Below are 57,012 nucleotides of genomic sequence, written 5' to 3' on the forward strand. Positions count from 1 at the left end.
CAGGGCTCTGGGTATGGTGGGCCTGCCTTACACAGGACGGGGGTCAAGTGGAGGGAACCGGGAGTGTCTTCCCCGGGGAGCGCGGGCCCGGCGGCTCACCGCCGGGCCCGCTGCCGTGCTCAGAAGAGGAAGTACAGCTGTGTCATGGGGAGCTTGGTCTCGTAGAGGCCCTTACCGGTCGGGTTCGGGTCCGGGGGCGGGCTCGGGGTCCGGGGCTGGCCGGAGAACATCGTCTGGTTCTCCACGGTGGTCTTGGCATCCGTGGTCGTGCCCCTGTACGCACCCGGTTCCTCGGTCCCGCTTCTGGCCGGGCTCGGCGGCGGATTCTTCTCGGGGAAATCTGGGGCCGGGCGCGTGCCCGTGTTCTCGCCGGCCCCCTCGCCGATGGTGATGTCGAAGTAGTCGGGGCCGATCTCGATGTCCGGCTGTTCCGTGTTGAGCTTCATGTCAGCTTTGGTCTTGCCGCGGGGGGAGGTGATCTCCAGCAGCCCCTTGGTCAGGCCGTACGTGGTGGGCTTCTGACCTGGGGCCGAGGCACCCTCCACCACGAAGTTGAAGGAGTTGCCACCCGGTGCCGTGCCGCATGATCCCCATACCGGACGGGGGAGGTACGGCTGCGGTGTCGGGATCGAGGCGTTGGCGTCACCGATCTGGGCGTAGGCGATCTGCCCGCCCTTGATGATCATGTGCGGCTTGACGCCGAAGAACTTCGGCTCCCACAGCACCAGATCCGCGATCTTGTCGGGGCCGGCCTCGATGGAGCCGACGTACTTGTCGATGCCGTGCGCGATGGCCGGGTTGATCGTGTACTTGGCGATGTAGCGCCTGACGCGGAAGTTGTCGTGTCCCGGGGAGCTGGTCGTTTGCGGGATGCTCGGGTCCGGCAGGTGACCGCGACGGCCCTTATTGACGTGCGCGGTCTGCCAGGTCCGCATGATCATCTCGCCGATACGTCCCATGGCCCCCGAGTCGGAGGACATCATCGAGATGGCACCGGTGTCGTGCAGCAGGTCCTCAGCGGCCATCGTGGAGGGCCGGATACGCGAGTCGGCATACGAGGCGTCAGCGGGGACGTCGAGGTTGAGGTGATGGCAGATGACCATCATGTACATGTGCTCAGCGACGGTGTTCTTCGTCAGGGGCCGGGTCGGGTTGGTCGACGCGGGCAGCACACTCTTCTTGCCCACCAGCTTCATGATGTCCGGTGCGTGGCCGCCGCCGGCGCCTTCGACATGGAAGACGTGAATGCCCCGGTGCTTGTTGGTGGTGCGATCCTTGGTCGCCTCGAACGTGTCCTCGACGAACCCGGACTCGTTCATCGAGTCCGCGTGCAGGGCGACCTGGGCCTTCTTGGCCTCACAGACCTCCAGCGCCATGTCGATGGCTGCGGGGGTGGCCCCCCAGTCCTCGTGGATCTTGAGACCGATGGCCCCGGCGTCGATCTGGGCTTCCAGCGCCTTCTTGTTGACCGTGCCGCCCTTGCCGAACAGGCCGATGTTGACCGGATAGGCGTCCAGCGCCCTGAATGTCTGCTTCATGTGCCACTCGCCGGGCGTCATGGTGGTGGCCCTGCTGCCGTCCGCGGGGCCGGCACCGCCGCCGATGAGCGTGGTCACGCCCGACGCGAGTGCCTCGTGAATCTGCCCGGGGCCCAGGAAGTGCACGTGGGTGTCGATGCCACCCGCGGTCAGGATTTTCCCGTTTCCGGAGATCACCTCGGTCTCCGGCCCCACCACAAAGTTCGAGGCGCCTTTGGTCTGGTCCGCGGGCTTGGGCGTCATCGTCTCCGGGTTGTAGGCCTGGCCGATCGCGTAAATCTTCCCGTCCCGCAGGCCGACGTCGGCCTTCACCACACCCCAGTGGTCAATGATCAACGCACCGGTGATCACCGTATCCACCGGCAGGAGGAGGCTGGTGGCGCCCGGCGGAAGCGTGGAGCCGTCCCGGGCAATGTGTGACATGCCCATCGACTCGCGCATGACCTTGCCGCCGCCGAAAAGCATCTCATCGCCGCTGCGCTCCGGCCCGCCGCACCAGTCCTCCTCGATCTCGACGACGAGGTCGGTGTCGGCGAGCCTGACCCGGTCGCCCTTCGTCGGGCCGTACAGCGTGGCGTAGTCCTCCCGCTCCAGCGGAATCGGAGGGCGCACGGTGAAGCTGGGGGTCGAAGCCGCCTGGGCAACACACTTCGTCATCGCTGGGTCACCTTCGCATCCGCTGTGGTCGTCCTTGCCTCATGAAGGCCCCATACCTCCAGAGCTCCCCGGATGGGCACCACCCACACCCTGCGCGCGCAGTTGTCGCCGGGCTCGAAGCGCTCCGACGTACCGGCTGCGATGTGCAGCCGGTACCCGTTCACGTCGGCCGGCTGGTTCCCCGCTTGATCAGAAGTGAAGTAGAGCCCCTTGCCGCCTACGCTGCCGCCTGCCCTGCCGCCTACGTTCCTGCTGTCCTTGTTGACGTCGTCCAAGTGATAGTGGGAGCCGACCTGGATCGGACGGTCCGCGGTGTTCCTCACCCACAGCTGCCTCCCGTCCGGGAACGTGCTGTTCCCTGCCTGGTCGTACTCCAGGTTGTACGGCACAGGGGTCTTGTCCGGGTGCTCGCACTTACCCGGATGGACCGTCGTCGGTACCTGCACGTCGCACAGCGGATCGGGGATGACCACCAGCTTGGTGCCGTCCTTGAACGTCGCCTCGACCTGCACGTTGTCGATCATCTCCCGGACCCCCGGCAGGACGTTGAGGGTCGGATCGTTGTTCGCTGAGGTCGGCAAGGTGGTGCCGAACTTGGTGAGGCGGACTTGGAGCTCCGCCGCCACATCGCCCAGATTGGTGTCCATGAGCTCGGCGACCGTCTTCGTGTCGTGACGGGCCTCCTCCAGCACATAGGCCGCAAACAGCGCCATGACTTCGGGATAGTTCAGCTTGAGCGTGGGATCGCGGATGAGGCGTCGCTCGACCAGATCCGCCGCGGTACGGATCATGAGCCGCTCCTGCTCATGTGGCGTCAGATGCATCCAGTTGCCCTTCCTGCTCCTCGTTTGACACCTGCGGCGAACGCCACCAGGGCAAAACGGTGCTGATGCGCCGGACGCCGCAGGTTGGTCAAAGAGGACGTATCCAGCAAGAAAGGGATAAACCCTCATCACATGCAATCGGGTGAAACCGGACTCATATGGGCGAACAGGACGCACACGTCGCACGGCCCGCAGTTCCAAGCTGCCCCGGGCGATCCCTGAAACTCCTCGGACACGCGCGACCTTTCTTGGCGCAGCGAGGGGCCACCCAACGACGCCCCGCGGCGCATCATGACGGGAATCGGCGTCTCGTACGCGCACGGGTGGAGGCGGCCTCATCCGACCGCGCCCGTCACCTTGAAGACAACCGTGGGCCACGGCCGTCCTGCACCATCCTTACCGGCAACGCCGCCTGCGACTCACCGGTTCAAGGCCCCATGGACGCTATGCCCCATGACCACGGACCTGATCACAGCCCAGAAATGGCTGGAAACCTGGACCGACGTCCTCGGCCTCGAAGGCATCGCGGTCAAGGCCATGAGCCAGCCTTACCATCCGGCATACAGGGGCTGGTACAAACTGAGGCGGCGGGACACCACCGAGGCGATCACCGGCACCCTCCTGCGACCGCAGCTCCTCCTTTTGGGCCGCCACGACACCCACGGCCGCCTGCGCCCCATCGGCCGCACGGTCGTCCTGCCCCCAGACGCGGCTCATCTGGTCGGCGAGAATCTGACCGCGGCCGACCCCGACCACCCGTGGGCCGGGATGCGGTTCACCTCCGGGTGGGGAAGCCACGACGTCCTGGACGTAACCCTGGTCCGCCCCGACTTGGTAGCCGAGATCAGCGCTGACACATCCGTCGACCACGGCGGCATCTACCGCCACCCGGTCCGCTCCAAACGCCTGCGCCTGGACCTCACGGTGGGGGACCTACCCCGGTTCGGCGCGGACCTAGACACAACCGCGGGCTGAGACAGCAGTCCGGTCACGGCCACGCCGCGTCGGGCGCCTATCGTCACGACGGCACCGGGCAGTGGTCCGCTGGAGCTCCCAGGCGTGATCCGATACGGGATCGCGTCTCGCCCGCCGCCCAGCGAACCTCCTCCGAGCGGGTCTCACCCTCAAGGGCACCCCGGAGCATCATGACCGCTCTGGCCTCGTCCTCGGTCAGCAGCTTGAGCCGGGTCTCGGTCACGGCATCGAGGAGCACCTCGAGGAAGTCTTCGTCCATGCCAGACCAACGCTCGACGGACTTCGCCGTCACAGGCATGCGCGGCCGGCCGGCTGCAGGGGCCGGCGACCGGACGTCGGGTGTGCGCCCGGCCGGGCCCTCCTGGGGCGGTGGAGGGGCCGGTGGTGGTGCGAGGTGTGGGATCTCAGAACGCGCGGCACATGCCGACGCTGTGGCCTGCCGCTCTCTCGCATTGACCGACGTCATGGACGCCGTTGACGGCGGGCGTTCCCGCTCGTTACCCGTGCTTGTCCGGTTCGGCGTCGGCGAAGGCGCGGTATCTGCCGAAATCTCGGGCTGGGCGAGGACGTCGCCGCGGTGTTCGACTCGGACCGGACCCGGGGCCGTCATCGGGTGCTGATCCACCGGCGTAGCGAGGTCGTGTCGGACATTCAGCAAGACCGCCGTCGTCATCACCGCGAAGTCCGCCGGGCGCCAGGTCTTCGGCCTCGCCACCGCAGGCGTCCGTCTCGCTTGACCTCTTGCGCGTCAGTCCGGCAGCCAGTGCAGCTCGTGCGCCAGGGTTTTGGCGACGGCACGGATGCGGCGGTGCAGCGGCGACTGCTCGCGTGGGAGGACGAGGTGGATCGTCAGGCTGGGCGCGCCCCGCAGTGGTCGCCAGGTGAGACCGGCCGGTTGTGCCGTGACCGCGGCTTCTCCGGCCGGGGCGAGGGTGACCCCGTCGCGGAGGTCGCGCTGAGACATGTCGAAAGAGACTGCGGGCGTGTGGAATCGGGGGTGTGGTCGGGTGTCTCGGAACAGTGCGGACAGCTGATCGTGGATCACGGGGTTGGCCGCACGGTCCGGGAGTCGCAGCGGATACGCGGCCGCGTCGGCGATCTCGATCTCCGGGTGTTCGGCCAGCGGATGGTGCTGCGCCAGCTGGACCCCGACGCGCTCACGCCGCAGCAGGAACCGGCGCACGCCACGGCACGGCTGTTCACCGCGGGTGATCCCGGCATCGATGCGGCCGTCGGCGACCGCGGGGGAGATCTCCGGTGTCGCCATCGGGACCGCGCCGACCTCGAGTCCGCTGTTGCCGCGAATCAGCCTGTCCACCAGGGCCGGTGCCGTCTCGGCCCCGGCGCTGAGGCTGTATCCGATGTGCAGCGTGCCCAGTTCACCGGCCGCCGCGCTCCGGGCGGTGTCCCATGCCCGGTCCAGCGCCGCCAGCGCGGGCGGCGCGGACTCCGCCAAAGCCGCACCGGCCGTGGTCAATACGACGCTACGCGTGTTGCGGACCAGCAGGGCCGTACCGAGTTCCGCCTCCATTCGGCGCATCCGGGCGCTGAGTGCTGGCTGTGCGATACCGATCCGTGCGGCCGCGCGGGTGAAGTTCAACTCCTGCGCCAGCACCAGGAAGTACCGCAGGCTCACCGTATCCGGCGCCACGTGCCCCTCCCTGCGGATTGATAACGATCCGTTCTGAGTCTATCCCGTACCGGTCTTTCCCTTGACCGCTCATCAAGCCCTAACCTGCCATTCGAAGTCGGACGTGTCCGGCAGAACACAGGAGGTTTCCATGGCTAAGGGCTACTGGGTCAGTGTCTACCCCGCCATTTCCGACCCTGAGAGGCTGACTGCCTACGACAAGCTGGCCCGTCCGGCTGTCCAGGCTACGGGCGGGCGCCTCCTGTCCCGTGGCGGTCGAGTCGTCTCCCGCGAGGCCGGAATCACGCAACGCGTCGTTCTGATCGAGTTCGACAGCTTTGAACAGGCCGTCGCGGCCTACGAGAGCGAGGCATACCAGAAGGCCCTGGTGGCCCTCCCCGACGGCGTCGAGCGCGACTTCCGCATCATCGAAGGCATCGACTGATCGGCGGGCCCAGCCATCGCTGAGCATCCGTCACCTGATATGCACACGGTGCTGAACGACGACTCACGAGACGAGTTCGAAGCCATGCCCCGCGTCCCAGTTCGTCGTCGACGTCCTCGACGGCCTGATCCCTGTCGGGCGGATCAAAGAGGCGACGCGACGTCGGGCCAGCGGGACTTTCTCGCTGACCTCGTCGACGAAACTGCTGGTGGTGGCCTTGCGGATCTTGTTGGTGCTGACGTGGGTGAACCACATGTTGCCGTCCGGACCGGGGGTGATGTCGAAGGGCTTGCCGCATCCGGTGGGCACCTTGAAGTACTCCACCGCACCCGTGGTGCTCATGTTCACGATCATGTTGAGGTTCTCAGCGGTGAACCACAGATTGCCGTCCGCACCGGCGGCAATCCCCACCGGAGTGGAGTTCCCGGCCGGCACGTCGTCCTCCGTGACCAACCCGGCAGGGGTGATCCTCCCGATCTGGCCGTCCTGGGGCTGGGTGAACCAGACGTTGCCGTCCGGGCCCGTGGCGATGCCCTGAGCCCGGCCGGGCACGCTGTGCTCGGCGATGGTCACCACCGCGGTGGCCGGGATCGCGCCCACCCAGAGCCTGTAGCGGAGCGCTCAGTTCCTCCTCGGCTGCCCCGGGTAGGACCCGGCGGTGCTGAGCCGGGTGCCGGTTCTCAGCAGTGCGAGACGGACGGCGGCCGTACTCTGGTCTGTTCCCGGTGAAGTGGTGCGAGGAGCACGGGGGGACGCGGCCGGCCCGGTGATGGAGCGGCATCCCGGAGGCGGAATCCGCTGCACGCTCCTGGCCGGGAGGAGTGCGGTAACGACGGGCCGTTGACCCGCCGCCGACGTGAGGGTGTGGGGGACGGTCACGGTGACCGTCCCCCGTAGTCAGGCCTGGATTTCGGCCATGAGCATGCCTGACAGACCCTGTGATCGGAGGGGATCGACTCAGCTGTGGAACCGCTGGACAAACGCCAGCGCGGTGTCGGCGACCTCGCGCCAGCCGGAGTCGATCGTCAGAGCGTGGCCGCGGTTCGGCATTTCGACGATCTCGGTGACGGACTGCTCGTTGCGCTGCTGCTTCTTGAACGCGGCGTTGGCGATCGCCCACGGCACGGTGTTGTCCTTCTCACCGTTGATGATCAGCAGCGGGCCGCGCTCGGCGTTCTCGGTGTCGACCTTGACTTCGGTCCACGGGTTCAGGTTCGCCGCAGCGGCCTGGAACAACGGCTCGCCCGAGCCGGGTACGGCGAACATCTCGTACAGCTCGCGGGCTTCGTCCTCGCTGACGGCATTGGCGAAGGCGTAGCGGAACTGGTCGTATGTCAGCGGGATCGCCCGGTGCCGGTTGGCGGGGTTGCCCAGCACCGGCTTGGCCGCCCGGAGGGAGGAAATCGGCAGCGGCAGCACGCCCCGGAACGGCGCGGGGTCGATCGCCACCGAGGCAGCGGACAGGCCGCGCCCGGCGAGAATCTGGGTGAGCAGACCACCGAAGGAGTGGCCAATGATCGCTGGCTTGCGCGCTAGCCTGCCGATGAGGTCATCGAGGTGCTCTGCGATGTCGCCGACGCCTTTGCCCGCGAACACGTCCGGCTTCGCGTGGGCCTGCTCGACCGTCTCCGGGTCGTCCGGCCAGCCGGGCTGGAAGGTTGCGTAGCCGGCAGCCTCGAACACCGCGGCCCACCGGTCCCAGCTGCTGGGCAGCAGCCACAGACCGTGGACGAACACGACCGCCGGGCGGCCGTCGGCGTTGATCGCCTCGACGCGCTCGGCGTCCTGGAATGCGAACATCGGAACTCCACCTGTGTCGAGGTTCGAGTTGGTATCAGCCAGCGTGGCAGCCGAGCTGACCGCGCAAAACCCCCGACACGCTGCGCCGGCACAGAGAGACCAGCCCCGGGCGCTGCGAGAAGCACCAGTGAATATCCCGGTTGATCACGATTGGCGGTCCGCGGTTCGTGGGGAGCGGGAGAGCCTCCCCCCGGTGGTGAACCTGCGGCCGGAGGCTGACTTCCCGTACCGGCACCCGGTGGTGGTCGATCTTCCGCCCCTGACGGCCGTGCTGCGGCGTATCGCCTACGACATCGACGAACTTGCCCGCGCTCCCAGCGTCGAGGATCTCGATCAGGCTCGTCTCCGCGACGAGCCGCGGGCGGAGCTGCGCCGGTCGCCTGGCCGAACCGAATCTGGAGCTAACGTCCAGGCAGTACCCGGTAGACCAGCTGGCCCACGCGCGCCTCGCGAACGCCTTGGGCGACCCGGCGCGGACGACGTCCACCCGCGCAGGCTCATCAGCTCGGGTGGGCCGGTTCCGACAGCACTCGCTCGTGAGAGTCGGGCCGGAGTTCAGCCCCTCCCGCCCTCGGGCGGCCGGAGGCTGCCCCATCGGACGTTGGCGTCGCTGAACTGTGCGTCGGCGAAGGTGACCCGGCCCCCGTTCACCTGGGCGCGGACGAAGGAGACCATGCCGCCGCTGAACCTGGCGTGGCCGAGCGAGACCGTACCTCCGTTGAATCGCCCGCGGTGGAAGGTGACTGTGCTGTCGGTGAACTGGCCGTAGTCGAAGGTGACGTTTCCACCGTCGAACCTTGCCGCGTAGAAGGTCACCGTACCGCCCGTGAATTCCGAATCGTCCAGCGCAAGGGAACCGCCGGTGAAGTGTGCGTGGTCGAAACTCAGCGTGCCTCCGGTGAACCGTGCGCGGCGGAAGGCGACCGAACCGTCCTCGAGTCGCGCCCGGTTGAAGGTGACCGTGGCGTTGCCGAACTGCGCGTAGTCGAAGCCGACCGTGCCGCCACTGAACCATGCTTCGTCCAAGGCCAGCGTCCCGCCGCTGACACTCGCATGGTGAAACGTGATGTCGCCGGGACCGAGCAGAGCACCGCAGAAGGAAACCGCGCTGCCGCTGAACCGCGCCTCGTCAAAGCTCACCGTACCGCCCTGGAACTGCGCATCCTTGAACGTGACCGGGCCGGCGCCGAATCGTGCGCCGTTGAAGGTGACCGCGCCGCCGAGGAATCCGGCTTCGTCGAAGCTGATCACGTCACCGACAAAGTCGGCGTCGGCCCGGTGGGCGTCCCCTTCGGCGAGGCGCTGCTTGCGGTAGGCGTACACACCTCATCCCGGTCAGTGCGGGTTCGGAAAGCAGGGTCGGATTTCACCCCGGGACCGGCGTCTGCGGTCTCCGGACCGCCGGGATTGCGTGTGACAGCTGAGCGCAGTGCGTAGTCCCGGTCGCCATGGAAGGCGTGCGGGTTAGGGGCCGAGCCCATCTCCGCTGATTTAACGAGTCGGCGCCGCCCCCCATGTCCCCTTGCCGATGTGATCCAGGTCTTTGATGCGGACTCCGTCAGTAGATGTTGGCGTCGAGTTAGGCCCTCACGCGCACTCCAGTGCGGGTGGTGGTTCGCGGCGATCGACTGGACGATGACTTCGTGGCTGGTCAGCGGGCGGCCACTCCCGATCGGCCTGAACGCCTCGCGCGCCGAGCCCGCGCACGCAGATCACTGGCGCCCAGAGGTCCTGAGCGGCCCGCTGTTCAACCGTCGGACTGGTGTTCCACGGCGCCCGTCAGGGGTCGCGGGAAGAATTCCCCGGCCGGGTGCGCTGAGGAGCGTATGACACGTGGACACGACATCACCATCGACCATGGCACCGAGCACGTGCGCGTCGTGAAGGACGGGCAGGTGCTGGCCGAAAGTCGGCGACCCTTGGTGCTGCGCGAGACGGGTTGCCCCCCGCGGTACTACCTGCCGCCCCAGGACGTGCGCACCGACCTGCTGACCCCCTCTGACACCAGTACGCACTGTCCGTTCAAGGGGGACGCGAGTTACTGGTGCGTACCCGGCGCCACCGACCTCGTCTGGGCGTACGCGGATCCCAAGCCGGACGTCGCTGCGATCAAGGACCACTTCTGCTTCTACGACACCGAGATCGTCTGAACCGCCAGCGGCGAGCAGCCTGCCCTGGCAGGCAATGCCACGCGCTTCGCCGCCGCCGGCCCGGTGAGGCCTCACATGACGCGGTAGGCGTAGGGGGTCAGTCGGTGTTGATCACGAGCTTTCCGTGGACGTGGCCGCTGGTGGCGGCGGTGTACGCCTCATCCATGGCGGCCAGGGGGAAGGTGGTCGTCTGGGCGACGACGTCCAGCCAACGGGTCAGCGCCAACGCGGTCCCGCCGATCATCGGCAGCGCCGCCGCCCGCACCGCCTCAAGCCCCTCCGGCCGCGGCGCAAGGGCGGCGGTATCCGCGGGAGCGGTCATGTACGGAGCGTACGATCCGTGCGGATGCCCGGCCGCGGCCCCCGGGCGCCGCACCCCGAACACCTCCTGACCCACCTCGACACGCGCCCCGTCACCGACGGCGCTCACGCGTCCGGCGACGTCGAGCCCAAGGGTGCAGGGGAACGGGATATCGGCACTGCCTTTCTGCGGTTCACCACGACCGAAGAGGGAAAACGCGGAGCGCGCCACAGCGGTGTACAAAGAACCCGCATTTTTTTCCATAGCCCCCGAGAGGCGGCCATGGCGGCATGCAGGAGCACCGAACCGGCTCCCCCAACGGCTCACCAGCAGCGACCGACGCGGGATCGATGGTCTGCTACACGTCAACCACGCCGCCCGCCTGCTCGGGCAAGCCATCTCCCACCGCCTCCAGGCACTGGGCGTCACCACCGGACAGCTCCCCATCCTGCTCGCCCTCTACGCCACCGACGGCCAACCTGCTCGACGGCTGCCTCCTCCCCGCCACAGGTCTGGCCATCAACCCACCGACCTCACCCCGCAAACCCCAGTGGCCGATGCGCATTGGTCATGGGGTGCTCTCTGTCCGTGCGATCACGACGGGCTCTTCGATCAGTCGTACGGTCGGCAGCTTCTCGGGCACCGCGCGCATCCACGGGGTCGGGGTGTCCGGGACCTCGTCGAGGAGCCAGTCACGGCAGGTGCCGTTGAGCGCCAGCGAGTAGAGGGTGAGTGTGCCGTCGGGTGCGATGCGCATCCGAAGGAATCCCGTGCGGTCGTCGATGGACTGCCCGGACATCTGCCAATCAGGGGCCATCCCCTGGTGTGTCCACAGCACCCACAGAGCGAAGAGCTGGGGCCCGAGAAGTGCGCCCGTCACAGCAGCGATGGTCGCCAGTATCGCCAGGAGCCAGACCCCGTGCCATGAGGGCGGGCAGGACCTGGTTACGGCGACTGCAGCGGTCAGCGCCGCAAGGGTGACCGCCAACTGAAACAGCACGGCTGCGATCGCGCCGGACGGTGCCCTGGGCCGCCGCCCGGGCAACAGGCCGCTTCCCCAGCTCAAGACGAAGGGCAGAATGAAGAAAGCGGCAGTCGCGCAGAGCAGGCCGCGCAGGTCGTCGGTGCCCGCCCTACGCAGCGCGTCGACCGGATTGTGTCTTCCGGCGGCCAGGGCGAAGGCGCCGCTTGCCAACAGGACAAGTACCAGATGCAACGCCCCGGCCAGCAGTGAGAACCCGCGGTTACGCCGCGGGAGCCAGTAACGGGACCACGGCTTGGCGATCGCGCGGGCGAGGGAGCGGGACTCCTCTTGGTCGGGGTAGGTCCGCTCTGCAAGGGTGAATACCGGCGGTGGGCTGTCCTTCTCCCGCATCCGCGAGATGGGGGGTGGCAGCGTCAAGGCTTTCGGCAGCCGGTGCGTGGCTGCCAGGAAGGCGCCTCCCAGGCCGCACGTCACCAGCTGGCGGCGCTGGGGGTCGGGAGGCACGGGGACCTCGGGTGCGGGTCCGTCTCCGGGCAGCCGTTCCGCGTAACGGGCGTAATGGTGCTTGTCGCCGGTGAGCCACAGCCGAATTGACGCGCCCGTGTCCTCACGATTCCCGGTCGCCCGGTCGAATCGGGTTCGGATGATGTTTCGGTCGAACCAGTGCAGGGAGTTGTAGGCGTTGGGTTCTTCGCTGCTCTTTACCCAGGTGGGTGCGGCAGAGCAGACGATTACGCTGTCCCCCGGCAGCAGTCGGGGCGAGAAGTGGGTCTCGAAGTAACGCCGTTGCGGATCGTCGAAATAAGAGCCGAGCTGGCTGTCCAGCCCAACCAGCCACCAGCGCTGCGGCAACTGCACGGCGAAGTAGCTCCGGGTCTGCCGTGTCTGCCAGCCACCGATGCGTCGCCCCTGGGTGAAAATCCGCAGGAACGCGGTGAGCCCGTCGTACCAGTCGTGATTGCCCGGCAGCGCCACCATGAGCGGCTGGTCCGGCGCCGACGGGAGCGCGGCGCGGTATGGACCCTTCATTCGGTCCTCGTACGCTGTCGTCGATGCCACCGGATACACCTGGTCACCGCCGAGGACGAGCAGCGAAGCGCGGGGCAAGGGCCCGGGGCCGGCAACGCTGAGCTGGGCCGCCGCCACGACAGATGCCACCGAGCATGTCGCCTCAAAGCCATCACCGAGATCAGCGACGAAGTCGATCCAGATCTCCTCGGCGCGGGGATCGGCCAACGGCGCGCGCAGGAGGCCGGCCCGAAGCGCGCCCTGGATTTCGCGCTTGTCCGAGTAATCGGCGAACACGGCCGCCAGCCCCACCTTGACCGCAGTACGGGCAAGCTCCTTCGGAGCCAGCCAGCGCACCGGTGTTTGCGGAGTGAACCGGAGTGCCGCCACATGGTTGCGCAACTCATGAAAGTCCACGATGGCTCCTCCGTTTCTGCGAAGATCGGCGCCGAGCGTCCCTGGGACGGCAGGGTGGCTTCGCCGTCCGGCGCCAGGTGACACCACGGCCATGGGTCACAGCGGCGACCACGGCAAGACGTTCTGCCCGTACACGTCCCACAGCTTGCCGAAGAAGAACTGCCCGAAGCGACCCAGCGTCGTAGCCTTGCCGCGTAGCGTTGGCGCTTCGACCCGGAAGGTGGTGAGTTGCTTAAGGAAGTCGGTGGGGCGGATGTGAACGGATCCCGAGGCCACCACCTCGGCTGCGGACTCCTCGTCGGCGTCGACGTGGCCCCGAACGATGCGCGTGTACAGGACAGAGGTGTCCTTCCAGATTCCCCGACGGGAGTCCTCACTGACCTCCTTGTACCCACTGAGCGTGAGCCGATGACCGGCGCGGTCGGTGAAGAACAACCGGTAGCGCATCCGCAGGTGTTCCGGGTCGGACTCTTCCACGAACAGCTGGAAGGTGCCCCGCTCGACCGGAAGACGTCCACCCAACTCCTGGCAGACGATCTCTCCCTGCAGTGAGGCTTCATGCTCCGGACCGACGATGAAGCGGTCCACCCCGCGGATGTCGATCGTCAGGAAGAGGGACATGCCTGCGGTTGCTCCACGCGGCGCCGAAGACACCGCCTGGACATCGGTCTCACCGAAGGCGACAGTGCCGACCATACGTTCGGTGAATCTGATGCGAGTGAGGTCCTCAGGGCGGTCCGGAGGTACCCCGGGCTTCCAGGGAATCCCCTCGGCAGTGCACCAGCGGCGAGCACCCTGGACTCCGAGTTCAACAGCCTGGGCGAAACGACTCTTACTGAAGTTGATCAGATAGTTCAGAGGGACTTCGGCGCTCAGGAGTCTGACATCGATCAGGCGCTCGAACTCGCCATGGTCCCCTCTACGGATGGCTGCGTTGTTATCGTCGATCCGACGTAGCCAGTACTGCAACTGACTGTTCGCGGATGTTTCGATGATCTGGAAATAGTTGGCCACGAAACCATCGCGCCAGCGTTGCCGCCGACTGACCGTCCAAATGATCCACAGCTCGTCGCAGCCTCGCCGGATCGCCTCCTCAACGTTGCCATCGGTCAAATACACCGGGTCGATGTACGTCTGCCCGTTGATCACAACCGGAGGAAACCACATGGGCAACGACACCCCGGCGCAGAGGCGATCCTCGTCCATACCGTCGGCGGTCACCACCTCCAGCTGATTGGCGCTGAAACTGTACAGATTGAAGGTCGCTTCCCGGTCGGTGGCCCGAATCCTCTCCCAGTCCAACCCCCAGCCCGGAAAGACACGGCGCCGGTAGCCGTCCAGCGTGAAAAGGGAACGGGCGTACGGCCCCTTGAACCACTCACGCCAGTTCAGCGCGACGCCGTTCATAGGCGACAGAGTGCGCCAGTTGTCCGCGATCTCGCGCCCCGACATCCCCTGGCAGTACATCGCGAGGTTGAACACGCCTCCGCTGGCACCGTCGGCATGGTCGAACTGCAACTCGGCCTCGTCGAGCAGGACCTGAAGGACACCCGCCTGGAATGCCACCTTCAGCCCGCCGCCGGCAAGAATGAGAGATCTGCGCGGGGAGCCACTGCGTGCGTCGGGCCTTTGGTCCGTCGTCATGAGCGCTCACCACCGTCGTTCCGGTAATCATTGATGATACGAACAGCAGACCGGTCAGCCAGCGCCGCGATGGTGAGCGAAGGATTCGGCCCGACAGGTCCGGGCATCACCGAGCCGTCCGCGATCGACAAACCCGGATAGCCGTACACACGCCCGAAAGAGTCCACTACGCCCTCACGCCGATTACGCCCCATCGGTGCGCCACCCACGGGATGCACAGTGATGAGACGGTTGAGCCACCACAGCGGATTCGAGGCGTACCGCCCACCCAGGCTGTGTGACACACGCTTCATCGTCTCGTTCATTTGTTGGAAGTATTCATCGGAGGCGGCCAGGTCCCAATCAATGTCCAGATTTCCGTCTCGGAGGAACATCCGGCCGTTGGGGACGTCTCTTCCCATCCCGAGCAACGGCATAGAGGTCGCGGTGAGCACTCCCTTGCCCACGGCGTCACCGAGCTGTCCCCCCACACGGCTCCTGGCCGTCCTGGTCAGCTGCGACCACCCTCGCCGCAGCATGAACCTCGCAACCCTGTCGGACAGGGTCAGGACGTTCTCTTCGACGAGCCAGTTCAGGAATTCCGGATATCCGGCATCCTCGATGTAAAACCCTCGGCTGGTCTCGCCGCTCTCCTTACGAGGCATGAGCATCGCGCTCGTGATGACGGGTCCGAAACTCGGCTCCAACATGCGTGGGGCCGCCTCCCCGGCCGGTCCCTGGTGCCTCTCCCGCGCCTTGTAGACCAGTCCGAGGAAGTCCCCGTTGCCGGAGAATTTCGTACCGAGCGCCGGACTAATTCCCGGAAATGCGCTGCGGTTTCTCAGCAACAGATAGGTGGTACCGAGCGCGCCGGCGGAAAGAACCAGCCGCCTGGTCTTGACAGTGTGCCGAACTGGAGGACGGAGCACGTCTCCATCCTCGGCGGAACCGTGATCTATATACGAGACCAGGAAACCATTCCGGACAGGTTCGAACGAGCGCACCTCACACAGAGTGCGGATATCCACCCCTAGCCGATCTGCCGCACTGAGATAGGTGAAATCCAGACTGTTTTTGCTGCCGAAATTGCAGCCCACGTCACATTCACCGACAAGTCTGCATGTGTAGCGCGGGCTGTGGTGCAGATTGTTCTCCCCGCCCTCGATGGGAACGCCGGGTACCGGGGGATCGCCAAAGTTCACAGCCAGCAGCGGCAACTCCCACGGAAGACCGAGCGAGGCGGCCGCCTGCTGCATGGCAATGGTCTTGGGCGTCTCCTTATACGGCTTCACGCCGAACGGATACCGCTGCGCACCCATCATCTTTTCGACATAACCGTAGTGTGGATCGAGATCGGCCCGTGTCACCGGCCAGTTCTCGAAACCGCCGTCGAACGACTCGTCCACGAACCAGCTTTCCGGCTTGCGGATCAGCACGTTCGCATAGATCAACGAGCCCCCGCCCAGCCCGCTGGACACAAGTGCGTCGAGCTTCGAAAAGCTCCACATGTCATACATCCCATACGAATGGGAATCCGGGTCCCAAAAATTCCTGGACGTATCGTGAGGGCTGCGTGGAAAAGATCCCGGCGGGAACGGCCTCCCCCTCTCCAGGAGACACACGCGCAAGTCGGCCTCAGCCAGGCGAAAAGCAGACACCGACCCTCCGAAACCCGACCCGACGACGACGGCATCGAAAACGTCCACACTCGCCACCTCTAGAAGTCGAAACCCTGCGCTCACCCCCACAACATGCGGCCGCTCCACGCACAATCTCAATTCAATGGTTCACCCGCGCGTCGTGACGCGCATGTCGGCGCCTCAGCCCCCTCATCGCTGTCGGCTAATGTCTGCGGGCGGGCAGGGTCGGCTGTGGTGCTGGCTCGGTGCACGAGCCGGAGTCCCACAGGGCGTTCTGACCGTGTCCAGGTCTGGATGCGGCGGGCTCACCCCTGGTCGGCCAGGGCGCGGACGACGGCTCCTTCTCGGACTGGGTGCGCGGGCCTCGTCCCTGAGTGGTTCAGGGACGAGAACGCGCAGACAGCGATGGTGCTGGGTGACGTTCGCTCAGCGGCTTCGGCCTTGACCCCAGGTCACCCGGCCGGCCGTCCGTCCAGCCACACAGCCAGGTTCGATGCCTCACGTTGGGGCAGCAGGTCGAAGCGGGCGATCGGTTTCGACGTCCACGAGGACGGCGCCGTAGTGGCGAGCCCTTGCGGGAAGCGTACTCATCGATGCCGACCACCCGCGGCACCGGTACTTCCGGCTCGGGCAGCGCGTTTGCCAGCCGCAAAAACGTGCTTCGGCTGACGGGGGCGCCGAGGACACTGGTCAGCCGGGCGCCGGCCCGGCTTGTGAGCGCGAGGCCGACCGAGGCTGGGGTTGACCGCTGCCGCTCCGTCCGCTGACTGTGCCGACGCACGCCAACACTCGACGTTCGGGCAGGTGGACAGCGACCGCCATAGCGGTACGATGCTCCGCCCGGCGCTGGGCACATGGGCGGGGTAGGAGCCGTGAACATCGCACGACGACATGCCGCCCCCTGGACACGCGGCGCCCGCCGCCGTCCAGCACGCGCCAACGCGCACGCGGGGGTTCACGTCGACCGACAACGCCACGATGTCGCTGACGGACGACAACAGCGACTCCCGCCAACGGCACACGAGTTCATCCACGGCCCGAACCGTCCGCCGGCCAGCACCGACCATTGGTTATCGGCCGGTACCTGGTGTGACACCGTTCGGCAGCCGGGCTACTGCGCGGCTGATGCCTTGGCGACGTCTGTTCACCGGATCCGCTTGCAGTCCGAGGCACAGCGTGTTGCATGCCCGGAGTGCGCCGTGGCGATACTCGGCGGAGAAGACCCAAGGCGGCGACGCCCATGGGGCAAGAGCACGGACACCTATAGTGTCGGGCCGCGAGTCCCGGTTGCAGGCGCGACTGAAGGCGTCATGCTGAGGAGGAGAGTACGTCACCAGCGGTGTCCCTACGCCCTGGGCACCGTCGTTCATGGCCCGCCTCACGCAGCACGCACAGGAGGCCGCTATGAATTCCCTCGCTGCCAACCGCCGGTACTCGGTCCTCGGTGGCCGGGCCGGTCGTTGTGCGGTCTGGTGCACCCTGGCCGTTCTGCTCGCCTTGTCCGGTGTGCTGGTGCCGCTCGCGGTGGCAGCCGCCGGCCCCGTCTTCATCCGGGTCGGCAGCCAGCCGGTAGGCGTAGCGGTGACGCCGGACGGCCTCCACGTCTATGTCGCCGAATCCGCTTCGTTCAGGGTGTCCGTGATAGAGACGAGGACCAACAAGGTGGTCGGCCACGTCCATATCGGCGGCACCCCGGTCGGGGTGGCGATCGCTCCTGACGGCCATCGCGCCTACGTCACCGACTCCCGTTGGGACGAGGTGTCCGTGGTCGACACGACGACCAACGAGGTGGTCGGCCGCGTCCACGTCGGCAGGACGCCGGCCGGGGTGGCGGTCGCTCCTGACGGCCGCCACGCCTACGTAGCCAACGCGGGGTCGGATGACGTGTCAGTCATAGACACAACGACCAACTCGGTGGTCGGCAGCCCGCTGCCCGTCGGAAGCAGCCCGTTCGGTGTGGCGGTCACTCCTGATGGCCATCGGGCCTATGTCACCAACTCCACCGGATGGCCCGTCCCTGTTTCGGTGATCGACACGAGCACCGAACGTGTCGTCGCCCTGCACGTCTCCATCGGCGACTTCCCGGCCGGGGTGGCGGTGACCCCCGACGGACACCACGTCTACGTAACCGACCAGTTGGGCACCGTGTCAGTGATCGACACGAAGACCGAGAAGGTGACCGGCGCCCCCATCCGCGTCGGGTGGAAGCCGAATGACATCGCGGTGACCCCCGACGGCCGCCGCGCCTACGTCACGAACTTCGCATCGAACTCCGTGTCCGTGATCGACACGAGCACGGACAAGGTGATCGGTACCGCCGTGGCCGTCGGTGGCAGCGCTACCCGGATCGCGGTGGCTCCGGACGGCCGCCACGCGTACGTCACCCTCCACTGTTGCGGCACCGTGGCGGTGATCGACATTTGATCGTGATTGCCCAGGACGGCTGATGGCAGCCCCTTGACCCGGAGGTTTCGTCGTACGGAGAGGCCAAGGACCGTGCGCGAGGCGCTGCACGGCCCGGTGTGTGCAGCGCAGGCCGTCACGAATCGACTGACCGAGGCGTTGGGAGAGCCGCTCCCGCGGCCACAGGTGGAGGCTGCGGCGGGTCCTGAGCATTGTCCGAGCCGGCCTCCTCTGCTACCTCGTTGGGCCGCCCAACGTGCCTGCGTGCGCCCGGTTCCAGTAGCCGGCCCGGACCGCTTCCGGGGCCTGGCCGCGCTCTCTGTGGTGCCGTTCGGCAGGCAGGTCCCGCCACGGCGAGCAGGTGCGGTACTTCGACGCGATGGCTTTCAGCGTGCGGCGGCGGTCGGCCAGATGAATGCCATGCGCAAGCGACTGATGGCAGTGGCCGCCGCCGCGACGGTGGCGGCCGGGATGTGCGCACCGGCGGCGCTGGCCGCCGTACCCGCCGGTGACCAGGACACCAACTTCGTGCGGACGGCTCCGCCGGTGGCCGTCGCCGCGCGGCGGCTTCCTCGGCCTCCTCGGCCGCGTTTCAGCGCTCGCTCGGCGCGGCTGAGTTCGCCGCGCAGGTAGGTGACCAGCGTCCGCAGGCGCGGCAGGCCGGGCGGCAAGACAGACACCGTTCAGGCCCCGTACTGCACCCGCCGCGCGGCCGTACATGCCTCGCACAAGGGGGTGGCACCCACCCCGTAGCGGCAGGTGGGGGCGTGGCTTCTCTGCACCTGTCCAGTGGGCTGCTGACAGATCAGTCGCCTACAGGGCGGTGAGGGGGGCGGCCAGGGGCTCGCCTCCCCATGGGGCCGCCCCTCCTCGCGGTGAGGCAGCACAAACAGACGTCAGGAGCATGGCGGGTCAGTTGTACGTCCCCGCGCCATCGGATCCCGAGATGGTTTGAGGGGCCCTCGCGAGGGTGGATCAGTGCTGGTCGAAGATGTAGCCATGTCCTTCCCCGGCGGGACAGGCAAAGATCCGGAAGTCGCCCCACCTGCCCACCGTGATCCCGGTGGTGTGGTCGCTGGCCACGGTGAACAGCAGGCGGCACGGGGCGCTGCAGGTCCGGCACGGTATGTCGTAAGGGTCGGTCAGGTGCCAGGTGGGCCACCCGCCGAACTTGATACCGGCCACTCGGGTGATGACATCGCTTCCGTCCCCGGTCGTCTCCACGTACTCCTGCACGGACTTGATGAGTTCTTCGTCTGGCAGGGTCGTCGGGTGGGGAAAGTCGACGAGGGGCACGGGGGTGAGCGTGCACCGCACCGCCGTGTATCCGTAGTCCGGGTCCTCCTGCCGCACGGGCAGCGGGGGCGAGGCGAGTATTCGCCTCACGTCCGCGCTGTTGCGCCAGCGGATCTGGGCGACCGGGCTGACGTCGGCGTGCGGAGCCGGCGGATCCCAGTGCACGTTGGGGCACCACAGGAGCTGAAACACATCCTTGCCCTTGGGCCACCAGTCGCCTGGAGCATCCTTCCGGTATACCTGCGCCACCGCCACCATGGCGGTCGCTGGTGTTCCGGAACCGGACTTCTCGTCCGGGACGTCGCAGTACGGCCAAGTCTCGTCGGCGGGCCAGAGCAATGGTCCACCCACGGAACTCTGGTGGACCGTCGGTTCCCCCGGTGTGGGAGCCAGTACCACGGCCGGCAACGCGTACGGTGCGAGTCCGGGCACGGCGGCGACGATCTCCTGCGCGGAGGGCCTGGTGTTGTAGGGCAGATCCATGGCCGGAGAGTAGCCAACCCCTCCGACAGCGGAGCCGGCCGGTCCGCAAGGCCAAGTGATCACGGCTTGAGCCAAAGCCAGATCGAAGCCACGGTGACGGTGCCGCGGAAGACATAGGCGCGCTTGTCGAATCTCGTGGCCACGGCCCAGGAGTTCTTCACAGTTGCACCACTCGTTTGACGGTCCCCCGCCTCGCACAGACCCGGGCACAACAGCAAGCCACCACCTAACCTCCGGATCCGGCCCCACAGGCAGACCTCTTGATCGAGAATGGACCAGTCGTTCCCCACGCTGACCACGGATCACAGCCACCGTGCTGAAGGAGGAATCCGATTTGGCCGTCCCCTGGGATGCTCTGGCGTCCACGAGCGTCGGTGCCGTCGCAACCATCCTCGGCATCGTGGTGGGCGGCTTCGTCGGCCGCCGCAGCCAGAACCAGCAATGGCTGCGTGACACCCGAACAGCAGCCTACGGAGCCTTCCTCCAGGAGTTCACCGCCGTCGAGATCGAGCTGCGTGAGGCATACCTCGACGACCGGCCCAACAACGTTGACTGGCCGCCGTTCAACGCCGCCTTGACCTCACTCAGCCTGGTCGCCACCCGCGACGTCGCGAACGAAGCCGGCGACCTGGCCGATGCGATTGGCCGCTTCGCGCTCCTGGTCGCCGACTGCGGCCCGAAGAACCGCGACAACCTCCAGCGGATCATGGCAGAACTCGCAGCCGGGCAGCTTGCCTTCGTCAACGCGTCCCGTCGTTCCCTCGACGGCTCCCAGCAGTCCATCGACCGACAGCTCGGAGGACCGCCGCCATGGCGAGAGATCGAGCCCTACGCCCCCACACCTCGCTCCGGCGACTGACGCTGAAACCTCGGCGCGCAGGGTGGGGCCAGATGTCGCTCCCGAAACCCGCTTCCAAGATCGGCTAAGTGGGGCCACTTCACGTTCTTTAGGCCACGGCCGCTCGCCCTGCTGGCGAATACTGCAACTTTCGAATACCGACACTCCACCAGTGAAGGCGGGGCACCACTGAGGCGATCGTCGGCGCGATTACCGGCACCCTGACACGCCCGCAGCTCCTCGTCCTCGGCCGCCACGGCTAGGACGGCCGACTGCGCGCTATCGGCCGGACCGTACCGCTGCGCCCGGAAGCCGCCCGGCAGGTCGCCGAACATCTCACCGCGGCCGCGCCCGGACACCCGTGGGCAGGGGCGAAGTTCTCGGCGACGTGGGGGAGCCGCGACGTCCTCGACACCACCCTCGTCCGCCCCGCCCTGGTCGCCGAGGTCAGCGCGGATCGCGCTATCGACCACGGCGGCGTCTTCCGGCACCCGCTCCGGTTCCAGCGGCTGCGCCTGGACGTGACCACGGAGGATGTTCCGCGGTTCGGGACGGGACCATCCGCCGCGGCCGGTTGACCGCCCGAACATCCTTCGCCTACCACAGGATTCCGGCGACTTTTCGGGGTTGGTGCTGTCCATTCGGCAGTGAGAGCGCCGAAGGGTTGCGGTCGGGCCACTGGGGTTCTGACCTCGGAAGGACACAGGTTCATGAAGAAGATCACCCGTTGGTACATCCCCCTCGGCGTGGACGGATACACGAACGTTCCGCAGTTCCGAGCCGCCGGGCTCCGTGGTCGCCGTGCGTTGTCGCCCGGAAATCGCCTGCGGTCAGTGGGGGTCTGACCGACAGTGCTTCGGCGTGAACGAAGTATGGATAAGGCTCGAAGAGGTGCTGCTCGCATCGGTTGAGGGCGTCCACGTGGTGGCGGTCGAGGTGGCGGAGGCCGGTGTCCGGGTGGAGGCCCGGTCGACGATGGGCGGGGCGTCTTGTCCGAGCTGCGGGCGGTGGTCAGCACGAGTGCACGGTTCGTACCTGCGGTTTCCTAGTGATCTTCCGACTGCCGGCCGACGTGTGGTGTTGTCCTTGAAGGTCCTGCCGCGTTTCGAGGGCGGACGCCTGGTGCTTGCGGTTGACGTGTCGTCGTGGCTGCGCTCGGACGCTCCGTGCTCGGACCAGCGGCTGTTTTGCCACGTCTACGGCCGGGCGAAGTCCGCGTCGCAGTTCATCCCGGGCTGGCCGTACTCCTTCGTCGCCGTCCTGGAGCCCGGCGCCACCTCGTGGACCGGGATCCTGGACGTGGTCCGGCTCGGACCCGAGGACGATGCGACCGCGGTCACCGCCGCCCAGCTCCGCGCCGTGGTGGAGCGGCTCATCGTGGCCGGCCAGTGGACGCCTGGCGACCCGAACATCGTGATCGTCATGGACGCCGGCTATGACGTCACCCGCCTGGCCTGGGTACTACGCGATCTCCCGGCCGAGCTGGTCGACCGGATCCGCGGAGACCGGGTGATGCGGCTGCCGAAGCCGCCCCGCGTCTACGAACCCAAGGGCGGGCGCCCGCCCAAGCACGGGCCGGAGTTCCGCTCCGCCAAACCCGAAACCTGGCCTGAACCGGCAATCACCACGGCCACCGACACCGTGAACTACGGCAAGGCCGAAGCCCAGGCGTGTCACCGGGTCCACCCGCGGCTCACCCACCGCTCGGCCTGGCGGAAGCACGACGGCGAACTCCACGTCATCGAGGGCACCTTGGTCCGTCTCAAAGTCGAGCACCTCTCCAAGGAACGGGAGGCGCCGCCGGTCTGGCTCTGGTCCTCGAAGACCGGAGCCACCGCGGCGGACGTGGACCGCTGCTGGCAGGGGTTTTTGAGGAGATTCGACCTGGAGCACACCTCCCGGTTCGGAAAGCAGACGCTCGGCTGGACCACCCCGAAACTGCGTACTCCCGAGGCGGCGGACCGCTGGACATGGCTTCTGGTCGTCGCGCACACCCAGCTCAGGCTCGCCCGGCCACTGGCCGCCGACCTCCGCCGGCCCTGGGAGAAACCGGCCAAGCCCGAACACCTCACTCCGGCCCGGGTCCGCCGGGGGTTCAGGAACATCCGAGCCCTCCTGCTCTGCCCGGCCCGTGTTCCCCAACCTCGTGGCACCGGTCCCGGACGGCTGCCCGGGACCAAGAACCGCCGTCCCACACCCCGCTACGACGTGGGCAAGACCGTCAAACGTCCCGAGACCCTCAAGGCCATCGGCAAGCCCGGTAGATCTTGGTAGATAAAGAACAAGTTGAGGGGTGACGGCCCCTCACACACAACAAGCGTCCGCGGTGGCAGGTGTACGACACAGTCCGCTGTGGGCGCAGCGCAGCCCGTGGGGGTGTCAGGCCGCCCTCCACTTCGCCGCCATCCTTATCCGGGTTCTGCGAGGGACGCCGCCGCGTACTCGGGAGGGCAAGCCCTAGACGAGCATATGTAAACCCTTGCCTTGGCCTGGCCAGCGCCGCGTGGGATGTATTTGAAAAACTCAACAGTAGGTATCTAGTGCCTAATTCAACATAATTCGGCGAGTATTCTGGCTTTATGAACAGCGAACAGTCTGGCATTCCGGGCCGGGGTAGGGACCTGAGTCTGCAGGTCCGCAACAGGTCGGTCGAGCACAATTTGTCTCATGACCGTTACCGTCGCCGTTCGCGCCTGGTCAGCCTTGCGGGCGCTGCGTTGGCGGCGGTGGCAGGCGCGTCGTTGCTCACCGGCTTGACCGGTGCGGGAGCGATCGTTGTTGGTGTCATGGGCCTCCTCAGTGCTGTGCTCGCCGCCGTGGAGCTGGTACTCGGGTACGCGAAGCAGGCAGAAGCTCACCGGGTGGCAGGGAGTTCGTTCGGAGCATTGGGGACTTCCTACTACAACCTGCAATTCCTGCCGGGGGCTGACCAACTGGACGCTTTGCAGGAACTGACACACCAGCAGGGACTGCTGGCTAGAGAGTCGGTCAATGTGGAGCAGTGGGCAATAGAGAAGCGCGAGAAAAGGGAGAGCCGTAGAAGGGAGCTCGAGCAGCGGCAACGCGAGGGCAAAGGGAAGCAGCAAGACGGAGCAGGAGGAGCAGCGACAGCGTGACGGCAGCAGCAATGGCGGCAACCCGTGAAGGCCTCGGCGCAGCGACTGCCCGCAATTAAGGGAACCTCGCGTACCTGTATGGCTCAAGACCACCTGCCCCGTCTGCCGCCGCTCCGTCGCCGTGAGCCCCGACCCCGGCGGATAGCCGGCCACAAGCATCCGCGGCCCTGGGCCACCGCAAGCGCCGGGGAACAATCGGCGGGCGGCCTCCGGCCTTCGACCAGGAGGACTATTTGCAAGGCCCGGCCCGCCCCGGACGGGGCGCCCGCCGCCGCGTCGGATTCCCCTGCTGCTCCGGATCCTGATCCTGATCCGGCCCCGGAGGCGCTGACTGCGAACGCCCGCGCGATGTGGGGGCCGCTGACCGAAGGGTTGAGCGTCCCGAACGACCTGGACCTGTCGTAACGGCCCGCGGCCCTTGAGCAGCTCGGCATCGGTGTGGCGGCGAAGAGCCGGCTGGTGACTATCGCGCAGGACTACATCGGCTCCGAGCGGGAGACGGCCCTCCTGGTCAGCACCCGGCCTGGCCCCTGCTCGCGGCTCGCATGGCCGATGTCGCCCGCGGCCCGGAGGGCGAGCAGTGGCTGCGCGACCGGTTGAAGGCCGGGCTGACGGACAGAACCGCCCGGCAGCAGGGCCCGCCCGGCGAGCTTGCGGGCGGCGTCTCCGCCACCGCGGCCCGCTCCCGCTCCACCGAGACCCCCACCGGCGGCGCGCCCGGTCAGGCCGCGCCCGCGGAGCCCGCTGTTGTCGGCGGTCAGTGAAACTGAGCAGCCGTCACGCCTGTGACCTGGGTTTGTGCAGGTTGGCTGAGCGAGTCGCGGCCGTGCTCGCTCACTGAATCTGCGCAGGATACGGGGCGAGGTGCTGTCTGGCCTGCGGGTTTCCTGTCTCGCGCCTGGTTGCGCAGGTTGCTTGAGCATTTTGAATAGGTGAGTTGGTGGCACTGGTTGGTCGTCAGCGGGGATCGGGTGGGTTGTGCCCTGGTCTCTCTGGTGTGAGTTGTGATCTTGGCTGTCATGGGGTGATCAGGCTGCTGCCATGAGCTGTGTAGCAGCAGGGTGGGTGGCTGTCATGGGGTTGCCCCTTCCTGTGTGCGGCTGGCCAGGGCCGGGTTGTGGTGGTGGGTATGGGTGAGGACGGCCGGTTGGCGCGGGGTGTGGTGGTGTGTCGGTTGTTGGCGGTGGATCAGGGTGCGGGGTCGGTGTCGTCGCTGCAGCTACGGGTGATGGCGGAGGCTGCCGGTGTGACGGTTCGGACGGTATGGAAGCGGCTGGCAGGGGCGCGTGAGGGCCGGTTGGAGCCTGTGGTGTGGCCGACGCCTGCACCGCCAGTGGCTCTGTCGAGCAGGGACGTCAGCTGGAGGGCGAGGATTTCGGGGTTGGCCGCGCGAGCGTCCTGCCGTTAACTATTCCCGCGGACCAAACCCGCGCCCTAGACTGCGACCGCTCCAGGACTTGGCGATTATCGGGAGGGCGTGCGAGATGAAACGGGCACTGATCAGCACATTCGCGGCCGTGGTGTTAGTCGTGGCTTGGGGGGAGTGTCGCCACCGCTTCCGACGGCGCTCCGTCGCGCACCACGCATGGCCCTTGCCAGTACACGCAGACCCCGGACGAGCCGCCGGCGCGCTCTGTTCCGCTGCCGCCTGACCCGCGGCGCACCCCCAGTCGTGGCACGGTTGATATGGCTGTTCCGACCAGCCAGGGCCCGCTCCCGCTGCACTTGGACCGGGCCAAGGCGCCGTGCACGGTCCAGAGTTTCCTGCACCTGGCACGGCATGGGTTCTACGACCGAACGGTGTGCCACCGTCTGACGGCGTACCCGACGCTGAAGGTCCTGCAGTGCGGCGACCCGACCGGTACCGGTGAGGGAGGGCCCGGGTACAAGTACAGGGACGAGCTGCCGGTGGACCTGCCGCCGGCACCGACCGACCCGACCGGCGCGCGCCGTCTCTATGGGCGCGGCCTGCTGGCGATGGCCAACGCCGGTCCGGACACGAACGGTTCGCAGTTCTTCGTCGTTTATGGCGACTCCGCGCTGCGACCGAACTACACGGTGTTCGGCACGGTCGGCCCCGATGGCCTGACGACACTCGACAAAGTCGCCGCCCGAGGTATCGAGCCGACCGCGGAGGACCCGGCCCCGGTCGACGGCACACCCGTGCTGCGGACCGAGCTGCTCCGTGTCCGGCCGTCCTGCCGGCATTGACGCACCGCGGCGTGGCCGCGTCCTCGATGAGCGTGCCTTGCGCCTGTGGCCGCCCCAGGCGGACTACGCCGGCCGGGTGAAGCGTCTGGGTGCGGAAGCGGAGGGCTCCGGATTTTGTGCCCGGACTACGCGAAGCGCCCAAGGCCCATCCAGTGGATTCCGTACGGTGCCGCCATGGACATCGCACCCATCGTCCGGTCCCGGCTCCATTCCGGGGCCGAACCCGGCGACCGCGCAGAGCCAGATGCCGGGCCATAGAGCTGGTGACTGCCACAGCCGCCGGAGAAGACCGTGCGGCCTGTGTGAACGGTCCACTACCGGCGCCCGTGGCTGCGCCTGGCCCTGAGCGGACGTACGGATACCCGTACCCGCTCCCCACACCCAAAAGACCATCGACAGGTGATGGGCGTCGTGTCGGCCAGCTCGTGCTCGGACGTGCTGCGGCAACACGCGTTAGCCACGGGACCCCAGCCGGCCGCTCCAGCGGGGCAGTCGGGCCCTGGTCAGATCGTGACCGGGCCGTGGGCGGTGGCGAACTCGACCGAGACCAGGCCCGGTTCCTCATCCTCGACCCAGGTGACGTCGATCTGGTCGAGGGGGTGGTCGGCCGGTTCGCCGAGGAATTCGGCGATGGAGGCGGCGTCGCCGGCGATGGAGACCCCGTGGATGGTGGTGGAGGTGCGCGGGTCGGCGCTCGGGCGCTCCTCGATGGGGACTGACCACTGAAGGAAGTAGGGAAGTTGCGGGTCCTCCAGCAGTTCCAGCAGGCCGATCTGCTTCCACCTCAGGTCGAACCCGTCGGGGCGGACACGGTGGCCCTCGGCCGAGGTGCGGCCAAGGCGGGCCTCGACTGGGGCGATGTCGTCGACGGAGACCACCCAACCGAGCCAGCCGCCGCCCTCGGCGGCGCGGCGCGCGACCGCCTGGCCGAAGGGTGCGCGGTCGGCGGCGGGGTGGTCGAGTGTGGTGACGACCTCGACGTAGGTGCCGCCGCTCAGCGGGAGAATGAAATTGCGGGTGCCGAATCGCGGGTGCACGCCCCCGTCGACGAACCCGGCGCCGAGGGCCGATCCGATCCACTGGACGGTCGAGACGAAGCTGTCGCGGGCCACCGCATAGGACACGTGATCAAGTCGCACTGCGCCATCATTACCCGACAACCCGTACAAATCCCGACGCCACGCCCGCCGCCCCGGCCGCGTCCGCAGTGGATTTTGCCGTGGAGCGGATCGATCATCGTCATCCCGGCGGAGGAGGCCCGGTCGAAGCGGCTCTTCAAGGGCGTCCGAACGTGGGTAGCTGAGGTGATCACTAGGCTCCAGGTCATGGCCAGTGCATTCGGATTCATCTGCTCAAGCGGTATGCCGCATCGCCCTGGACGGGAGATCGCCGCCGTGCTGCCGGCCTCTTGCCCTGAGAAGCGATAGCCGTGACGGCGAACACTCGGCTGCCGCTGACCCCTCGGGCGCCTGAAGGCTTGAGCCGACGAGCTCGGTACTTCGTTGAGGGGCACGGGCTGCGCGTACCCCGCCGCGACCTCACGCTCTGTCGGGAGATATGGCTTGACCGCGGGATCCCCGCTGCCGAGATCGACCGGGCCGTGGCTTTCCAGGGCCGCTGGGGCGGCATCGCTCTGCCGCCTGCCCGCGAATATGAGGGCGGCCCGCGCGTTCTGGAAGCCGATATGCCCGAAAGTTCGGAAGCGGATGGATGGCGGTTCTCGGCCGGCTGTTGTCGCGTCTCCATGGCCCACGGGTTCATGATCGGGCCGGAAGGCGAGTTCGGGATCGACGCTGACCGCTGGACACCGCTGCACGCCAGCACGGAGGGATGGGTGGAAGCCTTGGCGCTGGCCGACCACGCGGGCTATTGGGCCAAGACCATCACGAAGATCAAGGGCAGTGCCGTCGACGAGCTGGATCTTGACGGATTCGAGCAGGTATCTGAAGTCGAGGGACTCGCTGACACCTGGTGGCGGGGCAAGGACTCGCTCATCGCCGTCTACCGCGGCGAAGCCTCCGGCTTTGACGCACCCCACTGCCTGAGGGCCCATATCTACGGCGGACTCGACGCATGGGGCCTGGGCGGTTCCTGACTTCCGAAGGCCAAGCTCTTCGATGCCGCCCGACCGCTGAGCGGTGTAGTTGGCCGGGCAGACCAAGTAGCGCGCTCCTTACCTTGTTGGCGGGATGATTCCGGCCCTTCGTACGATCGGGAGACCCGGGGGCCTTGGTGTGGCTTTACTGATCGTTTCAGAATGAGGCTCGCAGGCGGCGCAGACGTATGAGGCTGCAGGCCAGTTCGAGCAGACCCTGGTGAAGCTCGGCGCGTCGCTCTCGTAGCGGAGATGCGGAGTCGCTTGAATTGGTGCAGCCAGGCGAACGCGCGCTCGACCACCCAGCGGACCTTGCCCAGTCCAGAGCCGTGGGCGACGCCGCGTCGGGCCCAGCAAGGCCGCGTACAGACGCGGCCAGACGCCGGCCTCTGTCCAGTCCTGCAGCCGGCGCCACGTCGTCACCCCGGAGCAGCCCACGGTCTCCGTCGGGACGTCGCGCCATGCGACACCAGTCGGAGCCACCCGCTCCCACAGGCCGTCTGGAACAAGATCAGCACGCACCCGGACACCCTGTCCACCGTGACCGCAAACGACAAGACCCGCAGCTCGACTTTATCTCGGAAGGCGGGGTGGTGAGTTGGCGGGGCGCGAATCGGTTCAGCTCAGTTGTGGTGGGACCCAGGCGTGGTGCCGAAGGATCATGTGCGTTGCGGCGCGGGAGGGTGTCAGCCGCATCGCCGTGTTCCGCAGGGCGACGGCCAGTGGCTGGGAGAGCTGCTGGCCCATCCGCCCGGCCTGCCGGGCGGCCCGCGCGACGGCCTGGCTGCGCGGTCGGCGCTCGGCGTCGTAGCGAGCGAGCGCGGCCTCAACGGTGGGCTCGGTGGCGAGCGCGGCGGCCAGGGTGACCGCGTCCTCCAGCGCCTGGCAGGCACCCTGTCCGAGGTTGGGCGTCATCGCGTGTGCAGCGTCGCCGAGCAGCGCGGTCCGGCCCACCGTGTACGAGGGGAGCGGTGTGCGGAGTTCGTTGACGTCGTGGTGCAGCACGGCGGCGGGCCGGGTCGCGTCGAGCAGGGCGGGGATCGGGTCGTGCCAGGTATGGAATCGTCTGCGTAGATCGTCCAGTGGGTCTGCGAACCGCGTCCGGGCGGGGAGGTTGAGGACGGCGTGCCACTCGGCCCGCCCGTCGTGGAAGGCGATGTGCCCGAACTCGGCGCCGTGCCCCCAGGTCAGCTCGAAGTCGGTGCGCAGGTCGACCACCTGCTCGGTAATGGCGCGCAGCACCGTCGAGCCGCTGTAGACCGGACCGGGGTGGGCTGGGAAGAGATGGCTGCGCACTTTGCTGCCGATGCCGTCGGCCGCCACCACCAGATCGGCGTCCAGGACCGTATCGCTGCAGCCGACTCGAACCGTCCCGGGGCCGATCTGCTCGACCGAGTTCACCTCGGAGCCGGTCAGCAGCGCCTCGGCGGGCAGGGAGTCGCGAAGCAGTCGGTGCAAGGTGAAGCGGGGGATGCCCATGATCGGTGTGCCCACCGCCTTCTCCAGCGCCGAGCCGTTCATCCTGGCCAGCCAACCGCCCTGTGGCGTGCGAGTGCCGCCGTTGTACTGGCCGCGCGAGGCATCACGTACCGCCTCGCCGACGCCGAGCTCATCCAGTGCCCGCAGGCCGTTGGCGGCCAGCGAGATGCCCGCCCCCGCGTCCTCAAGCATGGAGGCACGCTCGAGGACCGTTACTTCCCATCCGATGCGGCGCAGTCCGATCGCGGCGGCCAGCCCGCCGATGCCCCCTCCGACCACCACTGTGTTGCCCATGCCGAAACCCTCACCCTTCTACATCTGTAGAAGGGTGACTATATCTGAGGCCCTACAGGTGTAGAAAGGAGTCATGGCTTCGGATCGGCGCACCCTCCTCGCGGACGCGGCTCTCGACGTACTTGCCGACGAAGGGGTCCGCGGCCTGACCCACCGCGCAGTCGACCGCAAAGCGGCCATGCCGCCCGGCACCACGTCGGCCTACTTCCGCACCCGGGCCGCGCTGCTCACCGGACTGGTCACACGCCTGGTCCAACTCGACCAGGCGGAACTGCAAACGATGGCCGAAGAGCTTCCGCCTCTGCGCACCGTCGAGGAACTGGTGGACGGCATGGTGCTGCTCGCCCGACAGAGACTCACCGGCGAGGGCCGCCGCCGCTCGCTCGCTCGCTACGCCTGCGCCGTCGAGAGCGTGCGTGACCGTGAGCTGCGCGAGATCCTCGTACCCCGCGAGAACGTCGGCCGCGGTGCTGTCCGGCTGTTCCTCGCCGCGCACGGCGTGACGGACGTCGAGAATCGCAGTCACATCCTGCTGACCTGCATCGACGGACTGGTCTTCGACCGGCTGGTGAACGGCGGCGAAGTACCGCGCGAGGCCCTCGAAGGCCTGGTCGCCGCCGCCCTACGTTAGGCCCCGGGCATCCACGGTAACGAATGCGGAGTGGGATCGCCTGGAGTCGTTCTTGCCTCCTGGTGGTGCGCGTGGGGGCCGGTGGAGTGATCGCCGTCGGGTGATCAACGGGGTCCTCTACCGAGTCCGGACGGGTGTTCAGTGGCGGGACTTACCGGAGCGGTTCGGGCCGTGGGAGACCGTCCATAAGCGGCATCGCCGCTGGTCGGCTGATGGAACGTGGAAGATGCTGCTGTCACGGATCCAGGCCGCCGAAGACGCCGCGGGCCAGATCGACTGGGACGTGTCGGTGGACTCGACCGTAGTGCGGGCCCACCAGCATGCCGCCGGCGCGAGAACAGCACCTCCTCCCGCGCTGCCTCAAAGGGGGGCCGTCCGGGGGACAAACCGGGTCGACCCGGTGTTGCGGAAACTGGTCGTCCGGCTGGAGGAGGTGGTCAGCTCGGCGAGTGCCTGGGACGCTCCCGCGGAGGATTCACCACCAAAATCCATCTCGCGGCCGACGGACGATGCCGGCCCCTCGCCCTCGTCCTGACACCCGGACACCACGGCGACGGACCCCAACTCGAGTACGTCCTCAGCCAGATCTCGGTCTCCCGCACCGGGGCCGGACGACCTCGCACGCGACCCGATCGTGTCCTGGCGGAAGGCCTACACGTCCCGCACGAACCGCTGCTAACTGCGACGACGTGGCATCGCCCACACCATTCCCGAACGCCGCGACCAGCAAAACCACCGGAAGAAGCGAGGTTCCCGAGGCGGCCGGCCGGCTTCGACAGCGAGATCTACAAGAAACGCAACACTGTCGAACGGGCCATCAACCGGCTGAAAGGCTTCCGCGCCGTCGCCACCCGCTACGAGAAACGCGCCTACATCTACCTCGGCACCGTCACCCTCGCAGCCCTCATGATCTGACTCCGGACATGATCCGAGAAACATCGCCTAGTACTGCAACGGTCTTTGGCCTGACAGGTTGGCAGCTTCGGGTGGGGTGTGGCCGCGTTGTTTGTAGTGGCTGACGCGGGCTTGGTGTTGGCGTCGGCGTCGCCAGTGTGACCAGTGCAGGGCGTGACCAATGGAGGCGGGGCGGTGGTGGGTGAGGCGGGTGATCAGGCGTCGGAGTTCGGGGAGGGTGAGGGGTATGAGCTGGGAGGATCCGTTTCTGCTTTTCCGGTATCCGATGCTCGGGCCCGCAGGACGGTGAGGCAGGCATGGGCGGCCATGGCCAGGGTGATGTGGCGGTGCCAGCCGGGGTAGCGGCGGACCTGGTAGTCGTCCAGGCCGCATTCCTGCTTCGCGGTCTGGAACAGCCTCGGGGAACATCGGTGCAGCGGTTATCGGTGAGAACGATCATGGTCGTCTAGCACAGTGATCCACTTCGCCGCTGGGGTTCGGTGGAACGCCTCCGGGCCCGGCCCGGGGCTGGCTACGGTCCGGCTCGTGCCGGTGGAATTTCTGAGCGATGAGCAGGCCGAGGTGTACGGGACGTTCGCCGAGGAGCCGACGAGACCCGAGCTGGAGCGGTTCTTCTTCCTGGACGACGTGGACCGGGACCTGATCGCCCTGCGGCGGACGGAGCATCACCGGCTCGGCTTCGCGCTCCAGATGTGCACGGTTCGGTACGTCGGCCTGTTCCTGGAGGACCCGCTCGCTGTGCCGTGGCCAGTGATCGAGCACCTGGCCGTGCAGCTCGGCATCGAGGACCCGTCGGTGGTCAAGCGGTACATGGAGCGGCGCCAGACGCTGTACGACCACGCGTGGGAGATTCGGGACGCCTACGGCTACCACCCCTACGAGGACGCCGAGTGGGGCCGGCGGTTCCGTACCTTCCTGCACGGGCGGGCATGGACGCACGCCGAGGGCCCGAAGGCGCTGTTCGATCACGCGGTGGGCTGGCTGCGCCGTCACCGGGTCCTGCTGCCTGGGGTATCCGTGCTGGCCAGGCAGGTGTCGGAGGCGCGGACGGTCGCGGACAAGAGGCTGCACGCCACCGTCGCGGGCGCCGCCCGCCGCGCGGACCCGGCGCTGCCCGGTGACCTGGTGGCGACGCTGAAGACGCCGGAGGGCTCCCGGTTCTCGGAGCTGGAGTGGCTGCGCCGGCCGCCGACGCGGACCACCGGCACGGCGTTCGCCCGCGCGCTGGAGCGGGTGGACGAGATCGGCGCCTACCGGCTCGGGCGGCTGAGGCTGTCGCAGATCCCGCCGAACCAAATGGCGGCGCTGGCCCGGTATGCGCTGGGGTCGAAGGCGCCGCTGCTGGAGCGGGCGGCGGAGCCCAAGCGCACGGCGATGCTCACCGCGGTGATGCGGCACCTGGAGGCGAAGGCGATCGATGAGGCCCTGGACCTGTTCCAGGTCCTGATGGCCACCCGCCTGTTGAACACTGCGAAGCGCAAGACGGAGAAGGAGCGGCTGTCGACGCTGCCGCAGCTGGAGAAGGCGTCACGGGTGCTCGCGCGGGCGGCGAAGGTGCTGTTCGAGGAGCTGGAGCTGGTCGAGGAACAGGAGGCGGACCTGGACGTGGCCGCGCTGTGGGCGGCGGTGGAGGAGGTCGCCCCGCGGGCTGCCGTGATGACCGCGGCGGCCACGGTGGTCTCGCTGGTGCCCGAGGACGAGAACTCGGCCGAGGTCGCCATGCGGGCCGCGCTGGCGAACCGGTACGCCACGGTGCGCCCGTTCCTCGCGTTGCTGGGCGAGTCGAAGGCGCTGGACGCGGCGAGCGCCGGCAAGCGGGTCCTGGCCGGGGTGCGCGGCCTTCCGCCGCTGGCCCGGCGGAAGGTGGGGGTCAAGCCGCTGCTGCCGCGCGAGGTGGACGACAAGCTCGTGCCGCCGGCGTGGCGCAAGGCGGTGTACGCCAACCCGGATCTGCCGCAGGGCGCGGTGGACCGGGACGCGTATGTGGTGTGCGTGCTGGAGCAGCTGCACCGGGCCCTGAACAACCGCGACGTGTTCGCCGCACCCTCGCATCGCTGGTCCAACCCTCGGGCCCGTCTGCTGGACGGGCCCGACTGGGAGGCGGTCGAGGAGGACGTCCTGGCGGCCTTGAGCCTGGACATGCCCGTCCAGGAGCACCTGGCGGAGCTGGTGCGGGGCCTGGACGCCGGATGGAAGCAGCTCGCCGAACGCCTGCAGGAGGCAGGGCCGGCGGCGAAGGTCTCCATCGAGGTCCAGGACGACGGGCGGGTGAAGCTGAACGTCGACAAGCTCGGCGCTCTCGGCGAACCGAAGTCCCTGACCTGGCTGCGCCAGCGGGTCGAAAAGATGCTCCCGAAGATCGACCTGCCGGACCTGCTGTTCGAGGTGAACGCCTGGACCGGCTTCCTCGACGCCTTCGTCCACCTCGGCGACGGCACCACCCGGATGAAGGACCTGCCCACCTCGGTGGTCGCGCTGCTGGTCTCGGAGGCGTGCAACATCGGCCTGGCCCCGGTGGTCAACCCCGGCTACGAGGCCCTGACCCGGGCCCGGCTCGTGCACGTCGACCAGTACTACCTGCGCGCCGACACCATCGCTGCGGCGAACGCAAGGCTGATCGCCGCCCAGGCTCAGGTGCCCATCGTGAAGTTCTGGGGCGAGGGCCTGATCGCCTCGGTGGACGGGCTGCGGTTCGTCGTCCCCGTCCGCACGATCAGCGCGGCGCCGTCGCCGAAGTACTTCGGGTTCAAACGCGGCATCACCTGGCTAAATGCCGTGAATGATCAGGTTGCGGGCATCGGGCAGATGGTCGTGCCCGGCACCCCGCGCGACTCCCTGCACATCTTGGACGCGCTGCTGAACCTGGACGGCGGGGTGAAGCCGGAGATGGTGGCGACCGACAACGCCTCGTACTCCGACATGGTGTTCGGCCTGTTCAAGACCCTCGGCTACAACTTCAGCCCCCGGTTCCGCGACCTGGACGACCAGCGGTTCTGGCGGGCCACGATGCCCGGCGTCGAGACCGGCAGCTACGGCGCTCTGGAGGACCTGGCCCGCAACCGCGTGAACCTGAACAAGGTGATCACGCACTGGCCGGACATGCTGAAGGTCGCCGGTTCTCTGGTCACCAACCAGGTCCGCGCCTACGACCTGCTGCGCATGTTCGGGCGTGAGGGCCGTCCCACCCCGCTGGGGCAGGCGTTCGCCGAATACGGCCGGATCGCGAAGACTGAGCACCTGCTGCGCGTGGTCGACCCGGTGGACGACACCTACCGGCGGCAGATGAACCGGCAGCTCACCGTGCAGGAGTCCCGCCACAAGCTGGCCCGGGACGTATGCCACGGCAAGCGCGGCACCATCCACCAGGCGTACCGCGACGGCATGGAGGACCAGCTCGGGGCCCTCGGCCTGGTCCTCAACGCCATCGTGCTCTGGACGACCCGCTACATCGATGCCGCCGTCGCCCAGCTCCGCATCGATGACCACGAGGTCAGGGACGAGGATGTCGTCCGGCTCTCCCCGCTCAAGCACCGCAATCTGAACCTGCTGGGACGCTACAGCTTCACGGCCAGCGTCCCGGCCGCCGGCGTCCTGCGCCCGTTGCGTGATCCGGACGCGATCGAGCTGGACGAGGACGACGACGGTGTTGTGCAGGAGTGAGCCGGTGTACGGCGCTACCCCCGGACCGCACGGTAGCGGGAGCCGGGAAGCAGGCAGGGAATCGCCCGGACGTACATGCCCACGGCGGGACAGGGTCAGGGGGCGAGGATGGTGGGGGTGGGGAGGTGGGGCAGGGCTTCGGCCTGGGTGGTGCGCAAGTGGTCGAGGTCGGCATCGGTGAGTTGGCCGTCGGCCCGGGCGACGCGCTCGGCGGCCTCTTCGTAGGCGGCGACGGCCTTCAGCGCGTCGATCTGCTCCTGGGAGGGGGAGGTGGCGAGCATCGTGTGTTCGGCGACGGATGAGCCGAAACCGGGCACGTGGACGGGGGCGAGCATCGGGTAGATGCCGAACGTGTCCTGGAGCCCGGCGCCGAGGCCCTGGTAGGCGATGTATCCGGCGTACAGACCGGCGCACATGCGGACGTCCAGGCGTCCCCACTGGTTTTCCTTCAGGGGGAGGGTGGTGTCCTCGTCGTGCTCTTTGGAGACCTCGCTGGTCTGGGTGGTGCTCTTGGACCAGCGGAAGGAAGCGCCGCGCTTGATGCTGGCGCCCTTGAAGTCGAGACCTGCTTCCGCGGTCAGCCCGAACTCCCAGCCCTCGGTGGTGCTGCTGGTGACGGTCACCCGGATGCTGTCCCTGTAGTACTTGGTCACCGGGCCCTGGAAGGTCTCGCCCCCACACACCTTCGGCGCACTGGCCACCAGCTTCCCGGTGAACACCGCCGAGACGCCCCCTCCGCCGGCGAAGCTCCAGTAGGCGGGAGTAGCCTCGCTGCCGAGGGCCTTCTCGGCCCAGGTCTCGTGGACGGCAGCGACCTTCTTCTCGTCGAAGGACCGCCCGCCCCAGGCTTTCCGGCCGCCCTTGGTCTGCTTGGCCAGCTCCGCATACGCCTCCGACAGGTCGTAGTGCTCCTTCACCTGCTTGAGGGTGAAATCCGGAGACCACCCCAGGTGGAACTTGAGCGGCCAGCCAAAGTCCACCTCCGTGTGGGGCATCCGGTCGAGGAACATGTCGTCGGGTGCGGTGTAGGGGGGCGCGTTGTGGCCCTTGTAGCCCTTGGGCATCACGTTGTACGGACCGATCGCGATGTCGCCGAAAGCGCTGCTCATGAGGCAGGTGTCCCTATCTGTCGAGGAAGCGGACGGGCGACGATCGTGGCCGGCCCGTCCCGCGGGTTGGACCCGCCGAACGTTCGATACGCACGGCGGTGCACTTCGTCCCTTCCCCGGCATATGCCCTATGCAGCATCACCTCGTTCGACCAGCGGAGCGCACTCCGGAGCGAACCCGGCGCCACCCGGACGCGCCGGAGCTGGACGAGGACGACGGCGGCAGGACTGAGACCGGCCACCTTGATCCCTTGGTGCGCTCGGCGTCAGCTGGCGGGGCAGCCGAATGCGCCCGACCCAGCCTGGTCGTTGTTGGCCCCTGAAACGCAGGCTTTCCAGGTCACGCGGGGAACATGGCGCCGACCGCTGCTTCCAGGCGTGCGTGTTCCACGGCCAGGGCGCTGTACTGGCCGTTGCTGTGCACGTCCGCAGCGGCCTGTTCCAGTGCGGTGCCCACTCGGCTGTACTCGCTGATCAGGGCGCGCTCAATCTCGGAGAAGACGTTGGAGGGGGCGCTCATCCGGTAGCCGGCGACGGGTGAGACGAAGCCGGGGACGTGAACGATTCCCCGGACTGGGTACATCTCGATCTTGCCGGTGCGGGAGTTGTGGAAGGCGAGCCAGCCCTCATAGACGCCGGCGCACAGCCGGACGTCGATCCTGGCCCATTCGTTCTTCTCGATGGTGATCCCGCTGGTCTCCGTGTGGGTTTTGGTGACCTCGGTGGTGTTCGTCGTGGTCACTTCTCTGGCAGGGCTGGCCCCTGCGATGACCATGGAGTACCGGTCATCCTGCACAACGGGACAGGCCGGGACCAGTCCTCACCCGGACAGCCGCTGCCGTTCACCGGGGAAACGATCACTCCGGCCCGCCATCTGGCCAAGCGCACGAAAGGTCAGTGGCGCGCGCCGGGGGTGCGCCGTCGCGTGTCTGGGATTGACACGCTCCAAATGCCTTTCGCGGTATCGCCTGGTCCAACCAGCGGAGCGCACTTTGGAGCGAACCCGGCGCATCACCGGGGTGGACGGCTTTCACTGCCGTACCGCACCTCCGACCCGACCAGCGAGCACAGCTTCCGATGCCGACCTTCGCGCGCGAGCGAAGCGGCTCGCGGGTCCTGACGCCCCGGCCCACACGTACGAGGGATCTTCGTCGCTGGGACCTCCCGGACAAAGGCAGGCGGGGTAGGGCCTTAATGCGCCTGACCAGGTGCAACAGACCCCAGCGAAGGGAAGAGCAGACATGGCCAGCGTGGGTGACGACCTGAAGAATCTGGTGGGCGACGGAGAGGGGAACGAGAGTACCGAGGAGTGGTCGGTCGCCGATATCCAGGCCGCGTCCAAGTTCCTGAGCTGGCTGGCCGGCGAAACCGGTGACGAGAGCGGCACTCAGGTGGTCACCACGCAGCTGATCCTTGACAAGCTCAGCAAGGATGGCCCTCAGATCGTCAGCACCACGGGGGGGTTCGGACTTCCGGGACTTCCTGCGGGCGGCGGCTCTAACGGCTCGGACGGACTCACCCGTGGCGCCCAGCACACCATGGACAAGTACAACGCCGCGGTGAAGAACGCTCCCTTCGAGCAGGGCGTTCAGACTGTCTTCAACACCGTCGGGAAGGTGCTGAAGGGCATCGGCAGCACGATCCTGTCGACCGGCTACAGCTCCGTCTGAGAAACCACCTTCGCACCCCGCCCGCAGGCCTTGCAGAAGATGCGCGGACGGGGCCCGTCGTGCCTGTCGTCAACCGATCGTTTGACGACAGGCTGGCGGCGCGGCCAATGAATCCGTGCAATCCGGGGGTTCGCGGCGGCTCGAATCCGATCAGATCCGATGGTGATTGCTGACAGGGTTTGACGACAAATAGGGTCCGATCCTCCGTACGGAAGGGGCCCCTCGGTGGCGAACCTGGTCTACAAGCGGGTCTCGACCGACCAGCAGTCCACCGCCCGGCAGAACCTCGTCCTGGACGAGGCCGGGATCGAGGACGCGGTCGTCTTCGAGGAGGACCCGGGGACCTCCAGCCGCCTCCACCCCCTCCAGCGGCCGAAGTTTCCGCGCGCTCCTCGACTACGCGCGGCCGGGCGACACCGTGCACATCTCTGAGAGGTTCCGCCTCGTCCGCGGCACCGGCCACATCCTCGACGTGCTCGACTTCCTCCACCGCGACCAGGTAGCCCTGCGCATCCACGACGGCGCGTTCTCCGCGATGGATCTCACCGCTCGCCACCCGCGTACCGGCGAGCTGCTGTCCACCGTGAAGTTCATGGTGCAGACCCTCGCTGCCGCCGGCGAACTCCAACGCGATCTCCAGCGCGAGCTGACCTACGACGGACTGCGCGCCGCCGAGGCCAAGGGCAACAAGGGCGGACGCCGCCCCGCCGTGGCGGTCGCGAAGACCGACACCGTCCGCACCGCATACCTGGAGGGCCGCTCGATCGCCGCCCTCGCCCGCGACCACGGCGTCAGCCGCGGTGCGATCCGCACCGCCGTCGCCGATCTCCTGCCCGAGCACACGGCCGGCGAGGAGGACATAGCTGCCCTGGAGTTGCCGGTCACCCTCGACATGCCGGGCAAGGTCGCCGACTACCTTCGCGCCACCGAGCTGGAGCCCGCCGAGCGGGTCGCGCTCGACCAGGGGGCAACCGTACGGCGGGGCCAGGGCTACACCCTGCGCGTGACCGCTGCCCCCGCCGTGCACCGTCAGCTCCTGGCCCGCTGCCAGCCGCTTGACGGCGGCCACGGCGTTCCAGCGGTCCCGGCCCAGCGCAAGGCCCGCCGAGAGTACGAAATCCGTGTCAGCACGCTCGCAGCGATCGGACCATGATCGTTCTCAGCGTCAATCTCTGTACCGATGTTCCCCGAGGCTGGCGTTGGACATTCCTCTGCCTGTCAATGCTGGATCGGAGGCAGTGTTGAGGCGTTTGAGCGTATGAGGCAGGGTGTCAAGGACGTCGTCGATCAGTCCGTAGTTCCTGGCTTCTTCGGGGGTGAGCCAACGGTCGTCGGTGAAGTCCTTGGTTACCTGGTCCGTATGGCGGTGGGTGTGCCGGGCGATGAGTTCCGCGATGCGGTGCCGCGTGTAGTGAAGTTCCTCGGCCTGGTTCTCCGCGTCACCGGGGAAGGCGAAGGGTGCGAAGGAGGGCAGGTGCAGCATCAGTCTGGTGTTGGGCAGGGCGAACCGCCTGCCGGGGGCGCCGGCGGAGAGGAGGAACTGGGCCATGGAGGCGCAGTAGCCGAGGCCAATGGTGACCACATCGTTTCTGATGTGGTGCATGGTGTCGTAGATCGCCAGCCCGGCAGGAACCGATCCCCCTGGGGAGTTGATGTAGAGGGTGACGGGGGCGTCGGTTTCGGCGGCCAGAAGCAGCATCTGGGCGGTGATGCGGTCGGCGGTGTCACTGTTGATCGTCGTGCCGATGTGGAGGATCCGGTGGCGCAGCAACCGCTGGACGATGGGGTCGGCATGATCGCGGGTGGCTGCTGTGGGGGAGGAGCGGGGCATGGCGCCTTTCTGCGTTCTCGCGGGCTACGGCCGTCGCCGAATCCGCCGCCCGGCACATGGCAGGAGAGCGAGCGGATCCGGTCCGGCGGCACGCGGTCACCACCTGTACCGTCACGGTTGACTATTGGGTGGCGGCCAGGCCCCGTGTGGCTCTCGGCGGGCGTGCTGCTGTGAGGGCGGTCACGCCCGCCGGAGACCTTGACGGTGGGGCTGATCGCCCGAAGACGGCGCTACCTCCGCTGGCTGGGCAGTGGGAGATGGCCGCGCCGGGTGGGCGGCGTGCTGCTAGGCGAAGGACTGGCCGGCCCCTGGGCGGGCGGGATGGCCCGTTGCTTTCGGCCGGGTCGGTCCCCCGCGCTCGCTTCCTGCCTTCGCAGAGGGCGACCGCCTGCGGGTGACGCTAACCCTGCTTGTTCTTCTCGGCCAGTCTCTTAGCGGCACTAGCGGCCGCGCCCGCCGTCCCCCCACCGAGGGCGTTTCCGATCGCGTTGACCGCCGAAACAAGCCCGTCATACCAGGCCATCTCGATCTGCGGGAGTTCCGCTTCCCATACGCCGAGGGGCTTGGTGGCGTCGTCCAGGGCGCCTGTGACACCGCCGGCCGCCTTGGTGCCGCCATCGAGCAGAGCGGCTACCTCCTTCGGTGCCGTCGACTTGACGAGCTGCCCGATGTCGATCTTCTGCCCGCCGGGTGCGGGCTCCTGGCAGGCCTTTGCCAGGGCTTCCCTGACCTTGTTCTCCGAGCCCTCCTTGAGCCCCTGGACGAGCGCTTCCAGCTGCTCGAGGGCCCCGGACGTGACTGTGCTGATCATGCATACCTCTTCCTAGCGAAGCGGACTCTTTGCGAACAAAACATCATTTGTTCGACATGGAAGTCGTTTCACGCGCAGAGTCGCCCACCAGGCGTCGCCCTCCCTAACCATCCAAAAGTGCGAAGCAGTCGTACTGCACCTGTACCAGCACTGTCGTTGCCTTGCCCCGTCGGTTGCCTGGACTTCACTGACAGTTATGAGGGTCGGGGCTTCCGTGGCTGGGCGTGGAAGCATGCCCGAGGGACCGGTGGGGTCTGACCGCAGCTTCATGTACACCCGCTGGTTAACTCACCGGCTGACGGCCGTCGTGTCCGCCAAGTGGGGCGAGACCGTATTCGACGGCAGCAGCGGATCACCACACTCCCGGCAGTTCCGCCTGGCCGCCCCACCAGACGCCACACACCAGTTCATCCAGCCGTACAGACATCACGGCCCAAGTTCAAAAACACCTACTGACGGAGCACCCTATGGCCGACCGTGATCAATCTCATCGATAACCGCTGTACCGGTGTTCCCCGAGGCCGTGGAAGCACTCCTCGATCGCCCAGCGGCTGCCCGCGACACGGATGAGTTCGTCGAGGGTGGTATCGGCGGGGCAGTAGGAGATCTGGTCCGGCCGGCTCACGCTTCGGCGGGCGATCACCCAGTGCCGGCGGTCCTCTCGATGCCAGGGCCGGACCTCCACGCGTGCCCAGTCATAGACCCGCGGGCCGTGGGCGCCGTTCCCGCAGGAACGACGCTTCCACTTCTGCCGGGGCAGACCGTTGAACAGGTCGTGAACGGGGTGGTCCATGGCCCAGCGGGAGACGACGGTGTCATGCCGGGTGGTCGCCATGACATGGAAGACATCCGCCCGCTCCAGCTCCGAGCGCCAGCCCTTGGAGAAGCCGTAGGCGGCGTCCGCGGTCACCCACCGGAACGGAATCCTCGCCGCGATCGCCCGGCGGACCATCGCCTTGGCGATCACCACCTTCGTCTCGAAGACGACCGTGTCCTCGATGCCCGCGGCCCGGCATCGCTCTCGGTCATCGGTCCATGACGTGGGCAGATACAAGCGGCGGTCGATCAGCGTGCGGCCCCGCATCCCGGCGTAGGCAAGGAAGACACCGACCTGACAGTTCTCCGTGCGGCCCGCCGTTCCCGAGTATTGGCGCTGGACGCCCGCGGACCGGACGCCCTTCTTCAGGAACCCGGTGTCGTCCACGATCAGTACCGCCTCAGGGTCACCGAGATGCTCGACGACGTAGTCGCGGACGTCGTCGAGGACTTCATCAGCGTCCCAGTCGCACCGGTTCAGCAGCCGGTGCATGCGGTCGGGCGCCGCATGTCCTGCCTCCTCGGCAAGCGTCCAGCCGTTCTTCCGCTCCAGCGGAGATATCAGGCCTCGCATATACGCCAGGGCGGACTCACGCGGCTCCGACCGGGCAAACCGGTGCACGAACCGCTCATGCACCTCACCCAGACCCGCCGCCCACACCCTCACATCACCAAGTACCCCACCCATAACCAGACCAACGACCACCCTGGCAACCAGTCACGCCAAACGCCGTTGCAGTACTAGGGTCCGTCTTCAAATGATCGTTTGATGATGGATCATGTTTCCGTGATACGTCGTCATGAACTGACTGATGCCGAGTGGGAGTTGCTGGCCCCGCTGATACCGAAGGCCGACAGAGGCCGACCTCGGGCGGAGGACCGCCGGGTCATCAACGGGATGGTCCACAAGATCCGGACCGGCGTTTCCTGGCGTGACCTGCCGGAACGTTACGGCTCGTGGAAGTCGGTCTATACCCGCTTCCGCCGCTATGCCATCGACGGCGTGTTCACCCGGGCCCTGCAACAGATCCAGGCCCGGGCCGATGCAACTGGCGACATCGACTGGCTGGTCCAGATCGACTCCACCATCGTCCGCGCCCACCAACACGCCGCCGCCACCGGCCGAAAAGGGGGAAACACCGGACGGACGAACCGGACGATCACGCCCTCGGCCGATCCCGCGGAGGCCTGACGACCAAAATTCATCTCGCCTGCGATGGCCGCGGCCGGCCCTTGGCCGTACTGCTGACTCCCGGCCAACGACACGACGGCATCTGCGCACGCCCGCTCCTCGAACGCATCCGAGTGCCCCGCACCGGCCTGGGCCGGCCCCGCTGCCGACCGGAACACGTCATCGCCGACAAGGCCTACAGCTCGCGCGACTTCCGCTCCTACCTGCGCAGACGCGGTATCGGACACACGATCCCGGAGAAGAGCGACCAGAAACGACACCGCCGGAACCGAGGCCGCCGAGGTGGCCGACCGACAGGCTTCGACAGCGAGATCTACCGCCGCCGCAACACCGTCGAACGCTGCTTCAACCAGCTCAAAGGCTTCCGAGGCATCGCCACCCGCTACGAGAAGACCGCCACCTCATACGAAGCAGCAGTCACCCTCGCATCACTCCTGCTCTGGGCAAGATCACTTTGAAGACGGACCGTAGGCCGTTTCGTTTGGATCACGGAGTGCGACTGCATCAAGATGCCGCGCCACCGATCGCGGCCAGGTCACACGATCTGACACGTGCGTGGCTCACCGAGGTGATCCAGATGGCCGAGGCTGTCGTAAAGAGCTGGCGACGACCGATGAGTTCCTCCGTGATCCACAGTCATAGATCATGATTGGTGCACCGCAGCCACGAGGGTGGCCGAAGCGTGCGCCGGCCGCACCCGTTGAGCTCCAGACACGAGACACTGAGGAACCGAGATGCGTACCCTGATCAGCTCCGCGTTCATATCGCTCGACGGCGTCGTAGAGGCCCCCGGCGGCGAGCCCGGGTACCGGAACTCCGGCTGGACCTTCAAGGACGTGGAGTTCCTGCCCGAGGCCTTCGAGATCAAGGGCCGGGAACAGAAGGAGGCCTCCGCGATGCTGCTGGGCCGCACGAGCTACGAGGCGTTCAGCCCAGTCTGGCCCGCCATGGAGGACTTCGCCGACTACAAGGTGATGCCGAAGTACGTCGTCTCCACTAGCCTCTCCGAGGACGACCTGGTGTCGGACTGGGGCGACACCACGATCCTGCGCTCGCTCGACGAGGTCGCCGCACTGAAGGAGACCGAGGGCGGCCCGATCATCGTCCACGGCAGCGCCACCCTGAACCGGGCGCTCTCCGACGCCGGCCTGATCGACCGCTACCACCTGCTCGTCTTCCCGCTGCTGCTCGGTGCGGGCAAGCGGCTCTTCAGCGCCACGGACAAGGACGCGCAGAAGCTGAAGCTCGTCGAGCACGCGGCCTACGCCAACGGCCTTCAGCTGAACGTCTTCGACGTCGTCCGCTGACAAGGCGCCCGCGCTCGCCCGGCCGTCACGGCACTCGTCCTGGTCGGAGCGTGATGGCTCACCTCGCGGACCACAGGAAAATGGCCGCTACATGGAGCCCGGCCAGGTAAATAACTGCGGTCTTTTCGTAGCGGGTGGCAACGCCGCGCCACTGCTTCAGGCGATTTATGCGCCGCTCGACCGTGTTGCGCTGTTTGTATGCCTCACGGTCGACGGTGGGCGGCCTGCCACCACGGCGACCGCGACGCAGTCGGTGGCCCCTCTGATCCGCAGGGACAGATCACCGCGCGTATACCACGCCTACGCAGGTGCTCGCGGATGGCGCGCGATGAGTACGCCTTGTCGGCCAAGACCATGTCTGGCCGGGTTCGGGGCCGTCCGCGTCGACGTGGGACACGTAAGCGTGCCATTACGTCCGCGAAAGCTGGTGCGTCACCGGCGTGTCCCGCAGTGAGGACGAATGCCAGAGGGCGGCAGTTGCCGTCGGCTGCAAGATGAACCTTCGTGGTCAGCCCGCCACGGGACCGGCCGATGGCATGGTCGTCCGGCTCACCGACCGCCCCTTTTTACGGGCCCCGGCAGCGTGCTGGTGAGCGCGCACGACTGTGGAGTCCACCCAAACGACCCTGATCAGGTCTTCGTCAGCGTCGGCATCAGCCATCAGCGCGGCGAACACTCGCTCCCAGGTGCCGTCCATAGCCCACATCCGCAGCCTGTTGTAGACGCCCCTCCAGTTGCCGTACTGCCCAGGCAGATAAACCCATTGCGACCCCGTCTGAAACTTCCAGGCGATCGCATCGATCACTTCCCGGTGATCCCGCCACCGCCCACCCCGCTTCGGTGTCCGGGTGGGTAGCAGCGGCTCGATTCGCGCCCACTGCGCGTCAGTCAACGGTACATCTGGGCCAACGATCAGATGATCCAAACGAAACGGCCTAGTCGCTGCGCGACGACTACCCCTTGCCCTTAGGCCCGTGCGCCTCTTCCGGCCCGACCCGCGCGTCTTCCTTCACAGCCTGGCGCGGTTGCCCGAGGTTCGGCGGGCGTGGTTGCGCGGGCTTCACGGGCGGGCTCGGGCGGTCTCCTGACCTAGGCGACGTTCGGGTTGGCCGGCTGTTCTGAGCCCGCCGTCACCCGGCGGCCCTTGCCGCGCTTGACGAGGACCACTGTCTTCATGGTGACCCCCGGGTAGTTCGGGGTGTAGTACGCGCCCGTCCAGTAGTCGTGGAAGGAGGCCACCGTGCCGATCGTGTACGTCATCGGGTTCGCGGACGTCTGGCCGCTTCCGGCGAAGGCCTCCATCGTCACCGTGTCCTGGCCGTCCATGCCCACCACCGCTGCGGCGTGGTACTGCGACATGATCTGCTCCCCGGGGTTCATGGCGAGCATCAGGTAGGACTGTCCCACCACCGGGCTGGCGTCGCGGTCCGTCGCCCCCTGGAAGTCGCCTGCGCGGTCGCGGTTCTGCTCGTCCGACATGCCGAAGGCCTTGAGCCCGGCGCTCGTACGGACGTTGCTGTTCGCGCCGTCGGCCAGCTCTCCGACGGCGTTGTGCATGATCTCCTCCGCCGTGTGGAGGCAGTCGTCCAGGATGTTCCGCGCCAGCTCGTGCTCCTGGTACAGCTCCGTGCCGCCGAAGAGGGCCTGCTGCGCCGTGCTCGTCGGGCGCAGGGCCGGGGAGTAGGACCCCGCGGGCCCGCTGACGCGGATCCAGATCGACGTGGCGTCGTCGCTCGGGACGGCGAAGACGCCGTTCGCCGAGACCGTCATGTGCTGCTGGTTCGGGCCGGCCTGTGCCGCCCAGCGCTGGACCGACTCCTGGGCCGCCCCCTGGTCGGCCCGGCCCGCCTCCTGTGCGTGCTGCTCGGTCCTCGGCGCCGCCCCGCTCATGGCGCGGCGCGCGTTGCTCTCCGCCTCCCGCTCGAAGCGGTCGGAGGGGTCGGAGACCCGCAGGCCCGCTCCGTTGTCCGTACCCGCCACGGGGCCCTGGCGCTGCTGGATCACGTGGGTGAGTTCGTGGGCGAGCGTGAGCTTGTCGGCGCCGCCCTCCCCGATCACCACGTGGTTCCCACTGGTGTACGCCCGAGCGCCCACCTCGGCCGCCGATGCCTTCGCCGCGCTGTCGTCGTGGATGCGGACGTCGGAGAAGTCGGCGCCCAGCCGGCTCTCCATGTCCGCGCGCGTGCTGCCGTCCAGCGGCCTGCCGCCGGCCCGCACCACGTCGTGGACGGCCGAGCGCTGGACCGGCGCCTCCTCCGCCTCGTGGCCGCACCCCGCACCGTGCCGGTGCTGCTGTTTCAGACGCTGGACGACCACCGCGTTCCCCACCGTCGCCTGCAGCCCGAGGAGCCCGGAGGCCTGTGCGGGTGGTGCGGTGACCGGCCTGCGGACCGTCGACCGGGCGTCCTCGGTGGCGTTCGACCTGGCCTTCGCGTGGTCCTGCACTGGCGCTTCCTTCGTCGGAGAATCGGAGCCGTACGTGATGCCTGTGTCCTGCGTACGTCTCGCGTACGTCCTTGTCCTGGATACACCGGGCGACTCCGCGGACGCCAGGTACCCGAGGGCAGACTCGACCGGCCGTGAGGGCAGTCTCAGTTCCTCCTGAAGAACTCGACCTCCGCCAGCGCCACATGACGGCCCGGGGTGAGCCCCGCCGCCTCACGGATCACCAGCCGCACCGACACCACGTCGCTGTCCCCCGTCTGGATCGTCTGCGGGCCCGGCTTGTCGGCGAGGGTGAGCCCCTTCGTCCGTACGGTGCCCTTCGCCGGCCGTCACCACCAGGTCGAGTTCGCGGGTGTCCTTCTTGAACTGCTTGTCGTTGGTTACGGTTGCTCCCGAGCCCCCGCGGCCGCGCCCGGACACCCGTGGACAGGTGCGAAGTTCTCGGCGACGTGGGGGAGCCGCGACGTCCTCGACACGACCCTCGTCCGCCCCGCCCTGGTCGCCGAGGTCAGCGCGGATCGCGCTATCGACCGCGGCGGCGTCTTCCGCCACCCGCTCCGGTTCCAGCGGCTGCGTCTGGACGTGACCACGGAGGATGTTCCGCGGTTCGGGGCGGGACCGTCCGCCGCGGCCGGTTGATCGCCCGAACATCCTTCGTCCACCACAGGATTCCGGCGACTTTTCGGGGTTGGTGCTGTCCTTCCGGCAGTGAGAGCGCCGAAGGGTTGCGGTCGGGCCACTGGGGTTCTGACCTCGGAAGGACACAGGTTCATGAAGAAGATCACCCGCTGGTACACCCGGCGTGGACGGATACGCGAAGCCGTTCCGCAGTTCCGAGCCGCCGGGCTCCGTGGTCGCGGCGGCCTGCGCGACTGCGGTGCCGGTACGGGTTGCCTTCACTCGCCGCGTCCGGATCGATGGGAGCATGGCAGAGTCACGCGATCCCGCTGAGAAAAAGCCCAAAACGCACTTCCCCGGTATGGCCGAGCGGCTGCAGAAAGAACTCTCCGCGATCGCGCCGGGCAGCGCCCGGATCGAGGTGGCCGCGCCGTCTGAGCACGGCTACGGAGCCCGGGCCGGCGGCTCGGCCCTGTCCTGTCAGGACTCCTTCCACGACACGTGGATCACCCCCGAGCATTACGCCGAACAAGGGCCCGCCGTCATCGACGGGACCTGAGGGGCGTTCTGCGGGGCTTCATCAGGTTTTTTGGGTCGGTGCCTGGTGCGGGCGGCACCGACCAGGGCAGGGCGAACAGGCCGGGTCGGGCTCGGTGAGGATGCCGCCCACACGTATGAGCTTGGCGCGGAGTCTTTCCCCGGCCTGTTCGAAAGCGGCGAGGACCTCGCGGTAAGCCGGGCAGCAGCGGCTCGGGAGGCGGGGTACCGTCCTCGGCCGCCAGCTTTAGCACGATCTCCCGCATGTCGTAGTCGCCCTCGTGACCCCTGACCGGCGGGTGCTGCCCCTTCCAGTCGGTGAGCAGGATCGGGCGGGCACGCCCGCACCGGGGTCAGCGCTGGCGGTCGCCCGGCGCAAGCAGGCTGGTGACCAGGCCACCGCCACCCTCGACCGCCTCCTGCACCACTGCGACGTGATCTCCACCAACGGCCCCAGCTACCGGCTCAAGAACCGGATCGCTGCCATCGAGCGAGGCCAGGAAAGCGCAGCCTAATAGTTCATGTGGTCGACAATGAGCGCATGGATGTCCCCGAGCTGCTCGAATCAGCTTCCCTGCTGATTCCCGAAGAGACCGCCACTGAGCACGACATCACGGTGCGAGACACATCTGGGACTACCTCGTCCACGACGAGTGGGAGATCGCCCTGGGCCTGCTGGAGGAACTCGGGGACGGTCGCTCGCTCCCGCTGGCGTTTTGGGAGAAGCTCGCCGAAGCGGCTGAGCAGCTCCGGCTTGAGCGGAGCGCGGCCTGGTGCCATTGGCGGTGCTCCGAGATCCGCAACGGCGTCATCCGGGCGGATCTGACACCCGTCCTGCCGCCGAGGCGCGACGCACGGCGCCAATCTCGGGCGCCGGTGCTCTGCGACCCATATGGGACATCGGACGCCTCTCGCCCACCGGTGGACGTGCGGTCAGCATCGCCTCGCTTTGGGTTGAGAACATGCCGATTCTGAGCCCGGCGGGCGAACCACGGTTCGCCTCGTGCCCCTCACTCCCTCCCACTGGACGCATCTCCAGCCCGGCCAGCAGATCGCCATGCACGAGGACCGAACCGTGGCCGGCACCGCAGTTATCCTGGAGGTTCATCGCCCTGCCACCGCCATGCCCGCGGGATGACGTTACTGGCTCACAGCCTCCCTGCGGGTGCACGTATCTCCGTACTTGGTGGAGCACTCACAGGAGTACGCCGACACTTGGTGCCGTTTGACCAGTGCTCTCATCGACAGCCGTTCGACAGCCGCCGCGCGCTCTGCACCGTCCGCAGCTGAGGAGCGATGTCTCGGTGTTGTGGGTATGGAGATTGCTGACGCGGTGCGCCACAACGGAGGCAAGCTGGTCTGGAAGGTCGACGCCCCATGCGCTGGGCGTAGGGCGTGATCTTCGAGCTGTCTGGTGTCGACCACTCCACTGCCGCGGCGGGGTGCTGTGCCAGTGCTCTCCCAAGCGACTGCATCCTTTGGCCTACTGTGTTTTCGGCCCTGTGGAGGACGATCTTGCGGCACCGCCGCGAGAGGGTTGATCCGTGCGAACAACCATCGGATACACCGTCGAAAGCATCGGCTACGTCGTAGGAGCCCAGGGGCTTGTCAGCTTCGCTTCGCAGACCTTCTTCGGCACGGAGTGGGGCTGGATGCACAAGGTCGTCGACCTTCCGTCCACCGCTTACCTCGGCATCGTCGTCGTGGGGCTGGCGCTCATCGTCGGCGGCGTGAAGACGCGGAAGGCGCCCGAGCGCCAGGAGGTCGCCTGACCGGGGGGGCCTTTCAGCCCGCGACTCCCATTTCCGTGTCGTAGCGGTCGAAGCCCGCAGGCCGCCCGCCGCGTGACCCGCGCTTACAGCGGGTGGCCTTGTTGTGGCTCTGCTCCGGGCCGTCGCCAACTTGTCATAGAGCCGGTAGAGGGTGGCCCGGCCCCCAGTGCGATCACCCGCGCGCCTAGCTGATGCTCCGGCACCCAGTGGCTGGCCGTTCTGGGCACCAACGGCAAGAACTACCTGGCCAAGCGCACGGGGTTCGACGAGTTCGAAACCAAGCACATCTGGTCCTGGGGCAATGTCGAGGGGCCCACCATGACCACCGCCACCGGCCTGTGGGTGGCTGGCTGCAGCGGCACAGGCGAGATCAAGTTCCTCAAGCGCGGCAGCAGTGACAGCGACTGGAGCTCGATCCCCGGTGGCCCCACAGGTGCCATCCACGGCGAGGTCGCACTCGCCCACCACGACCAGGCGCTGTTTGCGATGTACCGCCGGGCCTCTTGAATCCTGCACCCGTCGGGGCCCGATCCATCCGGACGGGTCCCAGCGGGCGGGACACAGCCCGCACATTCTGGGCGGCGCAACACCTTCTGCTATCTAACTTGATCTTTAACCTGTGCGGCGGGGTCGTGGGGTGGTGGACTTCTTGGCCCGGGACGTGGTGGTGCCCGTTTTGCGGGGTGTGTGGGCGTCGTGGCGTGGGGTGGGGCGGGTGTTCTTCCGTCCGGGAGGCCGTCCGGGTCCGGGGCGTGTGGGTTTCGGTGCTCGGGCTGGGCAGACGAGCGTGGGGCGGAGGTGCCGGAAGTCGCGGCGGACACGGGCCGGGGTGAGCCTGTCCGAGGAGACGGGCCTCTCCCATGGGCGACGCCGGTCGGCGGTGTGTGGCCGGGCCAGTCGCAGTTGGGTGTAGGCCGCGAGGATCAGCCAGGTCCAGCGGTCCGCCGCCTCGGGGGTGCGGATCTTCGGGCAGGTCCAGCCGAGGGTCTGCTTGAACAGGCGGAAGGTGTGCTCGATGTCGAAACGACGCAGGTACGCCTGCCAGAGCCGGTCTGTGTCCGCTGCGTCTGCGTCGGTGCCCGACCACCATAGCCAGACCGGCTTCGGGGTGGCCCCGCTTGGCAGATGGTCGATGTCCAGGCGGATCACGGTCCCCTCGACGATCGGGAGAGTGCCGTCGGCCGTGGCCCAGGAAGAACGGTGGGTGAGCTTGGGGTGGAGCCGGTCCCAGGACCGGGCGGTGGCGGTGCCGTAGAGGCGTGTGTCGGTGACCGTTTCGGTGTCCGGGGTGCCCCAGGTGTCGGGCTGCCCGAAGACGAACTCGCCGCCGTGCCGGGGCGGCCGGCCCATGGTGTGGGGCTGCCGCTGCGGTGCGGGCCGGCGCAGGACGCGGTCCGACCGCACCCTGGCCGGGACCTGAACGGGCAGGTCCCGCAGGAGGTGGGCCAGGCGGGGTGCGTCGTATCCGGCGTCCGCGATGACGAGGATGTCCGGGTCGCCGGTCTGCCACTGGCCTGCGGTGATCAGCCGCTCGATCAGTGCGCGCAGCTGCCGGGCGGTGACGGTGGCGGTGTCGTCCCCGGGTGCCAGACGCAGAGCGTCCAGCGGGGCGGTCCACGAGCTGCGGCCCGGCTCCAGCGCGCAGACGACCGAGTACGGCCACCCGGGAACGGGAATGTGCTGGTCCTTGCCCCGGCCGTAGGTGTGACACAGGATCCGCTGCGGTGAGGTGTGGGCGTCCGGCCGCAGCCAGCAGGTGACATCGACGGCCAGGACCAGTCGCCCGTCGGCCGCCCGCGGCAGCGGCACCGAGGCCAGAGCCTGCCGCATCCGATCCGCGTCGATGCGGCCCTGGGCGAGCGGCGTAGAGCCCTCCGTGTCCACGGCGGTGTTCGCCCACGAGCGACAGCTCAGCCAGCGACCTCACCGGCCCGTCACCGCACAGAACCGCGTCCGCCAGCTCGAACAGAGCATCCGAACGAGCGGTGAGACAGGAATAGAACTCGCCCCGGAAGCGTGGCAGTTCGGCCAGCGGCTCTCGCCGGGCATCGTGATGCAGCAGACTCATCCTCACGGCCTTCGTGCTGGACGTGTGTGTTCCTTGGTCGGAGCACATGTTCAGACGAAGGCCGCTTCCGTGTACGGCGGTTACCAAACCGAGTGATCAAGTACGACGCATCGTTCGACGGCACACGTTAAAGATCAAGCTAAGGGCTGTCCCGTAACTGCTGCTTGCCACAGGCGCTGCGCCTTTCCCCGTGGTGGGATCCCATGAGCGCGGGGACGTTGTCAGTGGGCGAGGGCACACTGACTTGCATGATCACCTCTTCATCCACTACAGACGATGCCTCCGGCCACTCCTTTGTCTGGGTGGAGTCGATGGGCGGCCCTCTGATCGTCGTCCCCGTCTCCGCCCTGGCCTCCTGGGGCGGGTGTACGGAGGGTGGTCTTATGGCGGGAGACGCCACCGCCCCCAGACGACTACGACCGGGCCTGCGCGGTGGACGATCTGGCCGGTGTGATCCCCATCGACGAAAACGGTACGCAGGCACTGGTGCTGGCGGACGAGCCGGCGACCAGCTGCTATCTGCCCCAGTACCGGGCGTTCCTGCGGTGGCGCGCCGCCGAAACCGAGGCCGGACTGAGAGCCGCGGCAGACACTGTCCTCGCAGACCCGGCCACGGTGTGGGAGGAGTGCGGCACCTGGGTGTCGGACGGTCCGGCGGTGCTCATGGACTCCGCCGAAGCAGGTTCCGACTTGGGCATCGAGTACCCCGACGGTGGGATGCCCGCCGAGGCACCGGTCCCACTGCCCGCCGGCCGCTGGAGGGTCCGCGCCACGCAGACCAAGGTGGACGAGGAGAACTGGGTCGGCCTGGTCCAGCTCCTGCCCGCCGAATTCTGAACGTACGTGGCTACGAGGTGTCATGGACTACTGCCTTGCCCGCGACCTGCCCACTCTTTCCGGTATCCCGGGCACAGTATCGGCCGCCGAGGCCCCGCCCCCACGCCCGTGCTCCCCCTGCTCGCGGCTGTCGCCCCGCCCCAAACTAAACGGTCCGCGCCGCCGCCAGTCGCTGCGACCGGCCCGATCGAAGCTGACGAGGAGGAACTCGCCAGCCTGCCGATAACGGCAGGCTGACTTGGTGCCGCGGCTGCCGCCGAGTCAGGAATGATCGAGGGATGAGCAAGAGGCGCAGGAACAGGCCGGTGTCCCGGCAGGCGCTGGATGGGCCGCAGGAGGGTCACCGAGGAGCAGCTGCGGAACCTATTCGGCGAGGGAGGCCGGCACCCGTACGCGGAACGTATCGTGGCCGACCGTCTTGCCGCGGGTGACTCACCGAAGGTGGCCCGGCGGGCCGGGGCACTGGGGCGTCGGTTGACAGTCCCACCGGCCTCGACTTCGTCCTACGGCCGCAGCCGATGATCTACCCTCTGTGGGCGCTGGGGGATGAGGAGACCCGGCTGGTGATCGAGGCCGCGCACGAGTTTCAGAAGATGCAGGGTCCTCGTCGGCCGAAGTCCGCACCGAACGCGACCGTGCCGTGACAGCGTCCGGTCGGCGAGGGTGGCGCAGATGGCAGCCCGGACGGGCATTCCCCGCTTGTCAGCTGAAGACGCCTGGGTCGGGTGCCCATCAGGGCGCCCGGCCGGAGGAGCACTGCCAACCAACAGGTCCCCGCGCTCCTGGGTGTGCTAGACAGGTAGTAATCAAAGGGGTATTTTGCAGCAGCTCAAGCTCGGAATCATGTCGCAGACCCGCAAAGAGAACGAGCACCGTCTGCCGATCCACCCGGCGCACTTCGAACGCATCGACGTCGACCTTCAGCCCAGCATCTATCTGCAGACTGGTTACGGAGAGCACTTCGGTGTTTCGGACCGTCAGCTTGCACCGGGGGTTGCCGGTTTCCGCTCTCGCGAGGAGCTGATCGCAGAGTGTGACGTCATCCTGCTGGCCAAACCGTTGCACGAAGATCTGGCGGACTTGCGGGACGGGCAGGTGCTGTGGGGGTGGCCGCACTGCGTGCAGGACGAGAAGGTCACGCAGGCCGCCATCGACCGCAGGCTCACCGTGATCGCCTTCGAGGCGATGAACCACTGGACCCGGGAGGGTGGATTCAGTCTGCACGTTTTCCACAAGAACAACGAGCTGGCCGGCTACTCGTCGGTGCTGCATGCCATGCAGCTGACCGGGGCGACCGGTGACTACGGGCGTCGGCGGCGTGCGGTTGTGATCGGCTTCGGCGCCACCGCCCGCGGCGCGGTAACCGCGCTCAGCGCGCTGGGCGTTCACGACGTGGACGTGCTGACTGCCCGCGGCATCGCCGCCGTCAGCTCACCGATCCACTCGGCACGGATCGTGCACTTCGACCACGACGTGGCCGACGACACCCTCGACCCTCGGCGCAGCATCGCGCTCACTGAGGACGGCCCGGAGCCGCTGGCCGAGTTCCTCGCCGGGCACGACATCATCGTCAACTGCGTGCTCCAGGACACCGCGGCGCCGCTGATGTTCCTGATAGAGGAGGACCTGCCGAAGCTCGCGCCCAACACCCTCGTCATCGACGTCTCCTGCGACGAGGGCATGGGTTTCGCCTGGGCTCGGCCTACCACCTTCAAGGCGCCGATGTTCACCGTCGGCGACCACGTCCACTACTACGCCGTGGACCACAGCCCCTCCTACCTGTGGGATGCGGCCACCTGGGAGAACAGCGAGGCGCTGATCCCGTTCCTGCGGCCGGTCCTCGAAGGGCCGGCCGGCTGGGACGGTGACCGCACGATTCGCCGAGCGATCGAGATCCGCGGCGGCACCGTCCAGAACCCCGCGATCCTCGCCTTCCAGCACCGCGCCGAACAGTACCCGCACGCGCTGCTCTGAACCGCCGCCACATGGTCGACGGCGTACCCGCGCCGGGTACACCGTCGACCAGAAGCCCCGGCCGTCCGTCAGCCGTGGCTCGTACGTCCCCAACTTCCCGGCCCAGAGCCGCACCCGACCCGGACCAGCAGCCACCAGCCGACCCCGACACGCCGCACCTGCCGCTGGAGGAGCGGGAGCGGGACACCCCGCGCGTCCCGCTGCGCTACGACAGGGACGCTGATCCAAGACCGCCTCCCCGACCTCGTCGCCGCCGCCAAGCAGCTCCCGGCCGGCCTGGTTCTCGACGGTGAGCTCGTCGTCTGGGACACGGCAGCGGGCCGGTTGTCGTTCGAGGGGCTGCAACGCCGCACCGCCGCCCGTGGCCGCGCCGCTGCGAGCTCGCCGCGTCGCTGCCCGCCTTCTTCATCGCCTTCGACATCCTCCAAGAGAGCGGTGTCGAGTTGCTGCGCCATCCCTATCGGCAGCGCCGACTCCGGTTGGAAGCCCTCTTCGCCACCCACCGACTCAAGACTCCATGGACGTTGTGCCCGATGACCACGAATTTGATCAAGGCCCAGAAATGGCTGGAGTCCGGGACCGACGTCCCCGGTCTCGAAGGCATCGTGGTCAAAGCCATGAACCAGCCCTACCACCCGGGGTACAGGGGCTGGGGCAAACTGAGGCGGCGGGACACCATCGAAGCGATCGTCGGCGCGATCACTGGAACCCTGCTTCGACCACAGCTCCTCCTCCTGGGGCGCCACGACGCACACGACCGTCTCCGCCCCCTCGGCCGCACGGCACCCCTACGTCCCGAAGCGGCCTGCCTCGTCGCCGGGAACATCACCGCCGCCAGCCTCGGGCACCCCTGGACCGGCATGCGGTTCACCTCCGGGTCGGGCAGCCGCGACGTTACTGACTTCGGCCCTTCAAGGTGACGTTGGGTCGTCGAGGGTGAGGCCGGTGCCGGCTATGAAGCCGTCGAGGGTGTGGGGCCGGTATTGGAGGCGTTTGAGGCGGTTGCGGACGAGGGTTTCGAGTCGGTCGAGGGCCATGACGGCGAGGTTGGCGAGGCTGCGTTTGACGTGTGCCCACACCCGCTCAACGGGGTTGAGGTCGGGTGAGTAGGCGGGCAGCAGGAACACTGTCAGCCACTCGCGCTCGGCGACGAGGTCGTGCATCTTGCGGGAGACGTGGGTGTTCAGGCGGTCCCAGACCAGCACGATCGGTGCTCTGACCAGCTGGTGGGCGCCGTCGACGAGCGCGATGAAGTCCCGCTCGCCCATGCTGCGACGTGTTCCCTTGCCTGCGGGGTGGGTCCGCAGGCGGTGACACAGCCGGGTCCGGGAGCCCGGCCTCATCACGATCAGCCCGGCCACCGAAAGCCGTCCCGAGCGTCGGCCGCTGACGGTCACGACCGAGGTGATGCCGCGTCGGCCCCAGGTCCGTCCCCGGGGCGGCCTGCGGGTGAACCCGGCTTCGTCCTCGAAGCAGACGTAGCCCCCGCAGGCCGCCCGAGCCCTTTTACCTCAGCCCAGGTCGCCTCCCGCCACACAGTCACAGCCTGCTCGTCGCGCTCAGCGACCCGCCGCGCGGGCACCTGCGGGCTGAACCCGAGCCGGTGCATCAGCCTCGTGGCACCCGAGACGCTGTAGGAGACGTGGAACTTTCTGCCGATCAGCGTGGCCACCCGCGATGCGGTCCACACCTGGTCCTCCACCCACCCGTGCGCGGCCGGACCCTGCTCCAGATAGACGGCCAGCTTCTCCAGACACCGCGGGGACAACCGGCACCGCGACCCGCCCGGGCCGCCGGAGGCCAGAGCCTTCACACCGCCGTCCCGCCACAACTGATGCCACTGATAGGCCGAGTTCCGGCTCACCCTCAGCTGCCGGGCGACCTCCGGCGGCTTGATCCTCTGCTCGAACAACTCGGCCGCCTGCCTCCGTACCGTCTCCCGGCGCCGACGTCCCTCAGCGGTCAACCCGCCCCCATCCGCATACCTCACACACCACGGAATGCAGCCAACACCCCAGCCCCGTCAGATACTCCGCGAAGAATCACCCTGGCGAGCCGAAGTCAGTAGGGTCCACCCGGCGGGACTCCGGGAGGAGAACCAGAATGGATGACCCCACGGATGTTGCAGTACGTGATCGGAGAACAGAGGCAACAACCGCTCCGGCTGCGCCGGCCGGATCGCTTGTTGCCAGAGGAATCGTGCTGGTCAGGAGCCGAGCGCTGTTGGCCGTTGCCAGAGTGTTGCTCTGCAACACTGGTCGGTCTTCAGCAACGATGCGCGAGCTTCGCGCTTTCGGCTCGGCTGAGCACCTCCCACTCAGCCACGACGGTCACCGCCCGGGGGCGGGAGCACAGCTCCTGTCCCCGGGTCCAGGCCACCGCGGCCGCTGATCCGGTCCGGACCGTGCGGCCGCCACTTGGTGGAGGCTGCCGCCGCAGCGAGCTGATTTGGGTGGAGGGCTTTGCGGGCCGTAGTGACGCCCCGCAGGTGCTCGCCGACCGGCTCGTCCGGCGCTTGGACGAGCAGCTGCGCGCCGGTGGTCCGATCACCGATCCGGTGGGCTGGCTGCTGGCCCGGGGACTGCCCCAACGCCAGCAGTGCGGCGACGCCC

General features: G+C 67.8%; 48 protein-coding genes and 12 pseudogenes. 30 read left to right on the forward strand and 30 right to left on the reverse strand.

Annotated features, from left to right (window positions below; translation table 11 throughout):
- Positions 1–119: 119 nt before the first annotated feature.
- The 3 genes and pseudogenes from ureC to ACWGH1_RS28330 form a co-directional block, all read right to left on the reverse strand.
- Positions 120–2,195: an urease subunit alpha gene (gene ureC / locus ACWGH1_RS28320; protein WP_453409123.1), complete on the reverse strand. Its 2,076-nt coding sequence runs from the start codon at positions 2,193–2,195 to the stop codon at positions 120–122.
- On the reverse strand, positions 2,192–2,668 hold the full coding sequence (locus ACWGH1_RS28325) for an urease subunit beta (RefSeq protein ID WP_453409126.1): 477 nt from the start codon (positions 2,666–2,668) through the stop codon (positions 2,192–2,194). The genes ureC and ACWGH1_RS28325 overlap by 4 nt, the downstream gene beginning before the upstream one ends.
- Positions 2,648–3,019 (reverse strand): annotated as a pseudogene (locus tag ACWGH1_RS28330) (urease subunit gamma); the annotation flags it as partial. The pseudogene ACWGH1_RS28330 and the gene ACWGH1_RS28325, both read right to left, overlap by 21 nt.
- A gap of 453 nt (positions 3,020–3,472) precedes the next feature.
- Between ACWGH1_RS28330 and ACWGH1_RS28335 the strand changes: the two are divergent.
- Positions 3,473–3,994, forward strand: coding sequence for a hypothetical protein (locus ACWGH1_RS28335; RefSeq protein WP_453355170.1), 522 nt, complete (start codon positions 3,473–3,475; stop codon positions 3,992–3,994).
- 43 nt (positions 3,995–4,037) lie between these two features.
- On the opposite strand, the gene ACWGH1_RS28340 is transcribed toward ACWGH1_RS28335, so the two are convergent.
- A complete protein-coding gene (locus ACWGH1_RS28340) occupies positions 4,038–4,253 on the reverse strand; it encodes a hypothetical protein (protein ID WP_453355169.1) in 216 nt (71 codons plus the stop codon).
- Between the two features lie 489 nt (positions 4,254–4,742).
- On the reverse strand, positions 4,743–5,645 hold the full coding sequence (locus tag ACWGH1_RS28345) for a LysR family transcriptional regulator (RefSeq protein WP_453355168.1): 903 nt from the start codon (positions 5,643–5,645) through the stop codon (positions 4,743–4,745).
- A 130-nt stretch (positions 5,646–5,775) separates the two neighbouring features.
- Between ACWGH1_RS28345 and ACWGH1_RS28350 the strand changes: the two genes are divergently transcribed.
- Complete coding sequence (locus ACWGH1_RS28350) at positions 5,776–6,069, forward strand: DUF1330 domain-containing protein (protein WP_453355167.1); 294 nt, start codon at positions 5,776–5,778, stop codon at positions 6,067–6,069.
- 63 nt (positions 6,070–6,132) lie between these two features.
- Here the strand turns inward: ACWGH1_RS28350 and ACWGH1_RS28355 are convergent, their stop codons facing one another.
- From ACWGH1_RS28355 to ACWGH1_RS28370, 4 genes and pseudogenes are all read right to left on the reverse strand, one after another.
- Positions 6,133–6,669 (reverse strand): Vgb family protein, encoded by a 537-nt coding sequence (locus ACWGH1_RS28355; protein ID WP_453355166.1) that lies wholly within the window; start codon positions 6,667–6,669, stop codon positions 6,133–6,135.
- 357 nt (positions 6,670–7,026) lie between these two features.
- Entirely contained in the window at positions 7,027–7,869 is an 843-nt protein-coding gene (locus ACWGH1_RS28360) for an alpha/beta hydrolase (protein ID WP_453357758.1), read from the reverse strand.
- A 555-nt stretch (positions 7,870–8,424) separates the two neighbouring features.
- A complete protein-coding gene (locus ACWGH1_RS28365) occupies positions 8,425–9,192 on the reverse strand; it encodes a hypothetical protein (protein WP_453353784.1) in 768 nt (255 codons plus the stop codon).
- Between the two features lie 46 nt (positions 9,193–9,238).
- Positions 9,239–9,536: pseudogene (locus ACWGH1_RS28370) on the reverse strand (ISAzo13-like element transposase-related protein); the annotation flags it as partial.
- A gap of 159 nt (positions 9,537–9,695) precedes the next feature.
- On the opposite strand from ACWGH1_RS28370, the gene ACWGH1_RS28375 reads away from it, so the two are divergent.
- Positions 9,696–10,019 carry a DUF427 domain-containing protein gene (locus ACWGH1_RS28375; RefSeq protein ID WP_453353783.1) on the forward strand — a complete coding sequence of 108 codons (324 nt, stop codon included), beginning with the start codon at positions 9,696–9,698 and terminating at the stop codon, positions 10,017–10,019.
- Positions 10,020–10,116: 97 nt separating this feature from the next.
- Here ACWGH1_RS28375 and ACWGH1_RS28380 read toward each other — a convergent pair whose 3' ends face one another.
- The 5 genes and pseudogenes from ACWGH1_RS28380 to ACWGH1_RS28400 all read right to left on the reverse strand — a co-directional run.
- The gene (locus ACWGH1_RS28380) at positions 10,117–10,767 is read right to left on the reverse strand and encodes an alcohol dehydrogenase catalytic domain-containing protein (RefSeq protein WP_453409124.1); all 651 of its coding nucleotides are present in this window, start codon (positions 10,765–10,767) and stop codon (positions 10,117–10,119) included.
- A gap of 121 nt (positions 10,768–10,888) precedes the next feature.
- Positions 10,889–12,730 carry a hypothetical protein gene (locus ACWGH1_RS28385; protein WP_453353781.1) on the reverse strand — a complete coding sequence of 614 codons (1,842 nt, stop codon included), beginning with the start codon at positions 12,728–12,730 and terminating at the stop codon, positions 10,889–10,891.
- A 96-nt stretch (positions 12,731–12,826) separates the two neighbouring features.
- Positions 12,827–14,374, reverse strand: a complete 1,548-nt coding sequence (locus ACWGH1_RS28390; RefSeq protein ID WP_453353780.1) for a patatin-like phospholipase family protein — start codon at positions 14,372–14,374, stop codon at positions 12,827–12,829.
- Complete coding sequence (locus ACWGH1_RS28395; protein WP_453353785.1) at positions 14,371–15,870, reverse strand: GMC oxidoreductase; 1,500 nt, start codon at positions 15,868–15,870, stop codon at positions 14,371–14,373. The genes ACWGH1_RS28390 and ACWGH1_RS28395 overlap by 4 nt, the downstream gene beginning before the upstream one ends.
- A gap of 93 nt (positions 15,871–15,963) precedes the next feature.
- A pseudogene (locus ACWGH1_RS28400) lies at positions 15,964–16,119 on the reverse strand (FAD-binding protein); the annotation flags it as partial.
- A 1,242-nt stretch (positions 16,120–17,361) separates the two neighbouring features.
- Here ACWGH1_RS28400 and ACWGH1_RS28405 point away from each other — a divergent pair.
- Positions 17,362–18,417 (forward strand): cytochrome D1 domain-containing protein, encoded by a 1,056-nt coding sequence (locus tag ACWGH1_RS28405; RefSeq protein WP_453353779.1) that lies wholly within the window; start codon positions 17,362–17,364, stop codon positions 18,415–18,417.
- 309 nt (positions 18,418–18,726) lie between these two features.
- Here ACWGH1_RS28405 and ACWGH1_RS28410 read toward each other — a convergent pair.
- Positions 18,727–18,816, reverse strand: a pseudogene (locus ACWGH1_RS28410) (IS5/IS1182 family transposase); the annotation flags it as partial.
- Between ACWGH1_RS28410 and ACWGH1_RS28415 the strand changes: the two are divergent.
- Positions 18,817–19,029: a hypothetical protein gene (locus ACWGH1_RS28415; RefSeq protein WP_453409130.1), complete on the forward strand. Its 213-nt coding sequence runs from the start codon at positions 18,817–18,819 to the stop codon at positions 19,027–19,029. It abuts the pseudogene before it with no gap.
- A 342-nt stretch (positions 19,030–19,371) separates the two neighbouring features.
- On the opposite strand, the gene ACWGH1_RS28420 is transcribed toward ACWGH1_RS28415, so the two are convergent.
- Together ACWGH1_RS28420 and ACWGH1_RS28425 are read right to left on the reverse strand one after the other, a co-directional pair.
- On the reverse strand, positions 19,372–20,175 hold the full coding sequence (locus ACWGH1_RS28420) for a hypothetical protein (RefSeq protein ID WP_453353353.1): 804 nt from the start codon (positions 20,173–20,175) through the stop codon (positions 19,372–19,374).
- A gap of 59 nt (positions 20,176–20,234) precedes the next feature.
- Positions 20,235–20,336, reverse strand: a pseudogene (locus ACWGH1_RS28425) (IS5/IS1182 family transposase); the annotation flags it as partial.
- Between the two features lie 152 nt (positions 20,337–20,488).
- Here ACWGH1_RS28425 and ACWGH1_RS28430 point away from each other — a divergent pair.
- The 5 genes from ACWGH1_RS28430 (at position 20,489) to ACWGH1_RS28450 (ending at position 26,340) form a co-directional block, all read left to right on the forward strand.
- Entirely contained in the window at positions 20,489–21,034 is a 546-nt protein-coding gene (locus tag ACWGH1_RS28430) for a hypothetical protein (RefSeq protein WP_453353354.1), read from the forward strand.
- 954 nt (positions 21,035–21,988) lie between these two features.
- The gene (locus ACWGH1_RS28435; protein ID WP_453353361.1) at positions 21,989–23,287 is read left to right on the forward strand and encodes an NF041680 family putative transposase; all 1,299 of its coding nucleotides are present in this window, start codon (positions 21,989–21,991) and stop codon (positions 23,285–23,287) included.
- Between the two features lie 305 nt (positions 23,288–23,592).
- On the forward strand, positions 23,593–24,129 hold the full coding sequence (locus tag ACWGH1_RS28440; protein WP_453353355.1) for a hypothetical protein: 537 nt from the start codon (positions 23,593–23,595) through the stop codon (positions 24,127–24,129).
- A gap of 545 nt (positions 24,130–24,674) precedes the next feature.
- Positions 24,675–24,893, forward strand: coding sequence for a hypothetical protein (locus tag ACWGH1_RS28445; protein WP_453353356.1), 219 nt, complete (start codon positions 24,675–24,677; stop codon positions 24,891–24,893).
- A gap of 961 nt (positions 24,894–25,854) precedes the next feature.
- Complete coding sequence (locus ACWGH1_RS28450; RefSeq protein WP_453353357.1) at positions 25,855–26,340, forward strand: peptidylprolyl isomerase; 486 nt, start codon at positions 25,855–25,857, stop codon at positions 26,338–26,340.
- Between the two features lie 503 nt (positions 26,341–26,843).
- On the opposite strand, the gene ACWGH1_RS28455 is transcribed toward ACWGH1_RS28450, so the two are convergent.
- Positions 26,844–27,479 carry a VOC family protein gene (locus tag ACWGH1_RS28455; RefSeq protein WP_243339124.1) on the reverse strand — a complete coding sequence of 212 codons (636 nt, stop codon included), beginning with the start codon at positions 27,477–27,479 and terminating at the stop codon, positions 26,844–26,846.
- Between the two features lie 290 nt (positions 27,480–27,769).
- Here ACWGH1_RS28455 and ACWGH1_RS28460 point away from each other — a divergent pair, with 290 nt between their 5' ends.
- Entirely contained in the window at positions 27,770–28,435 is a 666-nt protein-coding gene (locus tag ACWGH1_RS28460; RefSeq protein ID WP_453353358.1) for a hypothetical protein, read from the forward strand.
- Between the two features lie 157 nt (positions 28,436–28,592).
- Here ACWGH1_RS28460 and ACWGH1_RS28465 read toward each other — a convergent pair.
- Both ACWGH1_RS28465 and ACWGH1_RS28470 read right to left on the reverse strand, forming a co-directional pair.
- Positions 28,593–28,794: pseudogene (locus ACWGH1_RS28465) on the reverse strand (transposase); the annotation flags it as partial.
- 259 nt (positions 28,795–29,053) lie between these two features.
- Positions 29,054–30,208, reverse strand: a complete 1,155-nt coding sequence (locus ACWGH1_RS28470) for an FAD-dependent monooxygenase (RefSeq protein ID WP_453353359.1) — start codon at positions 30,206–30,208, stop codon at positions 29,054–29,056.
- 73 nt (positions 30,209–30,281) lie between these two features.
- On the opposite strand from ACWGH1_RS28470, the gene ACWGH1_RS28475 reads away from it, so the two are divergent.
- Genes ACWGH1_RS28475 through ACWGH1_RS28485 form a run of 3 tightly spaced genes read left to right on the forward strand, consistent with a single transcriptional unit; the run spans position 30,282 to position 31,754 of the window.
- Entirely contained in the window at positions 30,282–30,839 is a 558-nt protein-coding gene (locus ACWGH1_RS28475) for a TetR/AcrR family transcriptional regulator (protein ID WP_453353360.1), read from the forward strand.
- 52 nt (positions 30,840–30,891) lie between these two features.
- Positions 30,892–31,374: an IS5 family transposase gene (locus ACWGH1_RS28480; RefSeq protein WP_453409125.1), complete on the forward strand. Its 483-nt coding sequence runs from the start codon at positions 30,892–30,894 to the stop codon at positions 31,372–31,374.
- Positions 31,326–31,754 carry a transposase gene (locus ACWGH1_RS28485; RefSeq protein ID WP_453409127.1) on the forward strand — a complete coding sequence of 143 codons (429 nt, stop codon included), beginning with the start codon at positions 31,326–31,328 and terminating at the stop codon, positions 31,752–31,754. The genes ACWGH1_RS28480 and ACWGH1_RS28485 overlap by 49 nt, the downstream gene beginning before the upstream one ends.
- Before the next feature lie 194 nt (positions 31,755–31,948).
- On the opposite strand, the pseudogene ACWGH1_RS28490 reads toward ACWGH1_RS28485, so the two are convergent.
- A pseudogene (locus tag ACWGH1_RS28490) lies at positions 31,949–32,146 on the reverse strand (IS701 family transposase); the annotation flags it as partial.
- Between the two features lie 133 nt (positions 32,147–32,279).
- On the opposite strand from ACWGH1_RS28490, the gene ACWGH1_RS28495 reads away from it, so the two are divergent.
- Positions 32,280–35,414 (forward strand): Tn3 family transposase, encoded by a 3,135-nt coding sequence (locus ACWGH1_RS28495; protein ID WP_453353914.1) that lies wholly within the window; start codon positions 32,280–32,282, stop codon positions 35,412–35,414.
- A 95-nt stretch (positions 35,415–35,509) separates the two neighbouring features.
- Here ACWGH1_RS28495 and ACWGH1_RS28500 read toward each other — a convergent pair whose 3' ends face one another.
- On the reverse strand, positions 35,510–36,523 hold the full coding sequence (locus ACWGH1_RS28500) for a hypothetical protein (protein ID WP_453353915.1): 1,014 nt from the start codon (positions 36,521–36,523) through the stop codon (positions 35,510–35,512).
- Between the two features lie 339 nt (positions 36,524–36,862).
- A complete protein-coding gene (locus ACWGH1_RS28505) occupies positions 36,863–37,264 on the reverse strand; it encodes a hypothetical protein (RefSeq protein ID WP_453353916.1) in 402 nt (133 codons plus the stop codon).
- A 499-nt stretch (positions 37,265–37,763) separates the two neighbouring features.
- On the opposite strand from ACWGH1_RS28505, the gene ACWGH1_RS28510 reads away from it, so the two are divergent.
- The 3 genes from ACWGH1_RS28510 (at position 37,764) to ACWGH1_RS28520 (ending at position 39,345) form a co-directional block, all read left to right on the forward strand.
- On the forward strand, positions 37,764–38,192 hold the full coding sequence (locus tag ACWGH1_RS28510; RefSeq protein WP_453353917.1) for a hypothetical protein: 429 nt from the start codon (positions 37,764–37,766) through the stop codon (positions 38,190–38,192).
- A 225-nt stretch (positions 38,193–38,417) separates the two neighbouring features.
- Complete coding sequence (locus tag ACWGH1_RS28515) at positions 38,418–38,624, forward strand: hypothetical protein (RefSeq protein ID WP_453353918.1); 207 nt, start codon at positions 38,418–38,420, stop codon at positions 38,622–38,624.
- On the forward strand, positions 38,611–39,345 hold the full coding sequence (locus tag ACWGH1_RS28520) for a recombinase family protein (RefSeq protein ID WP_453353919.1): 735 nt from the start codon (positions 38,611–38,613) through the stop codon (positions 39,343–39,345). The genes ACWGH1_RS28515 and ACWGH1_RS28520 overlap by 14 nt, the downstream gene beginning before the upstream one ends.
- Before the next feature lie 12 nt (positions 39,346–39,357).
- On the opposite strand, the gene ACWGH1_RS28525 is transcribed toward ACWGH1_RS28520, so the two are convergent.
- From ACWGH1_RS28525 to ACWGH1_RS28535, 3 genes and pseudogenes are all read right to left on the reverse strand, one after another.
- Entirely contained in the window at positions 39,358–40,023 is a 666-nt protein-coding gene (locus ACWGH1_RS28525) for a ClpP family protease (protein ID WP_453353920.1), read from the reverse strand.
- A gap of 400 nt (positions 40,024–40,423) precedes the next feature.
- Entirely contained in the window at positions 40,424–40,834 is a 411-nt protein-coding gene (locus ACWGH1_RS28530; RefSeq protein WP_453353921.1) for a hypothetical protein, read from the reverse strand.
- Positions 40,835–41,327: 493 nt separating this feature from the next.
- A pseudogene (locus ACWGH1_RS28535) lies at positions 41,328–42,338 on the reverse strand (IS701 family transposase); the annotation flags it as partial.
- A gap of 102 nt (positions 42,339–42,440) precedes the next feature.
- Between ACWGH1_RS28535 and ACWGH1_RS28540 the strand changes: the two are divergent.
- Both ACWGH1_RS28540 and ACWGH1_RS28545 read left to right on the forward strand, forming a co-directional pair.
- Positions 42,441–43,300, forward strand: a protein-coding gene (locus ACWGH1_RS28540; RefSeq protein WP_453409128.1) for an IS5 family transposase whose coding sequence is annotated in 2 segments (ribosomal slippage) — positions 42,441–42,786 and positions 42,786–43,300 — 861 coding nt in all. Because the reading frame shifts where the segments join, the coding sequence is not laid out codon by codon here.
- A gap of 276 nt (positions 43,301–43,576) precedes the next feature.
- Positions 43,577–44,149, forward strand: coding sequence for a dihydrofolate reductase family protein (locus ACWGH1_RS28545; RefSeq protein WP_453353272.1), 573 nt, complete (start codon positions 43,577–43,579; stop codon positions 44,147–44,149).
- 58 nt (positions 44,150–44,207) lie between these two features.
- Here the strand turns inward: ACWGH1_RS28545 and ACWGH1_RS28550 are convergent.
- Together ACWGH1_RS28550 and ACWGH1_RS28555 are read right to left on the reverse strand one after the other, a co-directional pair.
- Positions 44,208–45,041, reverse strand: a pseudogene (locus ACWGH1_RS28550) (IS5 family transposase).
- Between the two features lie 197 nt (positions 45,042–45,238).
- The gene (locus ACWGH1_RS28555) at positions 45,239–46,594 is read right to left on the reverse strand and encodes an eCIS core domain-containing protein (RefSeq protein ID WP_453353271.1); all 1,356 of its coding nucleotides are present in this window, start codon (positions 46,592–46,594) and stop codon (positions 45,239–45,241) included.
- Between the two features lie 198 nt (positions 46,595–46,792).
- Between ACWGH1_RS28555 and ACWGH1_RS28560 the strand changes: the two genes are divergently transcribed.
- The 6 genes and pseudogenes from ACWGH1_RS28560 to ACWGH1_RS28585 all read left to right on the forward strand — a co-directional run bounded on the left by ACWGH1_RS28560 (position 46,793) and on the right by ACWGH1_RS28585 (position 50,028).
- Positions 46,793–47,233: a hypothetical protein gene (locus ACWGH1_RS28560; protein WP_453353270.1), complete on the forward strand. Its 441-nt coding sequence runs from the start codon at positions 46,793–46,795 to the stop codon at positions 47,231–47,233.
- A gap of 286 nt (positions 47,234–47,519) precedes the next feature.
- On the forward strand, positions 47,520–47,771 hold the full coding sequence (locus tag ACWGH1_RS28565) for a hypothetical protein (protein WP_453353269.1): 252 nt from the start codon (positions 47,520–47,522) through the stop codon (positions 47,769–47,771).
- A 364-nt stretch (positions 47,772–48,135) separates the two neighbouring features.
- Positions 48,136–48,264, forward strand: a pseudogene (locus ACWGH1_RS28570) (ATP-binding protein); the annotation flags it as partial.
- A gap of 26 nt (positions 48,265–48,290) precedes the next feature.
- Positions 48,291–48,887: pseudogene (locus ACWGH1_RS28575) on the forward strand (hypothetical protein).
- 406 nt (positions 48,888–49,293) lie between these two features.
- Positions 49,294–49,521, forward strand: a complete 228-nt coding sequence (locus tag ACWGH1_RS28580; RefSeq protein ID WP_453353268.1) for a hypothetical protein — start codon at positions 49,294–49,296, stop codon at positions 49,519–49,521.
- 318 nt (positions 49,522–49,839) lie between these two features.
- Entirely contained in the window at positions 49,840–50,028 is a 189-nt protein-coding gene (locus ACWGH1_RS28585) for a hypothetical protein (protein ID WP_453353267.1), read from the forward strand.
- A 105-nt stretch (positions 50,029–50,133) separates the two neighbouring features.
- Here the strand turns inward: ACWGH1_RS28585 and ACWGH1_RS28590 are convergent.
- Positions 50,134–51,589 (reverse strand): annotated as a pseudogene (locus tag ACWGH1_RS28590) (NF041680 family putative transposase).
- 375 nt (positions 51,590–51,964) lie between these two features.
- On the opposite strand from ACWGH1_RS28590, the gene ACWGH1_RS28595 reads away from it, so the two are divergent.
- From ACWGH1_RS28595 to ACWGH1_RS28610, 4 genes are all read left to right on the forward strand, one after another.
- A complete protein-coding gene (locus ACWGH1_RS28595) occupies positions 51,965–52,426 on the forward strand; it encodes an Imm21 family immunity protein (RefSeq protein WP_453353266.1) in 462 nt (153 codons plus the stop codon).
- 518 nt (positions 52,427–52,944) lie between these two features.
- The gene (locus ACWGH1_RS28600) at positions 52,945–53,070 is read left to right on the forward strand and encodes a hypothetical protein (RefSeq protein WP_389666207.1); all 126 of its coding nucleotides are present in this window, start codon (positions 52,945–52,947) and stop codon (positions 53,068–53,070) included.
- A gap of 175 nt (positions 53,071–53,245) precedes the next feature.
- A complete protein-coding gene (locus ACWGH1_RS28605) occupies positions 53,246–54,400 on the forward strand; it encodes a N(5)-(carboxyethyl)ornithine synthase (RefSeq protein WP_453353265.1) in 1,155 nt (384 codons plus the stop codon).
- Between the two features lie 419 nt (positions 54,401–54,819).
- Positions 54,820–55,320: an ATP-dependent DNA ligase gene (locus tag ACWGH1_RS28610; RefSeq protein WP_453409129.1), complete on the forward strand. Its 501-nt coding sequence runs from the start codon at positions 54,820–54,822 to the stop codon at positions 55,318–55,320.
- Here the strand turns inward: ACWGH1_RS28610 and ACWGH1_RS28615 are convergent.
- A protein-coding gene (locus tag ACWGH1_RS28615) for an IS630 family transposase (protein WP_453352219.1) occupies positions 55,312–56,390 on the reverse strand; the annotation gives its coding sequence in 2 pieces (ribosomal slippage) (positions 55,312–55,889 and positions 55,889–56,390; 1,080 coding nt in all). The two genes, ACWGH1_RS28610 and ACWGH1_RS28615, sit on opposite strands and share 9 nt — an antisense overlap.
- Positions 56,391–57,012: the final 622 nt, after the last annotated feature.

The sequence above is a fragment of the Streptomyces sp. NPDC054883 genome, assembly GCF_053610645.1.

Coding starts and splice junctions, on each gene's coding strand:
- ACWGH1_RS28470 (WP_453353359.1), bottom strand. CDS start 30,208: ATGGGCAACACAGTGGTGGTCGGAGGGGGCATCGGCGGGCTGGCCGCC.
- ACWGH1_RS28600 (WP_389666207.1), top strand. CDS start 52,945: ATGATCTACCCTCTGTGGGCGCTGGGGGATGAGGAGACCCGGCTGGTG.
- ACWGH1_RS28510 (WP_453353917.1), top strand. CDS start 37,764: ATGGCCAGCGTGGGTGACGACCTGAAGAATCTGGTGGGCGACGGAGAG.
- ACWGH1_RS28380 (WP_453409124.1), bottom strand. CDS start 10,767: ATGGGGAGCTGTCCGGTGGTGACGCCCAGTGCCTGGAGGCGGTGGGAG.
- ACWGH1_RS28415 (WP_453409130.1), top strand. CDS start 18,817: ATGCGCAAGCGACTGATGGCAGTGGCCGCCGCCGCGACGGTGGCGGCC.
- ACWGH1_RS28565 (WP_453353269.1), top strand. CDS start 47,520: ATGGCAGAGTCACGCGATCCCGCTGAGAAAAAGCCCAAAACGCACTTC.
- ACWGH1_RS28375 (WP_453353783.1), top strand. CDS start 9,696: ATGACACGTGGACACGACATCACCATCGACCATGGCACCGAGCACGTG.
- ACWGH1_RS28440 (WP_453353355.1), top strand. CDS start 23,593: ATGAACAGCGAACAGTCTGGCATTCCGGGCCGGGGTAGGGACCTGAGT.
- ACWGH1_RS28435 (WP_453353361.1), top strand. CDS start 21,989: ATGGGCGGGGCGTCTTGTCCGAGCTGCGGGCGGTGGTCAGCACGAGTG.
- ACWGH1_RS28390 (WP_453353780.1), bottom strand. CDS start 14,374: ATGACGACGGACCAAAGGCCCGACGCACGCAGTGGCTCCCCGCGCAGA.
- ACWGH1_RS28420 (WP_453353353.1), bottom strand. CDS start 20,175: ATGGATCTGCCCTACAACACCAGGCCCTCCGCGCAGGAGATCGTCGCC.
- ACWGH1_RS28360 (WP_453357758.1), bottom strand. CDS start 7,869: ATGTTCGCATTCCAGGACGCCGAGCGCGTCGAGGCGATCAACGCCGAC.
- ACWGH1_RS28335 (WP_453355170.1), top strand. CDS start 3,473: ATGACCACGGACCTGATCACAGCCCAGAAATGGCTGGAAACCTGGACC.
- ACWGH1_RS28350 (WP_453355167.1), top strand. CDS start 5,776: ATGGCTAAGGGCTACTGGGTCAGTGTCTACCCCGCCATTTCCGACCCT.
- ACWGH1_RS28475 (WP_453353360.1), top strand. CDS start 30,282: ATGGCTTCGGATCGGCGCACCCTCCTCGCGGACGCGGCTCTCGACGTA.
- ureC (WP_453409123.1), bottom strand. CDS start 2,195: ATGACGAAGTGTGTTGCCCAGGCGGCTTCGACCCCCAGCTTCACCGTG.
- ACWGH1_RS28525 (WP_453353920.1), bottom strand. CDS start 40,023: ATGCCCCGCTCCTCCCCCACAGCAGCCACCCGCGATCATGCCGACCCC.
- ACWGH1_RS28340 (WP_453355169.1), bottom strand. CDS start 4,253: ATGGACGAAGACTTCCTCGAGGTGCTCCTCGATGCCGTGACCGAGACC.
- ACWGH1_RS28530 (WP_453353921.1), bottom strand. CDS start 40,834: ATGATCAGCACAGTCACGTCCGGGGCCCTCGAGCAGCTGGAAGCGCTC.
- ACWGH1_RS28445 (WP_453353356.1), top strand. CDS start 24,675: ATGGCCGATGTCGCCCGCGGCCCGGAGGGCGAGCAGTGGCTGCGCGAC.
- ACWGH1_RS28545 (WP_453353272.1), top strand. CDS start 43,577: ATGCGTACCCTGATCAGCTCCGCGTTCATATCGCTCGACGGCGTCGTA.
- ACWGH1_RS28500 (WP_453353915.1), bottom strand. CDS start 36,523: ATGAGCAGCGCTTTCGGCGACATCGCGATCGGTCCGTACAACGTGATG.
- ACWGH1_RS28395 (WP_453353785.1), bottom strand. CDS start 15,870: ATGTATGACATGTGGAGCTTTTCGAAGCTCGACGCACTTGTGTCCAGC.
- ACWGH1_RS28585 (WP_453353267.1), top strand. CDS start 49,840: ATGACCACCGCCACCGGCCTGTGGGTGGCTGGCTGCAGCGGCACAGGC.
- ACWGH1_RS28405 (WP_453353779.1), top strand. CDS start 17,362: ATGGCCCGCCTCACGCAGCACGCACAGGAGGCCGCTATGAATTCCCTC.